This is a genomic window from Flavobacterium sp. TMP13 (assembly GCF_050847115.1).
Taxonomy (GTDB): domain Bacteria; phylum Bacteroidota; class Bacteroidia; order Flavobacteriales; family Flavobacteriaceae; genus Flavobacterium.
On sequence record NZ_CP193656.1, the window covers coordinates 980,413 to 1,038,083 of the forward strand.

A 57,671-nucleotide genomic window follows, 5' to 3' on the forward strand; every position below is an offset into this window, starting at 1 on the left:
AATTTTACAAATATTAAATAAACATAAAAAAAACTATCTATTTGAATCAAATTAATAAAAACAAAATTTATTGGCTAAAAGAAAACATTGCAATAAAAAAATTAAAAATAATATTTCCAAACAAAAAACAAATCGTAATATTGCGATATGGGAATCACAAAAACAATTGGCTTTGACATGGAAACCAACGAAATGGCCGAAGTCCTAAAAGCATTAGGTCATCCCGCGCGCTTGGCCATTGTCAAGTACTTAACACAAACACCATCTTGCATTTGTGGCGACATTGTAGCCGTGCTGCCATTGGCGCAATCTACCGTTTCAAAGCATTTATCTGAACTAAAAAAAGTAGGGTTAATACAAGGCAACATTAGCGGAAACAACAGCTGCTATTGCTTAAACCCTGAGACTTTTAACCGAATCAAATTATTTTTAAATACACTTACAGCTTTTTCTATTACTGAAAACAAATGCTGTTAACATTAAAAACTCACACTATGAAATGGTCCGAATTTAAATCGCAATTAAGTCAATTTCCAATACATCATTTGCAATTCGAAATAGCGAAAGACACTTTTGTACATCCTTCTTTTCACATCACTGAGATCAAGCAAGCCAACATTACGTCGGTAGATTGTGGCGGAAAAAAGAACGAATGGACGGAGATTATCGTGCAACTTTGGGAGCCGGAAGTGCTAGAGAATAATCGCTCCATGCAAGTTACCAAAGCACTTTCTATAATCGAATTGGTCGAAAAATCAGTTGCTCTAGATTATAATGCCGCAGTAAAAATTGAATTTGGAAATGCTGTTTTTGAGACCAAACAAATGCTTCCGCAGGAATTCGAAATCAAAAATGACGAACTTATCCTAAAATTGCAAACAGATGCCACGCAATGCAAAGCCATCGATCGCGGAGAAGCTTGCGGCACTCCAAAACCAAAACTTAAAATCACCAATGCATCAGAGAATGTTTGCACACCAGATTCAGGTTGCTGCTAAAGTGTAATCCATGAAAAAACTATCTTTTTTAGACAATTACCTCACGCTTTGGATATTCATTGCCATGTTTATTGGCGTGGCTTTGGGCTATTTTTATCCTGCAATATCCACGCACATCAACAGCCTCAGTTCAGGAACCACCAACATTCCTATCGCCATTGGCTTAATCTTAATGATGTATCCGCCACTGGCAAAAGTCAATTATAAATTACTCCCAAAGGTTTTTAAAAACACAAAAATCGTATCCATTTCGCTCGTACTAAATTGGATCATCGGACCTTTTTTGATGTTTTTTCTAGCCATCATTTTCCTGAAAGAATATCCAGAGTACATGATCGGACTCATCCTCATCGGCTTAGCGCGCTGCATCGCCATGGTTTTAGTCTGGAACGACCTCGCACATGGCAATTCCGAATATGCCGCAGGTTTAGTAGCCCTTAATAGCATTTTTCAGGTTTTTTTCTATAGTTTTTATGCGTGGATTTTCATCACCATTCTACCGCATTATTTTGGTTTCGACGGCGCGATCGTCGCTATTTCAATCGCAACTATTGCCCAAAGCGTGGCCATCTACCTTGGCATTCCTTTTATTTTAGGGTTTTTGAGCCGCGCTATATTAGTACGCAGTAAAGGCGAAAACTGGTACAATACCGTTTTTATCCCAACCATTTCGCCACTTACTTTAATCGCATTATTGGCCACAATTGTTGTGATGTTCAGTCTAAAAGGAGAACTGATCGTGCAAATCCCAAAAGACATCATCATCATCGCCATTCCCATGCTGATTTATTTTCTACTCATGTTCCTCATTAGTTTCTTCACCACCAAAGCCGTTGGAGCAACCTATGACAAAAATACCGCGGTTTCCTTCACCGCCGCTGGAAACAATTTCGAGCTCGCCATCGCTGTTGCAGTTGCGGTGTTTGGCATCAACTCTGGCCAAGCATTTACGGGCGTTATTGGCCCTCTAGTCGAAGTTCCCGCGCTTATCCTCTTGGTAAAAGTTTCCTTTTGGCTCAAGAAAAAGTATTACTAATTGGGCGTGCCGCCTCCCACGGGGTCGGCGTCGGGCTTTCGGGTCTACACGGTAGCCACCTCTATCCCTCACGCGGCCGCGATTTTCAAAATCACATTTAGATTTTAATTACAACATTATTTTTAGGATCGCCCACCATTTTTTACTCTTGTAGTTCGTCCTGAATTTCATTTATTCACACAAATTATTTAGCGGTAATCTCCGCTGGAAAAACAACATATAAACTTTATAACTCTGATTTCACTTATTTAAAAACAAGCAAAATCTCCGTGATTAATTTTTGAAAAATAGTATAACGTATAAACATACCTACAAGGTTAAAAAAACCTTGCAGGAGATCTTACCCAACTTTAAAATCAAATAATTAGCGGAAATTTGTGGAATTTTTGATAAAACAGCAGGCAATAATTTAAAAAAAATCCCAAACTCCAGTGTTAGGAATTTGGGATTTTAAATATTTAAAATCTAACTAAAAATTACATTTTCATCAACCAGTTTTTCATCGAAACTTCATTTTCAATAATTCCAGCCAATTCAGTAATTTTTACGCGATCTTGTTTCATCGTATCTCTGTGTCGAATCGTAACCGTTTGGTCTTCGATCGTTTGATGGTCTACCGTAATACAAAAAGGAGTTCCCAATGCATCTTGTCTTCTGTAACGACGACCAACCGCATCTTTCTCATCATATGCTACATTGAAATCCCATTTTAAATCAGCAATGATTTTATGTGCAATTTCAGGTAATCCATCTTTTTTAACCAATGGTAAAACAGCCGCTTTTGTTGGAGCCAAAACCGATGGTAATTTCAATACAGTTCTAGTTGAACCATCTTCTAAAACCTCTTCTTGCAATGAAGTTGCAAAAACAGCCAAGAACATTCTATCCAAACCAACCGAAGTTTCTACCACATAAGGCACATAATTCTGATTCAGTTCTGCATCAAAATACTGTAATTTTCTGCCTGAATGTTGTTCGTGTGCTTTCAAGTCAAAGTCAGTACGAGAGTGAATTCCTTCCAATTCTTTAAATCCAAATGGGAAATTAAATTCGATATCAGTCGCTGCATTAGCGTAATGCGCTAACTTTTCGTGATCGTGAAAACGGTAATTTTTTTCTCCTAAACCAAGAGACAAATGCCATTTTAAACGCGTTGCTTTCCAATGTTCGTACCATTTCATTTCGTCGCCTGGACGTACAAAAAATTGCATTTCCATTTGTTCAAATTCACGCATTCTAAAAATAAATTGTCTTGCAACAATTTCATTTCTAAATGCTTTACCTGTTTGGGCAATTCCAAAAGGAATTTTCATACGACCTGATTTTTGTACGTTTGCAAAATTCACAAAAATACCTTGAGCAGTTTCAGGACGCAAAAACAAATCCATTGCTGAATCTGCCGAAGCGCCCAATTTGGTACCAAACATCAAGTTGAATTGACGTACTTCAGTCCAATTTTTTGAACCAGAGTCTGGACAAGCAATTTCTAATTCTTCAATTAAAGATTTAACATCAGCCAAATCTTCATTGCCAAGAGAACGACCCATTCTTTCTAGAATTTCGCGTTCTTTCGCTTTGTATTCCATCACACGAGCATTCGTCGTAACAAATTCTTGTTCGTTAAACGCATCGCCAAAACGAGTTCTCGCTTTTTCGATTTCTTTGATCGCTTTTTGATTCAGCTTTTCAGCATAATCTTCAATCAATACGTCAGCTCTATATCTTTTTTTAGAATCTTTATTGTCAATCAATGGGTCGTTGAAAGCGTCAATGTGACCCGAAGCTTTCCAAGTGGTCGGATGCATCAATATTGCAGCATCTAAGCCGACAATATTTTCGTTCATCTGTACCATCGATTTCCACCAATATTCACGGATGTTCTTTTTTAATTCTACTCCATTTTGTGCATAATCATAAACCGCACTTAAACCATCGTAGACTTCGCTCGACGGAAAAATAAATCCGTACTCTTTTGCGTGCGAAACTACATTCTTAAATATATCTTCTTGTTTTGCCATAGTACTGCAAAAATATAAAAAGAACCCTTAAAAAAAAGGAAATAGGCAAAGATTGCTGCGTTGAATTTTATATTTTTATAAATAAATTCTTCCTAAGTATGTGGAAACATCTTTTAAATCTATTTTTTCCGAAAGTTTGCTCCGGTTGTCATGCTTTTTTGATTGCCAACGAAACTGTAATTTGCACCAAATGCAGACACGAAGTTTCACTTACGCAGCATCATCTTCATTCAAAAAATGAAGCTTTTCAAAAGTTTTATGGCAAAATTGATGTTATTCATGCTTCTGCTTTTCTATCTTTTCACAAAAACGGAATCGCACAAGAATTAATTCATCATTTAAAATATAAAAAACAAGAAGAAATTGGCTCTATTTTAGGCAACTGGTATGCCGAAGATTTAAAAGAAATTAAACCTGAAATTCCTTTTGACATTGTAATTCCGGTACCTCTGCATCCAAAAAAACAAAGGGAAAGAGGCTACAATCAAACCACTACTTTTGGAAAAGCGGTAGCCGCAAACTTATCCTTACAGTTTAACGAACAAATTCTTCTTCGCAAAACCTATTCTAAAACACAATCCAAAAAGAATCGTTTGGGTCGAGCCGAAGGAATCGAGAAAGCTTTTGACGTCGTATTTACCGATCAAGATCACAACAAGCACTTTGTCTTAGTAGACGATGTGTTAACTACTGGCGCCACACTAGAAGCTTGTTCGCGCGCTTTGCTTAAAATTCCAGGGGCCAAAATTAGCATCATTTGTATGGCAATGGCCAATTGAATTACCGAATTATTATTTTTCGTACGGTTTTGGAATCTCCATCGATAACGGTTACCAGATAAACTCCAGCCATCTCACGGTTCATCTGTATACTTTCAATAAAATTTGCTCTCCCTTCAAAACGTTGCTCGTACACTTTTCGTCCCAACAAATCATGAATTAAAATTTGAATCTTATTTTCTAAACTGCTTTTAAGTTCTACAGTAAAATTTCCATTGTTCGGATTTGGATATATCGCAAAATCGACAGTCTCAAACTCTGGATTATCTAAGGTAAAATGTTTAGTTGTAATCGTTAAAGAAGCCGAATTTAAAGTTCCTGCATCAGTCGCAAATTGATCCCGAATTCCGAAAGTCCAGATTCCTTGCGCTTCTTTTTCATTAAAGATATTTAAATAATCTGATGGCAATACTTTTTGAAAAACCGCAGATCCACAAGAAATTGCAGCTCCCGAATCGTCATAAATTAAATCTAAAGTAGTAGATGCGCTCGAACAATTTCGATTAAACAATCGCACCACAGTTCCTTGTGGATGCTGAATATACGAATCAACATCAGCAGCATACGAGTGTGTAAAATTCATCTTGACATCTACATCCGCAATTTTATCATTAGCTGCCAAATCGTTTTGAGTATTCGAAGGTGGCGGAACTACAAAGGTCAATTTCGTGTAATTTTTATCTCCATCTGGAATTTGTACTGGTGCTTGAAACACATAAGTGTTAGTACTAAAAGTTACCGAATAGCCAACAGCAATTGGTTTACTATTTATCGCATAATAAATATTTGCGGTAGGTTCAATCAAAATACGACAATCTGTTCCCTTTATAGTTTGAGGAACGGTAATTACTTGCGAGCCATCGTTTGGCGTATTGGACGCTAAGATAGTATCATATGTTACGCCGCCATCTGTAGATAACTTAATATTTACGTTAGTTGATCCTGCTAAATTTGTTGTGTTATTAACTGACCAAGTTATGGTTTGCTGGCTCCCATTTTGCCAAGCAATATTTTCTGTGTCTTGAGACGTTATTACAAAAGGTCCCGTATTCGCATTTACGGTAACAACCATGGCATCGGTATTGGTTTGAGCCAAACCTTGTGCAGCATTATCTCTAGCGGTTAAAGTGAAATTTAATGTTCGACCGACCGATGCAACCGATTCCCAAGTAGAGGACAAAGCTCCAGCGAGCACTTTACTTTGTTCGGGCATATAGCGAATCGCGGTATTTTTAGGTAAAAAAGAACGAAACAAAGGTCCGTCAACTTTTGAAGGAATCGCTTTACTTTGAGCGCCAACCGAAGCGCCAACCGAATCATTTTGTTCCCAACAGTATGTTAGCGAATTCCCATCCGTAGCGGAACCTATTCCTTTTAAAACAAAAGCAGTACTGATCGGAATCACATAATTGAGACCCGCATCTACAACCGGAGGATCACTAGCAATTGGAGTACTTATAGCACATGATTTTGAGGCTAATTTATTCTGAATTTGTAAAATGCTCACATAAGCAAAATATCCATCAGAAATTTGTTGCACATCATAATCAGAAACACCCGCATAGCCCATTATCGTCGAGCCGCTTCCTGGTTCTACATTTACACCCGTTCCTTCACTTTCAAAAGAAAAAGTATGATTTGCTCCTAATTGATGTCCCATTTCGTGTGCTACATAATCAATATCAAAACTATCTCCTTCGGGTTTACTATCAGACGGCGAGGTATACGCACTTCCTTTTGCATTCGCATCGGTCGCAAATTTCGGATTTTCGCAAACACAACCAATGCAACCAGCATCACCACCACCGCCCGATCCGCCAAACAAATGACCTATGTCGTAATTCGCATTGCCAATTGTTACCGTTAAGTTTTGTTGCAATTCCAAATTCCAAGCGCCGTCTACTCCAGCACTTGCGTTTGAATATGGATCCGTAGTTGGGTCGGTGTATATTATTTGGTCATTAGTAGCAATTAAAACCAACTTTACAGACAAATCGGTATTAAAAATAGCATTAACTCGTGTCATAGTTGCGTTCATACCCGCGAGAGCACCTTGTTTGGTTCCTCCAAAATAAGCGGTATATTCTGCAGTACTTGAAAGTGCCAAACGCAATGTCTTGAAATTTTTTGTATTAGAAACCGGTTTTGCCGAAGTCTGTAATTTAGAATTTAATGCAACATCCTGCGTTGTACACAGCCATGTAGATTTTTTATTTTTGTTTGAAAAAACTTCGTATTTCTTGGTATTGCGATCTATAGCTTCTATAAAATCGCGTTTGCCGTTGCTTTTAAGGGTCATACTTTGAACACCTATTGGTGAAATGCTAAAATAAATTCGATTCGATTGCTCTTGTAAACTAACGCCTTCATACGACTGTATTTCCGGATATTTCGCTTGTAATTCAGGTTCAAAATTAGATGTTTTCCAAACAGAAAAAGATTCTAAAACTCCTTCCGAATTTGGGAACGAAAGTGTAGTCATTTGTTTTTTAGAACTGGTGTTTTTCAATGCGTTCAATCGTTGTTGCAGCAAAACCTCATCCAATTGATAATATATTGACTCACTTGCAGTCAGTCCACGACTGGTTAAAGCCGGAGTAGCTTCTTTTTTCCAAATTAAATCATTCTGGGCATACAATTGTAAACCAGTACAAACAAAAAAAAGGAATAGTAATACTCTTTTCATACAAAATCAATTTCCGTCAAAATTACTTTTATTTTCTTAAAAACACGCGATTTACTAGTTTGCCAAAAAGATTAACAGCTTAATATGCTTAGTATTTACTTCTTTTAACGCTTTTCTTTGCAAAAAATCAATTCGGCTTCTTGCTAAATTTGAATTAGATACCCTAAATTTGCCGCATCTTAAAATAATTGCTTTGAAGATTTTTCATTCTATTAACGATTTTCAGTGTACTAAAAAAACAATACTTACGCTCGGCACTTTTGACGGCGTACATGTTGGGCATAAAACGATTTTAGAAAAACTGACTCAAAGCACAGAAAATGGTTTGTACGAAAGTTTAGTTCTTACTTTTTTTCCTCATCCACGAATGGTGCTTCAAGAAAAATCTGAAATTAAACTGCTCAACACTATTTCTGAAAAAACAGAACTTTTAGCTCAAATTGGTATTCAAAATTTAGTCATTCATCCCTTTGATGAAACTTTTTCGAGATTGACTGCCGAAGAATTTGTAAAAACAATTTTAGTCGATCGTTTTCAAATTCACAAAATTATTATTGGTTACGACCATCGTTTCGGTCGAAATCGAACGGCTAATATTGATGACTTAATAATTTTTGGAGAAGAGTATGGTTTTGAAGTCGAACAAATTTCAGCGCAAGAAATTCATGCTGTTTCAGTAAGTTCAACCAAAATTAGAACGGCTTTGTTGGACGGGAAAATGGAATTGGCTAATGAGTATTTGGGCTATACCTACTTTATTACAGGAAAGGTTGTACAGGGCAAGCAATTGGGCAGAACCATTGGTTTTCCTACTGCAAACATTTTTGTTCCCGAAGATTACAAACTGATTCCAAAAAATGGCGTCTATGTAGTTCACGCAATTATCGATGAAACAGTCGTTTATGGAATGATGAATATTGGGTTTAATCCCACGATTGAAGATCAAAATCAGCAAAAAATAGAGGTTCATTTTCTTGATTTTGAAGGTGATTTATATAATGCTACACTGCAAATATCGATAGTACATTACATACGAGATGAGCAAAAATTCGATTCGATCGAACTGTTAACAAAGCAACTAAAAAATGACAAAAAAACTGCAGTAGATTTTCTGCAGCAAATTAATTTGTAATTTTAAAATCGCAGTCCGAGATCTTCCTACTTGTTTTTTTTGTAAATTTATAGCTATCATTCTGTTTACTAATAGAATACAACTATTTAAAAAAGATAATTATGAAACTACCAAAAGAACTTTCCAACGGATTTTTAATATTTCTGGGTATCGCTGTTTATTTTTTAGTACTATCTATTTTAGGTCTTAGTAACTTATTTTACTTGCGATTACTGAATGTTATTTTCATTTTTTATGGCGTGAATCGAACCATACAAATGAACACAAAGAATGGACAAAATGATTTTGTATCCAATGGCGTTTCTGCTATGGCAACGGCGATCGTTGGAGTATCTTTAAGCGTTTTGGGATTATTAATTTATATCTATGCCAGGGGCGGCGATGCTTTTGTGCCTTTGTTAGCCGAAAGTTTTCTTTTTGGCGGAGATCCTTCTGTTCCTGCCTATTGTATTTCTTTATTGTTTGAAGGACTAGCTTCGGCGGTAATTGTAACTTTAGTGCTGATGTTATATACCAATAATAAATATGCAGTCGATTAATTTCTTTATCTAAAAAACATTCCGTTTGTTTTTTAAGAAAGAGTCCATTGGTACATAAGAACTATTTAACTACTTTTGGAACATCAAAAATAAACGTCGATGAATATCACCAAACATAACTGGACTAAGGAAGAAATTATTGCTATTTACAACAAACCTTTAATGGATTTGCTTTATGAAGCTGCTACAATTCACAGAGCCAACCATGATCCAAATATTGTACAAGTTTCGACTTTACTGTCTATAAAAACTGGAGGTTGTCCCGAAGATTGCGGTTATTGCCCCCAAGCTGCTCGTTATCATACCAAAGTAGAAGGAAACGATTTAATGTCGGTGAGTCAAGTAAAAGCGCAAGCTTTACGGGCTAAAGAAAGTGGCTCCTCTCGTGTTTGTATGGGAGCGGCTTGGAGAAACGTAAAAGATGGAGCAGAATTTGACGATGTTCTAGAAATGGTTCGTACCATTAATAAACTAGACATGGAAGTGTGCTGCACCCTGGGAATGTTAACCGAAAATCAAGCACATCGTTTAGCAGAAGCTGGACTATATGCCTACAATCATAATTTAGATACTTCTGAAGAATATTATAAAGAAGTAATTTCGACTCGTGGATTTGAAGATCGTTTAGAAACCATTAATAACGTTCGTAAAACCAATGTTACTGTTTGTAGCGGAGGAATTATTGGAATGGGAGAAAGTATCGAAGACAGAGCAGGAATGTTAGTGGCTTTGGCTACTTTGAATCCGCAGCCAGAATCGGTGCCAATTAATGCTTTGGTTCCGGTGGAAGGAACGCCAATGGAAGATGAAAAGCCGGTTGAAATCTGGGAAATGATTCGCATGGTTGCTACCACTCGAATTATTATGCCCGATACACAAGTGCGTTTGTCTGCTGGAAGAACAAACATGAGTCGCGAAGGACAAGCCATGTGCTTTTTTGCTGGAGCGAATTCTATTTTTGCTGGTGATAAATTACTAACCACACCAAACCCTGACGTAAACGAAGACATGAAAATGTTTGAAATGTTAGGTTTGATTCCGCAAAAACCATTTACAAAAGTAACACAACCTAAAACAGTCGAAGCAGAGAATTCTCAGTTTGCTCCTCTTGGTGAGAAACCAAAATGGTCTCGTCCTGGACATACGATCGAAAGAAATCTAGAAGCTTCTGGAAAGAAATAAAAAACAAAATTAAAAATTCCCGAGAGTCAAATCTTCGGGAATTTTTTTTTACTTGATTCCGCCAAAAGTGGTGCACGAGTCCAATACTATTTCATCGATTATACAGTTGGTAGAAAATGGATTAGGAATTTCGATTGTACTGACCAATGTGGTTAAAAATTACGAAAACTCTGAACTAGGATTTGTCGAACTGAAACAATCCAATTTATTCACTGACATTTTAATAGCAACACCAAAAAATCGAAACTCAGAAAGTGCCGATGCTGCTACCGCTTTCTTGCTAAAGTAAATAATATTGACAGTAAAAAGCCTGATTAATAACTATAAAGAAATGCAAATGATAGTATCGGCCAACATACAAACGCCATTAGGAATTGCTCAAATCACGGGAGATGCATTTGGCATTAGCGAAATAAAAATCTCGCAAGATGGCGAAATTTCAACATTAATTCCGCGAGAAATTCAACAAGCTGTGAAGCAAATTCAAGAATATTTTAAAGGTATTCGCACTGAATTTGATTTTAAGATGAATCCGAAAGGCACTGAATTTCAACAAAAAGTTTGGAAGGGCTTACTTGAAATTCCATTTGGCAAAACGATGAGTTACCTCCAACTATCAAAAAAATTAGGCGATCCCAAAGCGATTCGTGCTGTTGCGACGGCGAACGGAAAAAATCCGCTTTGGATTGTTGTTCCTTGCCACCGCGTTATTGGCTCCGATGGTTCTTTGACCGGCTATGCTGGCGGTTTGTGGCGTAAACAGTGGCTTTTACAACATGAAAGCTCAAGTAAACAACAAAGTTTATTCTAGCAAAACAAATTCTAATTATCATAAATTTATTTATATTCGTAACGAATTACTTATAATTTCAGCACCAAATACATTCGTTTTAATCCTTATAATCAGCTTGTCCCACATATGATTGAAAAAATAAACCTCAACCACATTCTTTTCTTGGATATTGAAACTGTTCCCGAAACAGCCGATTTCAATACTTTGGATGCCGAAATGAAATTACTTTGGGAACAAAAAACACAATACCAGCGCAAAGACGAATTTACGCCCGACGAATTTTACAATCGTGCAGGAATCTGGGCCGAATTTGGAAAAATAATTTGTATTTCTGTGGGTTATTTTATCAACAAAGGAGACATTCGAAACTTTAGAGTCACGTCTTTTTTTGGTGAAGAAAAAAAAATATTACATGATTTCTCCAACTTACTGCACAATCATTTCAACCAACCGCAACATGTACTTTGTGGACACAATGCCAAAGAATTCGATATTCCGTTTATTGCCAGACGAATGATTATCAATCAACTTCCTATTCCAAACAAACTAAATTTATTTGGTAAAAAACCTTGGGAAATTCCGCATCTCGATACTTTAGAATTATGGAAATTTGGCGATTACAAACATTATACTTCGCTTAAATTATTGACCAAAATTTTGAATATTCCTTCGCCAAAAGACGATATCGATGGCAGCGAAGTGGCGCACGTTTATTATGTCGAGAAGGATATTGATAGAATTGTTACCTATTGCGAAAAAGACACGATTGCCGTAGCCCAGATTTTCCTTCGATTGAGAAGAGAAGATCTATTGATTGATGCTGAGATAATTCACGTTTAAGAAACGCAATTTTATATTCGAATGTATTCTGTCTTTAAAAAATGAACCAATCGCCGTTCTATTTTTTACAAATATGATTGCTATATCCATTGATTTTTTGATATTGCAATTGTTCTTGATTGCTTACATTTACAAAAATTATAAATTATGGTATTAAGTAGATTTTGGCTTGTAATTTTTATATCGTCAATTTTATTTGTGGTGGTTAGTTTGTTTTCGGGCAGCACGTATACCATTGATTATGTTTTAAATGGCGAAAAAGGCGATCCTATTTTAATATCTGAACAATACATAGACCAAGTTCCCGCTTTTGTTCGCGACAGCATTCAACTGAAGGAGAACAAAACTATGATCGTCAATCGTGATCTATCCAATGTTGACACTACTTACGTTTATAAGAACAAAACGGTACAAATTTACAGCGGCGTTCAAAAATCAGATGGTTTGTTGGCCACTTGTAAAAGCAGTTTGGTCGATATCATTATTCCGCTTATCGCCTACTTGGCCTTCTTTTGTGGCTTGATGGAGTTACTAATTATTTCTGGCGTGTCTGGCAAATTAGCCAAAGTATTGAGTCCCGTTTTTATAAAAGTTTTTCCTAGCATTCCTAAAAATCACCCTTCGATTTCCTATATGACGCTAAATTTTGCCGCTAACTTTTTAGGTTTAGATTCTGCCGCAACTCCTTTTGGTTTGAAAGCCATGGAAAGTTTGCAAGAACTTAATCCAGACAAAGATCGGGCAAGTGATGCCCAAATTATGTTTATGTGTTTGCATGCCTCGGGTTTAACTTTGATTGCAACTTCTATTATTGGTTACCGCGCTGCAGCGGGTTCTAGCAACCCTGCTGATGTAATGTTGCCTTGTATCATCACTTCGTTTATTGGTACCATTGCGGCTTTTATCATTGTGGGAATCAAACAAAAAATCAACTTTAAAAGTGCATCTTTGGTTATTGGTTTAATGACTCTAATTGGTGCCATCATCGGTTTGTTGATGTATGTAAACCATTTGGATTTAATCGGAAAAAACTATTTTACTTCTAATTTATCTGGCTTAATTTTGCTTGCTATTATTGGATTTACTTTGATTTTCGCGTTTCGCCATGAGAAAAAATTTGCCGATGCAAATACGACCGTTTTTGATTCATTTGTAGGAGGCGCAAATAATGGGGTAAAAACAGGAGTGACTATTTTTCCTTATGTTTTGGGAATGTTGGTGGCGATTTCTCTCTTTAGAAATAGCGGTTTATTCGATATCATCAGTAACGGATTGGCTTTTGTTTTCTCCAATTTAGGGGTGAACAAACAAATTATCGATGCGTTGCCAGTGGCGTTGTTGCGACCATTTAGTTCAGCAGGATCAAGAGGATTTTTGATTGATTCAATGAATACTTTCGGTGCAGATTCAATGACAGGAAGGTTAAGCAGTATTTTTCAATGTAGTGCCGAAAGCACCTTTTATGTGATTGCTGTTTATTTTGGTTCCGTAAATATTAAAAATACGCGTTATGCTCTAACTACAATGCTATTAGTGGATTTAATCTGTGTAATCACTGCTATTTTTGTAGCGAGTTGGTTTTTTTAAAATCATCTTAAAACGCTATATTTGCCAACCAATAACAAATTAAAAATTATGAAATATTCATTCTTAGCTTTAGTTGCTGTACTGTTTTTTTCTTGCAAAAATAAAGATGCTGATACTACTTTTGATGGCGTTGATTACGCCGCTAAAAACGAAGTTGAAATCGTCAAATACATTGCTGACAATAATTTAGAAGCAACACGCAGCGATTCTGGTTTATATTATGTAATTAATGAAGAAGGAACAGGCAAGAAACCAAGTGCTTCTAGTAACGTAACTGTGGCTTATAAAGGTTATTTTACAGATAAAAAAGTATTTGATGAAAGTCAACCCGAAGGGATTTCTTTTGGATTGAACCAAGTTATTAAAGGATGGACCGAAGGTATTCCGTATTTTAAAGAAGGTGGAAATGGTATTTTATTAGTACCTTCTCAATTAGGTTATGGAAGTGCAGATCGTGGGCCAATTCCTGGAGGATCAGTTCTTGTTTTTGAAGTAAAACTATTGTCGGTTAAGTAACCGATTTGAAATAAAAATAAAAAAAGCTACAGCAACCTTTGGTCTCTGTAGCTTTTTTTAGTGCTTACTACGAAAGTTAAATCGCTTTAAAACTTAAACTCTACTGTAGTATAAAACCCAATTGGATCTGACGGTATAATTCCGGGACCAGGATAACCAGTCGCTCTTCTTGTAAAATAACTGTTGTCGGTAAAATTGGTTACTCCTGCTTCAAGCTTAAAACGATTCCATTTGTAAGAAGCCGAAATGTCTCCTACGTAATACGCTGGTATTTGACCCGAAGTTCCATTGCTAATTGCATTTGCTCCCACTTTTGAATTGGTCGCATCAGTAAATTGAGATGAAACGTAAGAACACTGAATACTTGCCATAAAATTTTTATAGCCAATTCCAGTTCCCACTTTCAAATTCACTAACGGCACAAATTCCACTTCTTTCCCTTTTATAGTAGCCTCTTTCGATTTTAAATAATCCGAGCCCGTAAAAGCAACGTTAGTAAAAACATTCCACAAGAAATCATCTGAATTAGGAACCAAAGTTTCGGCAATGTTCCAATTTAATAACGTTTCAAAACCGTACGTCAAAGCAGTACCAATGTTGTCGCGGTAACGAAAAAATATTCCGCCAATTTCTGTATTGTACTCGCCGATTTTATCGTTGTAGTATAACGCATAAACACTCGAGTCGAAACTCAATTGATTGCCTATTTTTCCACGAATACCAACATCCGAGGTGTACCCTTTCTCATCAGAGATATCGGGTGCAATTGCTTGATTAGAGTTTACAGTTCGAATATCGTTAAAAGTGACCGAACGGTAATTTTGAGAAATATTTCCATACACCTCTAAACCATTTTTAGGTTTGTAACTCAATCCAACTCCTAACAAAATAAATTTACGATCTTTGATATTATCTTCATAAATGGTTTCGTCTAAAATAATATTTCCTGCAAAATCACGATTTATTTTTCGGTACGAACCATCGGCCTCTGTTTTTATTTTTTCGATTCTAAAGCCCGGAGTTACCGAAAATTTTGAACTGAGTTTAAATATATTTTCTCCAAATACTGAAAAGTTTAAATTCGGATAACGATAATCGGATTGATTTTCATAAAATGGAAATTCATTCGTAGCTAAATTAAAATTAGCATCACTGCCCGAACTTCCCGGTCCTTGAATTCCGCTATTATTGGATTGGTAATATTTTGCTCCAATTAAAAAAGCGCTTGAATTCCCATGGATCGTATATTTTTTAAGATAACGTGCTTCGGCTCCCCAATTAACAAAATCTCCTGTGATTAAATCTCGAACTGTTCCATCAGTATCGGCAGTGGTCACCCGATTAGGACGAAAACCAACCGTTTTTCGGCTCGCATCTAAACCAAATAATTGCAATGAAAAATCGGCGTCGTGTTCAAAATGATGTTTGAAACGCAAAGCAAATAAATTCCAATCGACTGCAAACCAGTTGCGAGCGCGATTGCTTTGTTTGGGATTTTCAGCAAACATTTCATCCGTTAAACCACCGGCTTGCTGCGCCAAATAATTAAAATAAGTATAATCAAAATGTAACGACGTGTTTTTGGTAAACTGGTAATTTAAGTTCGCAAAATAATTCTTGCTTTCAAATTCAGAATTCGGTCTAAAACCATCTCCTTTTTTATAATTGAAAAAAGTGTAATAACTGAATTTTCCCGTCGTTCCACTCAAACTCGTGAAATTGGTAAACAATCCATTGGAACCAACTGTATTTCTAGTTAAAAGCTGAATCGGTTGCTCTACTGGTTTTTTAATTTTAAAATTAACCAAACCCCCAAATTGTGTTCCGTATTGTAATGAAGCGGCACCGCGAATTACCTGAATTTCTTCTAATGCTTCGGTTGGAGTCGCATAATAGCTTTCGGGATAACCCAAAACATCGGCACTAATATCATAATCATTTTGACGCGTATTGAAGTTAGAAGTACGATTGGGATTTAGTCCACGACCACCAATACTCAATTGTAAACCGCCGTCTGAGCTTTCGTTAATCGTTAAACCAACGACTTGCGCATAAATTTGTCTGGCATTATTGGTCGCTTTATTTGCTGTAAGATTAGCAACTGCAATGACCTCGGTCTTTTTTCCCGCGTAAATTGCAGTTTCTTCGATGTCTTTGAGTTTGTGCAAGGTAAAGACTTTCGAGCGCTCTTTACTAATAACCACTTCTGAAAGTGAATTCATGGCGCGCAACGTGACCGTGACATTGGTCGCCGGTGCTTCTATAATTTCATCAGAAATCGCATAATTATCTTTGTAAAAAGCAAAAGAATAGCTGCCGCTTTGCGGAACTAGCATTTCAAAAAAACCATTCGCATCAGTTAGTACTTTTTGCTGAGCGCTTGTGTTAATTACCTCAACGAAAGCAATTGTTTTTCCTAAATCATCTTTTACAACACCGGAAATTGTGGCTTGTGAAAAAACGTTTGCAGAAAGTAACAGCAGAGCAAAGAAACTAAAACCCTTTGATAGTGTCGTTAAATGGAAGAATCCATGTTTTGTGTTGGAACGATTCATGTTCTTTGGCTAAATTTATATTTGAATCAATGTAGGGTTTACTCAATCTTCCGTTTAAAGCGACATAACTGTCTACGTAAACTTCGGGATCTGTAACTCCTGTTTTTTTATAATAATCGTGTAAGAAATGTGCGTATTCTAAAATAAAATCGGGCTGAAAACCCATTTGTTTTTCCTGAAAAGTATTGAGAAATTGGCTGTTACTTACAAAAAACTCTTCTTTCGTTTTGGCATCAACGACTCTAAACTGAGAGTAACCCGCTTTCTCCATCAGCATTACGCGCCATGAAAATCGAAAACCCTCTTCTGTCCAAAATAATTCGTCTGGATAGGTCATGTATCGAAAGGGAAAAACTATTTGAAAAAGTAAAAAAAGACTTAAAAAAGACCATTTGACTTGATTGACAAAAGTTGATTGTTGCACTAAAGTTCTCCCGTTTTCAAAAATAGACCAATTCAGCTGAAACCATCTTGACAGTCGTTCTAGTATTTTTTGATGAAAATTAGAATCAAAAAAAACTAAAGTGCTCACTATCATGATGTATGGAAAAACGCCAATTGGAAATAATACTTTGGTTAAAACATGAAAAATAACAACTAGAATAAAAGCAAACCAGCGCGTGCGCTTATATAGTAATAAAAACGGAATGCATAAATCATAAATCATCCCGCTCCAGCTAAAAGCAAAATGCACCCAATTCTCATTGAGTAAACTTCCTAAAAATGGCAAGTTCGGATTTGTTGGAAGCCAAATTTTTAAAGGCATTGCACGAAACAACCAATCGGAATTGATCTTTGCCAAACCAGCATAAAAATAAACGATTCCTAATAAAAGCTTTAAGATATCTGTGGTCCACCGCGGAATAAATTGGTATGCTTTTGTCGGGTTTCGATACGCATCAATCGAAAAAAAAGCATTCGCAGGTAAAAATATAAGCATGAAACTTACAATCGAAATAAAATAATAATGATTTAGGTAGGTCGTTTTATCCATCAATTCGATGTAGGTAAAACTCAGAAAAAAAAGAACCGCTGACAATCGGTATCTGTAACCAACCGCAACGCCTAAAGCCGAAATAAATGCGAGTGCAAAAATACCGTACGTATACATTCCGATTGGTTTGACCCATTCGAAACCATAGTACGTAAAATGAAATAATGGTTGAATATAAAATCTATCGATCCAGCCATAACTCATAAAACGCAACAAACTCAAACACATCATTAAACCAAACGCTAGCCTAAAAAAAGCTAGCGTTGTGGCAGATGTACTTTGGGTACAATATATTTGAATTTTTTTAAACATAACTAATCTCCGTCGCCATCTACATAATCAATCGTAATATTGAGCGCTTGCGTCATATCTAATTTAGTGTAGATCACTTGTTTTTGCATAACATCGTAAGCCATTAACATTTTAGAATTATCGGCAGTAACTTGATTTGAAAAGCTATCTGATAATGCTGAATTGCTGCTAAAAATAGCATCGTATTGCTTATCTATTGTCGTTCCTAAAAGCTGTCCATCGCGTTCTGCTTTTACATATTCTAAAAACGATTTTAAGCTCATACCAACGGTTTCAGATTTGTACTGTTTGCCGTTAAAGAAATCACGAGAAGCTTGAAGTGCTGTATTTAATAATATTTTTGAAACATCATTTTTATAAAAAGCTTCTACCTTCTCTGGAAACTTAGTTCCGTTTGAAAATTTTCCAGCAGGAAATCCAACTTTACCCGTACGAATATCTTTTTCAAAATTCTTTACAAAAGCATTTGTAGTACTGCTAACTGCACTGGTTACTGAAGTTCCGCTGTTTTTAACATAAGCATCACGATAACTCGTTTTCCAATCATTTAATACAATTGCGTTGTTTTCTTTTAGCTTGGCAATTACATCGTTTAAATATTTTTTATACTTAGTCGCACTTGCACTAGTCGTGTAAAAACTAAGTAGCATTGTATCGTCGGTTCCCAAACCATTTAATAAATAATCGACAGCAGGAAATCCTTGTTTTACATACTGCGACAATAAGCTTAAATTGTATGTGCCTGTACTAATGTTTGACTCGATACCTGCAGCGTCTGTAGGATAGGTATTGCTGCTACTCACCAAATGAATTTCGTCTGCCTTTCCAAAATTGTAAATAGCAACATATTGGTAGGCTTTGTAAGCATCTAACCAAGCAATTCGTACCGCTGCCAAAGTAGCATCGGTCGGCATGTTTGTAAACGCTGTCGCTGCATTTTCTAATGCTACGATTTGTTGTTGATACCCTTCGTAACTCGGAATAATAATATTATCTGCCCAGTTGGTTAGAAGTGCTGTTCTATTAAAACTATCTGGTTTCGTAGTGGCCTCATCGTCTGACCCTCCCGAAGAGCAGGCGGCAATAAAACCAATTCCTAACAGTAAAAAAACTAATTTCTTCATTGTAATAAATTTTGGCAAAAATACAAAAGGCATTTAAGTTATGTGTATTTATTCTAAATTAATTTACAGTTGCTGCTTGTGCTACTGTAAAATCAAACTTAGTGGCTATTTTCGCAGAAACAGCATCTAATTTTGGCGTTAATGTATCAATATCCCAAAGACCATTTTCACCGCTTGTTAGAGTTTCTAACATAGCATCTACCTCATCTTTAGTAAAATACGGTGCATTTGTAGCCGGGTTATTGGTATAGCGCAGACACATAATAAAACCATAGGCTTCAGACAAGGCATGAAATGCTTTGGCACCTTTATCGGTAACTAACTTAGACTTTCCTTCTTGCAAATAATAAACTGCACGAACAGCAGGAACTAAGGCTAGGTTTTCTTTGATAATCGTTATTTGCGCATTTCTAGTTTCATAGTCATTACCAACAATAGCTGCTCTACCTTTTATAAATGCTTTTTCAATTTTCTCTTTCACTGTAGAAAAATCTTGATCAGCATTTACCTGATTGATGTAGCTGCTCCAAAATTTATATGTTTTGTTTTCGCCGCTATTGCTATCACCACCGTAAACGTAGCCATAAGCTTCGTCCCAATAATGTTCCATTGTGGTGTAGTTTTTTGCCTCTTCAAATATTTTTTTTGTGTTATTTTCTCTATTCGAAGCTTCATCTAATTTCTTTGCACTTAAATAATTATTCGAAATTTGGTCTAAAAATGAAGCACCCATCATTCCTTTTAATAACACTTGCTGCGGCTCTAGTCCGTTTGCTGCAAATAAGCGCTTGCTGCTTCCGTCCAAATATACTCCAGCTGCTCCGGCAGCTGCTGCATTACCTTGACTCGCTAAATTTCCATCTGAAAAAGTACTTTCAAAAAATTCACGGGTCTGTGTTTGTTCGATAGAAGTACCTCCTCCAGCATTTAACGTAAAATATTCATAAGAAGCAGCTGTTTTGTTTTTTAACTGTTTTCCAGAAGCATTTAATCCATTACCAGTAAAGGGGCTGTTGGTATTACTGTACATATTTGTCAATAAATCGGTTGACAAAGTTGTTCCGTTAGCAGCAGCTGTTTTAAATACACCACCCATTTCTTCTAACATAAAAATACGCTCACTTTGACCTGAATACGAAACTGTTGAAGCGCTATTGCGTTCAAAAGTGTAGGTTGTTGGTACTGCATACTCATTTTGTTGTATCAAATTGTCATCATTATCTGAACATGCTGTAAACGCCAAAATTGATAAAGAAATCACTGCTGCCGAATAATTTTTAAGTTTCATATATGCCTTATTAAGATTTAATTAAAATAATTTCGACAAAGTTATTTATAATATTGAAAACTGCAAGTATTATTTAGAATTAATCTAACTAAAAATTAATTTGACGAAATTATGTTTGATTGTTTTTGTTGTTTTAACACTTATTTTTATATTTGCCACTCTTTAATTAATCTAAATAACAATAGTAATGAGTAAAATATTTTTCAGATTAGCTTCTCTATTTATCGCGGGTATTGCAATTAGTTCGTGTTCAGACGACAACAATACAAGCGAAAATGAGCAAATGGTAACCAAAAAACAAGTCATCGAAAATTATGCAGATATGGCTTATGCCAATTACAAGCAAGCATATGATGATGCTGTTCTTTTAGAGAAAGCAATTGCAACTTTTACAGCAAGTCCAACCGCAGCTAATTTTTCTGCAACACAAGCAGCATGGAAAATTTCTAGAGAAAGTTACGGAACTACCGAAGCTTTTCGTTTTGCCAACGGTCCAATTGACGGAGATGATAATGGTCCAGAAGCACTTTTAAACGCATGGCCTTTAGACGAAAATTACATTGATTATGTTGACAATAATGGCGTTCCTACCGAAGGTGGAATCATTAATGATTTTACCGGATTTCCAACAATAGATAAAGAATTATTACTTGATTTGAACGAAAATGGCGGTGAAAAAAACATTAGTGTTGGATACCATGCCATTGAATTTTTATTGTGGGGACAAGATTTAACCGCACCATCTGAGAAAAAAGCAGGTTTAAGACCTTTTACTGATTATGTAGTAGGTGGAACTGCAAAAAACCAGAAGCGCAGGGCTGAATATTTGAATGTTTGTGCGGATCTATTGACCGACAATTTGGATTATTTGGTAAACCAATGGAAGATTGGTGGCGCTTACAGATCCGAATTTTTGGCATTACCAGAAAACACGGCTTTAAAAAATATGTATTTAGGAATTACGACTTTAGTTTCTGCTGAATTACCAGTAGAGCGCATGCAAGTTGCCTTAGAAAATGCAGATCAAGAAGACGAGCATTCTTGTTTCAGTGACAATACACATCGTGACATTGCTTTAAATTTACAAGGAGCCATTAACGTATACCAAGGAAAATATGGTGCAATTGACGGCGCGTCTTTAGCAGATTTGGTACAAGAATCGGATGCAACCGCTTATACAGAAACAGAGGCTTCACTAAAAGACGCACAAGCAAAAGTAGCTGCCATGTTAACACCTTTTGACTTAGCAATTTCGGCTGGACCTAATTCAACTGAAGGTAAAAAAGTTGCCGCGGCAGCATCGCAAATTAAAGTTTTTGGAAAAAATCTTTTAGCTGGAGCTGCTAAAATTGGAATCACAGTTAACGGAGTACTTTAATTATTCCCTCAATACCATAAAGTGTTCTTTTTCTACAACACTTTATCTGCATTTATTATGAAAAAACTGTTCAAAATTATTTTTACTCTAAGTGTTTTCACTTTAACAAGTTGCAGCGATCACGACGAGAAGTATGTGCCGCTAGAAGCCGAAGCAGATGAACAATATGCTGGTGGCGATTATAGTGTATTCAATACTTCCGAAGAAGCATTTGGTTTTGCAGGAACAATGCTAACCAACGCAGAGCAAATCGATTTTGGTGTGGGTAATTCTCTCTTTCGACAAAGTTGGGTTTCTGCACCGTCGTCCACTACAGCTCGCGATGGTTTAGGTCCGTTTTTTAATGCCGTGTCCTGTGCCAATTGTCATTTTAAAGATGGCCGCGGCAGACCACCAGCTTTTGATGGTGAAAAAGCACGCGGTTTATTGTTGCGTTTAACGACCGAAGGCAATTATTTGGATGGTACCGATTTTGGCGATCACATTTATGGTGGACAATTACAAGACAGTTCGATTTTAGGACATGTTGCCAAAGGTTCGTATACCATCACCTATCAAACCACTATCGAAAATTTTGCGGACGGTTCAACTGTAGAATTGAGAAAACCGATCTATCTTATTACTAATTTAGGATACGGCGATATGTCTGCTAATGCTCGCATTTCGCCGCGAATAGCACCACAAATGGCCGGTTTAGGATTGTTAGAAGCGGTTAGCGAAAGTACTATTTTGGCTTTCGCCGATGAAAATGACAACAATAAAGATGGGATTTCAGGAAGACCCAACTATGTGCATGACGTTTTATCTCAATCGACACAATTGGGACGTTTTGGATGGAAGTCAAACCAACCCAACATTCGGCAGCAAGTCGCTGCAGCATTTTCTGGAGATATGGGAATTACTTCCTATTTATTTCCGAATGAAAATTGTCCTCCTGGAGTCGATTGTGATGCCATTCCGAACGGTGGAACGCCCGAAATAACAGACCTCAATTTAGATCGCGTTGCGGTCTATTCAAGCACATTGGCAGTACCTGCACGAAGAAATTATAGAGATCAAAATGTACTGGAAGGAAAAAAAACATTCGAAACATTGCAATGTACGAGCTGTCACATTCCTAAAATGCAAACCGGCAACACACATACTATTGTTTCGTTGCGCAACCAAACCATTCGACCGTACACCGATTTGCTGCTTCATGACATGGGAGAAGGCTTAGCGGATAATGCCAAAGATTTTAAAGCGACAGGAACCGAATGGCGTACACAACCGTTATGGGGAATTGGTCTAATTCAAACCGTCAATAAACATACGTACTTGCTGCATGATGGTCGTGCTAGAAATGTGGAGGAGGCTATTTTATGGCACGGTGGTGAAGCCCAAAAAAGTAAAGAAAATTACAAAAAGCTTTCATTAAAAGAACGTCAAGACTTACTTGCCTTTATTAATTCATTATAAAAAAGGGGATTCAATACCGAATCCCCTTTTTTTATAGCAATTTGACGTACAAATTAGAAGCAATTTTGTTGGAGATATCCAGCTCCTTTTGGTCTACTTTTATTTTGAGAGACAAATCAAACGATTCTCGCGATATAAATTCGATGGTAGAACCCAAAGCAATTTCTTGTTTATCAAGGTATTTTAAAAATGCAGACGAGGTGTCTTTAACACCCACACAGATTCCTTTTTGATCCTGCCCTAAGTCCGAAAGCAATTGTTTTTCTACCGCAACAATTCTTCCGTTCGCATCTGGAATTGGATCACCATGAGGATCTTCAGTTGGATTTCCTAAAAAATCGTCTAGCTTATTGATAAGTTGCTCCGATTTGATGTGCTCTAATTGTTCGGCAATTTCATGCACTTCATCCCAAGAAAAATCTAATTTTTCAACTAAAAAAACTTCCCATAAACGATGTTTGCGAACAATCATCTTTGCAGCTAACTTTCCGTTTTCAGTAAGTGAAACTCCTTGGTATTTTTTATAATTTACCAAGTCTTTGTCCGCCAATTTTTTCAGCATATCCGTAACCGACGAAGCTTTAGTCTCCATCATTTCGGCAATGGCGTTGGTGCTAACTTCTGCTTGCGCAACACTAGTAAGATGATAAATTGATTTAAGGTAATTTTCTTCTGAAAAAGTCATTCTTTTTATAAATTTTGAGGCACTACGTTTTAAAAAACAAACTAATCACAATGAATACTCATCGTTTACTATTCTAAACTTAGTTTTTAACAATAAACAAAGGTATTGAAATTTTATGACGCAATTGGTCAACTGTAGTTCCAAAAATTAAATCTTTAAAACCAGTGTGGCCATGCGTTCCCATTACCAAAAGATCAAAATCTCCTTCAGTAATGATTCTCGGAATTACTTTGTGTGGTTTACCGAATCCTAACGCAATCTTGATTTTAAACCCTTTTTCTGTTAGCATTTCTTGATACTCTTTTAGCAATTTTTCATCGACTGTCGTTTCGTGATCGTCGGTTTGAGATCCGTATAAGAGTGCCGTAACAGTTTCAACCACGTGAATTAAAGTATAATTGGCCTCATAGCCTCCCAATTTAAAAGCATTATTCAAGGCGGCTTCATCGGCTTTTGAAAAATCAACGGCAACGGCAATATTAGATTTATGGTGAATTTTTATATGCGTAAACTCTAAATTTAATTTATGCGGAGAGTGATTGTGTTCACTGTTTTTAAACTTCACAATAAATGGTTTAATTACGATATACAACAAAAGGATAAAAAAACCCAAGGCCAAAGGCACCACTGTCAACCAAATTACTATTGGATGCTCGACCATTTCTAGCCATCCTTTTATTTCATCATAAATCAACTTGCCGTTTAATGTGACAATAACTAAAGCAATAATCCAAGAGGTTATTTGTGTCATTCTACTGATGTGAAAACCGTTCATTTTGGTTTTATCGCTTACAAAATGGATTAACGGAATTATGGCAAAACCCAATTGCAAGCTCAACACCACTTGACTTAAAATTAACAACTTACCCGTCACACTGTCGCCATAAATTGAAATAACTATTACCGCAGGAACGATGGCGATTAAACGGGTTATAATTCGTCTTATCCAAGGTTGAATGCGCAATTGCAAATAACCTTCCATAATAATTTGTCCCGCCAAAGTTCCTGTAATGGTCGAACTTTGTCCTGCAGCAATAAGTGCCACCGCAAATAAAACTGGTGCCCATTTGATTCCCAATAAAGGTTCTAGAAATTGATGTGCATCTTGTATCTGAGCCACTTCAAACATTCCGTTTTTGTAAAATGTCGCTGCCGCTAAAATTAAAATAGCCGCGTTTACAAAAAAAGCAAGATTTAAGGCAATGGTCGAATCTATCATGTTGTATTTTAGCGCCTGCTTAATGCCCGTAACACTTCGATCAAATTTTCGAGTTTGCACTAACGAAGAATGCAAATACAAATTGTGCGGCATGACCGTAGCTCCAATAATTCCGATTGCGATGTATAATGCATCAGCATTGGGTATCGAGGGAATTAATCCTAAAATTACTTTATCGAGTTCTGGCTCTGCAAAAATCATCTCAAAAATAAAAGAAAATCCAATAATGGCTACCAAAGCGATGATAAATGCCTCCATTTTTCGAATACCTTTATTGATCAAAAATAACAGTAAAAAAGTATCTAAAACGGTAATCATTACCGCATCGATTAACGGAATATCAAACAATAAATTAAGACCAATTGCCATTCCTAAAACCTCAGCTAAATCGCAAGCGGCAATGGCAACTTCGGCCAAAATGTATAAAATGTAATTGATGAATTTGGAGTAGGTTTCTCGCGAGGCTTGCGCTAAATCACGCTGAGTAACAATTCCGAGTCGGGCACTTAAGCTTTGAAGTAATAATGCCATCAAGTTACTCATCAATAAAACCCATAGTAAAGAGTATCCGAACTGACTTCCTCCGGCAATATCTGTGGCCCAGTTGCCGGGATCCATATAACCAACACTTATTAAATACGCTGGACCTAAAAAAGCTACTATTTTTCTAAATCCTGTCTTTTTATGCTCAGTAGCAACAGATTGGTTGACCTCTTCTAAAGATTTATTCATTGAATAATTGCGCTTTACACAAATATATTAAATAAAATATTTTCATTTAAATAAAGTTTTAGACCATTCTAAAAATTATATTATGCTTTTATTTGAAATTTATTCTATGCGTTTTAGCAGGGGCATGTACTGTTTAAAAAGCAGTTCAATTAAAAACTCAGCTCCATTGTCTATTTTGCTTTTCGCCTCGAGAACAAGTACATTTACTTTTTAATTGATGATAATGAAGCATTACGATTATATTTTTACGGGTTCTGGGCTTTCGGCATTAATGACCGTTTACAAGATGATTCTTTCAGAACAATTCAAGGACAAGAAGATTTTGCTTTTGGATGAAAATCTGAAAAATAAAAACGATCGAACCTGGTGTTTTTGGGAGAATAAAAATTCGGAATGGAGCAAAATAAGCAGCAAAACCTGGGATTTCGCCCTTTTTAAAAATACGGATTTTAGTCGAACACTAACGCTCGAACCGTACGAATACCTTCAAATACGCAGTGTCGATTTTTACACTTTAGTTTCCGATTTAATTTCGAAACAAGACAATATTACTTTTTTAAACGAAAAAGTGACTGATATTAACGAATTAGACACCCACGTTTTTGTTAAAACAGAAACTCAAGAATGCAGTGCCGGCCGCGTGATCAATAGTATTGTAAACGTGGGGGCATTTATTAATCAGCATAAATACGCTGTAATTCAGCAACATTTTGTGGGTTGGTTTGTAGAAACAGAAGAAGCTGTTTTTGATCCAAACCAATGTACTTTTATGGATTTTTCGGTTGATCAAAAAAACAATACACGCTTTATGTATGTTTTGCCGACCTCAACAACTGAAGCTTTATTAGAATATACCTTATTCTCTAAAGATCTATTGCCTTTTGCAGAATACGAGGAGGAGATCAAATCATATCTGAAAAATTTAGGTGTTAAAACTTTTAAGATTACCGAAAAAGAACAAGGCAATATTCCGATGACGTGTTATCCCTTTTGGGAAAAGAACACCAAGCGCGTCTTAAATATTGGTACCGCTGGAGGCTGGACTAAAGCAAGTACTGGTTATACTTTTAAAAAAACCGATAAAAAATCATCTGAATTAATTAAACTATTCTTACAACAAAACGACTACAGTAAATTGTATAAAAAAGACAAGTTTTGGTTCTATGATTTATTGCTTTTAGACATTCTTTACAGAAATAATGCGTTAGGAAGTTCTATTTTTTCCTCTTTATTTAAGAAAGGAGATCCCAATTTGATTTTTAAATTTTTAGATGAAGAGACCAGTTTATGGCAAGACTTTCAAGTTATTCTAAAATGTCCTAAACTTCCGTTTATCAAATCGTTATTCAGAGTGGCTTTTCTTCCAAAAAAGTTCAACCTAAAATCATAATCATTGAAAAACAATATCTTAGGGTTCAGTCTTTTCTTTAGCAGTCTTTTTTCTTTTGGACAAGTTTCGTTGAATAAGGCACTGAAGATTTATCCTGAATTTTCTAATACAAAATATTACAAAGCAATCTGTTGGTTCAAATAAGAAAATATAAAGAATAAGTACTTGCTTTACTTTGAATCGCAGGCGAAGATGCATCCACAGGATTTTCAATTAATGAAGACAATACCTTCTGCGAGACTTATGTGTATCAAATAAAGTTTACCAATTAGCAATTAAACTATAACAAAAGTTTATCGTATCAACCAACTAGTTGAAATTAATCTTTGTAACTTTGCAGTTCAATAAAGTTAAACCTAAAAATATAAATATGTATCCAGAAGAAATGGTAAAACCAATGCAAGCGGAACTTACAACTGCAGGTTTTAAAGATTTACATAGTGCTGAAGAAGTAAATAACGCAATAAAAGCAGAAGGAACAACTCTAGTAGTAGTAAACTCTGTGTGTGGTTGTGCTGCTAGAAATGCACGTCCGGGAGCAAAGATGAGTTTGGATGGTGCTAAAAAACCAGATAATTTGATCACTGTTTTTGCAGGAGTTGACAAAGAAGCTGTTGATGCTGTAAGAGAACATATGTTTCCTTTTCCTCCATCATCACCAAGTATGGCTTTATTCAAAAATGGCGAATTGGTGCACATGCTAGAGCGTCATCACATTGAAGGTCGTCCAGCGGAAATGATTGCTGAAAATTTACAAGACGCTTTTAAAGAGTTTTGTTAATTAAATAGTATTGAATTGCTCACGAAGTAAGATTCAAAATTTTATAAAAGGACTGTCTAATTTAGACGGTCCTTTTATATTTATGGTAGTCCACTTACCTACTCTATTTTTAGTACGCTTAAAAATACAGTACGTAAAAGTGGCAGTCTTTCACTAAAACTTAGGACTTGCTAACTTTGCCACTCCATATCCTTTTGCTACCTTTGCCGCTCAAAAATAGTTCTCAACTTAAAATAGTTTATAGCATGCAACTGTACAACACTTTAAGCGCAGAAGAAAGAGCCATCATGATCGATGATGCCGGGAAGCAACGCCTTACGTTGTCTTTCTATGCTTATGCGCAAATTCAAAATCCAACACAATTTCGTAATGATTTATTTCTGGCGTGGAATCCATTAGGCGTTCTGGGCAGGATTTATGTCGCCCAAGAAGGGATAAATGCACAACTTTCGCTTCCTGCCGATCATTTTTATGATTTTAAGGATACCATAGAAGCGTACGAATTTATGAAAGGAATTCGTTTGAATATTGCTGTAGAACAGGACGATCACTCCTTTTTGAAACTAACTGTAAAAGTCCGTGACAAAATTGTTGCCGATGGTTTAGTCGATGAAACTTTTGATGTAACCAATATTGGAATACACCTAAAAGCGAAGGAATTTAATGATTTATTAGAAGACCCAAATACGATTGTAGTCGATATGCGCAATCATTACGAGAGCGAAATTGGTCATTTTACAAAAGCCATAAAACCCGATGTGGATACTTTTCGCGAAAGTTTGCCTATCATCGAAGAACAATTGGCGGAGCACAAACAAGACAAAAAGCTGTTGATGTATTGCACCGGAGGAATTCGTTGTGAGAAAGCAAGTGCTTACTTTAAACACAAAGGTTTTGAAAATGTGTACCAATTGGAAGGTGGAATTATTGAATATACACGTCAAGTAAAAGAGCAAGGCTTAGAAAGTAAATTTATAGGGAAAAACTTTGTATTCGATCACCGCTTGGGTGAAAGAATTACAGACGATATCGTTTCGCAATGTCATCAATGTGGAAAACCTTGTGATGTACACACCAATTGTGCAAATGAAGGTTGTCATTTACTATTCATACAATGCGAAGAATGTGCTTCGGCTATGGAAGGCTGTTGCTCGTCAGTATGTGTAGATGTAATTCATTTACCCGAAGAAGAACAAAAAGCAGTTCGAAGAGGAATTAAAAATGGCAATATGATTTTCAAAAAAGGAAAATCAGATGTGTTGACATTTAAAAACAATCAAGATCCATTAGCTGCGATTCCAAATCTTAGTGATCTAGCCGAAACAAAAACAGCTCGCAGAGTGGCTACTGTTTTGAAAAAAGAAACAAAAATTAAAAAACAATACATAGGAAAAGGAACTCACTTTTTTCCAAAACCAAGCGTTGCTCAATTTTTAATTGAAGATGGGGACATAAAAGTTGGTGATAAAATCTTAATTAAAGGAACTACAACTGGAGAACAGCAAATGATAATCGCCGAAATGTTCGTGAACGACATCGATGCTACAATCGCTACTTCGGGAGACACTTGTACTTTTAAATTACCTTTTAGAATCCGTTTGTCTGACAAATTATATAAAGTTTTAGACTAATTTTTCAAACAAATTCACTCATCACCTTTGTCAAAATTTAAAACTTGGCAAAGGTTCACTTCATACAAAAATGACCACAAATAATAAAATTGAACTTATGGCTCCCGCTGGGAACTTTGAGTCACTTCAAGCTGCAATAGACAATAATGCAGACTCCGTTTACTTTGGCGTAGAACAATTAAACATGCGCGCTCGTGCCACGGTTAATTTTACCATGGATGATTTAGCAGAAATTTCCCGTCGTTGCGAAGCAAAAAAAATTAGAACTTATTTGACGTTGAATACCATAATCTACGATCACGATTTATCGGTGGTTAAGACTTTATTGAACAGAGCGAAAGCAGCCAGTATCACTGCCGTAATCGCCTCAGACCAAGCTGTAATTGCGATGGCAAGAGGAATTGGAATGGAAGTTCACATTTCGACGCAGTTGAATGTCACAAATATTGAAACCATAAAATTCTATAGCTTATTTGCAGATACGATGGTTTTAAGTCGGGAACTGAGTTTGCGTCAGGTAAAAAGCATCACCGAGCAAATTAAGAAAGAAGAAATTAAAGGACCAAGCGGAAAATTGGTTGAAATTGAAATTTTCGGTCATGGCGCTTTGTGTATGGCTGTTTCTGGAAAATGCTATTTGAGTTTGCATTCCAATAATTCATCGGCAAATCGTGGTGCTTGCAAGCAAAATTGCCGCAAAAAATATACAGTTATCGATCAAGAAACGGGCTTCGAAATCGAATTGGACAACGAATACATGATGTCTCCAAAAGATTTATGTACCATTGATTTTTTAGATCAAGTAATCGATTCTGGTATTCAGGTTTTAAAAATTGAAGGTCGAGGTCGTGCTCCAGAATATGTGGCAACTGTAATAAAAACCTACCGTGAAGCAATAGATAGCTATTACGAAGGAACTTTTTCTAAAGAAAAAGTGGAAGTTTGGATGGAAGCCTTGAACACCGTTTACAATCGTGGGTTTTGGTCAGGATATTACCTCGGACAGGAATTGGGCGAATGGAGTGATGTTTCGGGATCGTTGGCTACTCAGAAAAAAGTGTACGTTGGAAAAGGAACGCATTATTTCCCGAAAGCCGAAGTGGGACAATTTAAAATTGAAGCGTACGACATAAAAGTTGGCGACAAAATTCTGGTGACTGGTCCAAGTACAGGCGCCCAAGAAATGATAATTGAAGCAATGCAGGTAAATGACACTGTTGCACAAAAAGCAACAAAAGGAGACGACTGCACTTTAAAATTGCCCTTCCGAATCAGAATGTCTGATAAATTGTATAAAATTGTTGAGGCCTAATGGTTATTATAACATTACAAAGAGACAAATGCATTGGTTGTAATTACTGTGTAGAAATGGATCCCCTCCATTTTCAAATGTCTAAAAAAGATGGGAAATCGGTTTTGATACATTCGGTAAATGCCAAAGGTTTTTATACGCTAAAGTCAGCTGATCATACGATTGTTGAAAGCTGTGACCGATCTGCCAAAGCTTGTCCTGTAAAAATTATCTTAGTAAAAGAAACTTAATGTTTTTCCAAAATTAAACCGAAAATACAAAAGTTGTGTTAAAAAATACGTTAGATTTACTTAAAATAAGAAATTTAACGATATGAAAAAAAAGAGTTTAATTCTTTTACTATTCTTTTTTGGGTTTTTTATGATGTATGCCCAAGAAGGTATTGTTAAAGGTAAAGTTTCAGACAACCTTGGTATTGGATTACCCGGAGCAAACGTCGCTGTTAAAGGAACTAAATCTGCTGTGTCTACAGATTTTGACGGGAACTTTCAAATTAAGGCTTCAAAAGGAAGCGTTTTGGTGGTTTCTTACATCGGTTTCGCAAATCAAGAAGTTACCGTTACTGGTACTACAGTTACTATTAGCCTTAAAGAAGGTGCAGAAAACAAACTAGACGAGGTTGTTGTTACTGCATTTAATGTTCAAAGCAAAACAAAGTCTTTAGGTTTTGCTAATCAAACCGTTAAAGCTGTAGATATTGAAAGACCAGGCCAGGTAAATGCTCTGGAAAGCTTACAAGGAAGCATTTCTGGACTTACGGTAAACAAAACATCTGGCGCTGCTGGTGCTGGAGTTGATATATTAATTAGAGGTGTTTCCTCGCTAAGTGCTGGAAGTAACAATCAGCCTTTAATAATTATTGACGGTAATCCAGTGAACAATTCGACTTTTACAGGAAACATTAATCCTTCAATTGGTTCTAATTCTGCCGGAAGTAGCGAGCAATTTGCTTTTTCAAACCGTTCGGTAGATATCAATCCAAATGACATCGAGTCTTATTCGATATTGAAAGGAGCAGGAGCTACAGCACTTTATGGAATTTTGGCCGGTAATGGTGTAATTATCATCACTACTAAAAAAGGAAAAGAAGGAAAAACGAAGGTGAATGTTTCCTCTAGCGTTTCATTTAGTGAAATAAACAAATATCCTGAGTTACAATCTACATGGAGAGAAGGTACAACAGCGGGAAATGGAGCTTCTCCTTTTCCACGTAATTTAGTTCCTAGAGTTTTAAGTAATAATGACGACAGTGTTCCTGGTGGCGTTTCGTATTATCCTGGTTTTACTTCTGGGTTTCAATCTAATGGACCTAAATATTCCTCTGCTGATGATGCAAGCATTAGATACAGAAATTTTTATAAAGACTTTTTTAAAACTGGGATCAATCAAACTTTAAACGTAAGTGTAAGTGGTGGAAACGAAAAAATCAATTACTACCTTTCTGCATCTACAAGTAAAGATGAGGGAACAGTTCCCAATACAAGCTACGACAGAAAAACTTTAAAGTTTAATGGAGGCTATAAATTATTAGAAAATGTAAAAATTGGAACTTCTGTAACGTATGCTAATTCTGGTGGAACTAGAGCCAATACTGGTGATAAATCGATCATGAGTTCTATGGCATACTGGTCTCCATCTATTGACATCAATAACTATTTAACTGTTGATGGAAAACAAAGAAACTGGACAAAAGGAACTATCGACAATCCAAGATATTTCGCTGAAATCAGTAATTTAAATGACAATGTAGATCGTTGGATTGCAAGTGCCGACTTAAACTGGCAAGCGAATTCTTGGTTTAATGTTGTTTATAGAGCAAGTATCGATAATTATTCGGAATTGAGAAATAGATATGTTCCAGACGATTTAGATGTTGGAACTGGAGTAAAAGGTTTCGTAACAAATGAAACTATTAATTTCAAAGGTCTGAACTCAAACTTAGTATTTACTGCGACTAAAAAATTTGGTGACATTAGCACTAATCTTTTGATCGGACAACAAATTTCTGATACTAGAAATACGTATGGCAATCAAAGAGGTGAAGGTTTGTTAATCTCAGGATTCGACAACATTTCAAATACTACAAACAAATTTGTAACCAATACAGGAGAGCAAGTTCAAAGAAACATTGGATACTTTGGTGAAGCAAAAGCTGATTTCAAAGAAATTATTTATTTAGGAGCTACTGCAAGAAGAGATGAAGTTTCAACTTTACCTAAAGCAAATCGATCTTTTGATTATTACTCTACAAATGCTGCTTTTGTTTTTAATGACTTAATTGATAAAGATAGAAATGTATTGTCATTAGGAAAAATAAGAGCTTCATGGGCACAAGTTGGGAAAATTCCTCCTTACGGAATTGGAAGATACAGTAGACCAGAAACTCCTTTCAATGGTGTTGGTGGAATTTCTGTTGGTTCAATTGCTTCAGATCCTAACATTAGACCAGAAATCGTTACGACTCTAGAAGTAGGTACTGATTTAAAGTTTTACAATAACCGCATACGATTAGAGTACACGTACTTTGATAGAAAAAGTGACGACCAAATTATTGCAGTTCCAGTATCTCAAATTTCTGGCTTAACAAGTATTTGGAGTAATGCAGGTTCGTTAAAAACAAAAGGTCATGAGTTAACACTTGCAGGAGACATATTGAAAACTAGCAATTTAAAATGGACTGCTACTGCTAACTTTACTGCTTATTACACTGAAGTAACTTCTTTGCCATTTGAGAATGTTGTTTTTATGGACAGTTTTCAAGGTGTAATTTCTCAAGTTAAAGTAGGTGATGCAGCCGGATCTTTATATGGATATACTTGGACGCAAATTGATGGTCAAAGAGTGATAGGTGCTGATGGATTACCAGTTTTAAAGAAAACGGCTAAAGGTGATTTCGAATATTCTAAAGTTGCTAATGCATTTCCAGACTGGGTTGCTACACTAAACAATACTTTTACTTACAAGAATTTTAATTTATCATTTTTGTTCGAATATAAAGAAGGTGGAAGCGCTTTTGACTCTGGACAAAGAAACGGGTTGCGTAATGGTGTTTTAAAAATTACTGAAGAGCGAAACATACAAAAAGTGCTGGACGGTGTAAAATCTGATGGTTCTGGCGGTTACGTCAAAAATGACATTCCAGCTATAATAGATGCTAACAGTTATTACCGTAATGAAAATTACAACAGATCTTCTGAAATTTTAGTACAAGATGCTTCTTGGTTGAAATTACGAAATGTCTCTTTATCGTATAATTTACCTTCAAAATTACTCCGCAAATTAAATATAGCTACTGCTTCGTTTACAGTTAGCGGAAGTAACTTCTTGCTCTGGACACCGTTTAGAGGTTTTGATCCTGAAGGAAGTCAATTTAGCTCAGGAAGTAACGTATATGGATTCACGGGTTTAAACGTTCCATTAACACAATCGTACTCTTTTGGTGTTAATTTTGGATTTTAATTTATTAAAAATAACAGTATGAAAAATATTTTAATAGTAGTAGCACTTTTTGTTACGACCAGCTTGGTGACAAGTTGCAGCGATAGTTATTTTGACGTAAATACACCTCCCGATGCGATAGATACTAATTCTACAGCATTAAAAGATGTACTGAGTCCTGCGATTCAAAACACCATTGACGCTCAATACTCTGCTTCAGTAAGTGTTGCTCAGGTGAGTCAACATATTTCATCAGCATTGTCAAACCAAGATATTGACAAGCATTATTTCAGTGGTTTAGATTCCTATTGGTTTACCACTTATGTAAAAGCTTTATCTAACATTAAAGTGGTAGAAGACAAAGCAATCGCGACAAATTCTTCACACTACTTAGGAATTGCACAAATTTTGAAAGCAATTAATATAGGTTTAGCTACTGATTTGTACGGAGATATTCCTTATACTGAAGCTTCTCAAGGGGGTACAATTACATATCCAAAATATGATTCTCAAGAATCTGTTTACGCTGCAATTGACGAATTATTTACAGCTGCAATCGCAAAATTATCAGATCCGAACACGTCAATCGTTAACAAACCGGGTAAAGAGGATTTAATTTATGGTGGAGATGTTAACAAATGGATTAAGGCTGCGTATACTTTTAAAGCGAGATATCAGTTACACTTATCTAAAATAAACGCTGGAACAGCTGCTACAAAAGCATTGGAAAGCTTATCCAAAGGGTTTACCTCTAATGCAGATGATTTTCAATTAGTTTACAATACTGTAAATACAAATCCTTGGTACGCAAATCAGTTAGGATTAAACACTGGTAACATTTCGTTTTTAATCTCAAATCAATTGATAAATGCTATGAATGGAAAATCATTTCCATTTACTACAGTAACAATGGATCCACGATTATTAGCAATTGTTGACATTAGAAAGTATCCGAATCCAGCTTCACAAACTACAAATCCAGATCCAATGGTAGTTACTAATTACAATGGAATTGAAAATGGAACTGGCGCTAATGTTCCTGGACAACCAGGCGCTAATGCTAAGATAGGAATTGATTTCTTTTACTCAAAAGCGAATTCACCATTAGTAATTATGTCATTTGCTGAAGCGAAGTTTATTGAAGCAGAGGCGAATTTCCTTTTAGCAGGAGGAACTGCTACTAGTGCTGGTGCAAATGCAGCAGCAAACACTGCTTATCTTGCTGGAATTAATGCCAACATGGATAAGTTAGGAGTTGCACCTGCTCTAAAAACAGCTTACATTGCTGACGCTTCAATCGCCAAAGGCACAACAACTTTAGCGTTAAAAGACATCATGAGACAGAAATTTATTGCTCTCTATCTAAATCCAGAAACTTTCACAGATTATCGCAGATACAATTTCTCACCTAATGTGTTTGTTGGTTTAAAATTACCAAAAAACACAGATCCTAACAATGGTGGGGAATGGATCAGAAGATTTGTATATCCGAATTCTGAAAAAAGCACTAATTCAGCTGTTTACAGTGCGAATTTTAAATCTATGATTACGCCAGTTTGGTGGGATAAATAGTAAAGTAATTCTAACGCTACTGAATGTAAATTTAGAAGTGATTTATAAAAAAAACGACTTTTTATAAATGCAAATGCAGTAAAAAAACCCATTACGATAGCAATCGCAATGGGTTTCTTTTTAATAAAAATTTTATCATTTTCATATAATTCCAATCGTTGTAACATAAAATTAAAAAATACTATCTTTACGCGTAAATCTTTCTAAGAACTTAAGTTGCATTTATTGCAACACTACATATAAAATTATGGCATGTACAAGTTGTTCAACTTCTGATGGTGGAGCACCAAAGGGTTGTAAAAATAATGGGACTTGCGGCACCGATAGCTGCAATAAATTGACTGTATTTGACTGGCTTTCGAACATGAGTTTGCCTAATGGCGAGGCTCCTTTTGATTGCGTTGAAGTACGTTTTAAAAACGGCAGAAAAGAATTTTATAGAAATACTGAGAAATTAACCCTAAGTATTGGAGACATTGTTGCAACTGCAGCTTCTCCAGGACATGATATTGGTATTGTGACTCTTACGGGAGAATTGGTTCGTATCCAAATGAAGAAAAAAGGAGTGAATCCTGAAAGTAGTGAAGTTGCTAAAATTTACCGAAAAGCATCACAAAAAGATATTGACATTTGGTCTGCAGCGCGTGATCGCGAAGAACCGATGAAAGTTCGTGCACGAGAATTGGCTATTTCTCAAAAACTAGAAATGAAAATTTCGGATATTGAGTTCCAAGGTGATGGATCAAAGGCAACGTTTTATTATACAGCCAATGATCGTGTCGATTTTAGAGTTTTAATTAAGGATTTTGCAAAAGAATTCAGCACTAGAATTGAGATGAAACAAGTAGGTTTCCGTCAGGAAGCAGCTCGTTTAGGTGGAATTGGTTCTTGCGGACGAGAATTGTGTTGCTCTACTTGGCTAACCGATTTTAGAAGTGTGAACACCTCGGCAGCGCGTTACCAACAGTTGTCACTGAATCCGCAAAAATTAGCAGGACAATGTGGTAAACTAAAATGTTGTTTGAACTATGAATTAGACACGTACATGGATGCTTTAAAAGATTTTCCAGAATACGACACTAAATTAGTTACTGAAAAAGGAGATGCTATTTGCCAAAAGCAAGATATTTTTAAGGGGCTAATGTGGTTTGCTTACACCAACAATTTCTCAAATTGGCACGTTTTAAAAATTGATCAAGTCAAAGAAATAGTAGCAGAAAACAAACTTAAAAATAAAGTTTCGTCTCTAGAAGACTATGCAATTGAAGAAACTGCAGAACCTGAAAAAGATTTCAATAATGCGATGGGGCAAGAAAGTTTGACTCGTTTTGACCAACCAAAACGCAAGAAAAAACCAAGCAAGAATAGAAAGCCAGCTGGCGAAAATGTTATTGTAGCAAATTCTGCTAAACCAGAAAACAAAGCTAAAGTTAGCAATCCGAATCAAAAGCTAAAAGCAAATCCGAATCAAAAACCAAAAGAAAAAGAGAAAGAAAAATTAAACGATACTCCTAGCAAGCCAAATAAGAATCAAAATCGAGCACCGAAAGCTAACAAGCCAAAGCCAGCCGAAGATTCTGCGACTGCCGAGCCAAGAAAACCAATAATTATTACCAAGAATGAGAATAAAAAATAGCGCTATTTTATTTTTAACGGCAGTAGTTCTTTTTTCATGTGATAAAGAAAGGGTTTTTGATACGTACAAATCTGTTGGTAGTGCTTGGCACAAAGACAGTATTGTCACGTTTGACTTACCTCAATTAGATTCGACTAAGACCTACAACTTATTTGTAAGTTTGAGAGCGAACAACAATTATGCGTACAACAATTTATTTTTGATTGTTTCAACAGAGAAGCAAAACGGCTTTACCAAAATTGACACTTTAGAATACCAAATGGCAAACCCTGATGGAAGTTTATTGGGCAATGGGTTTTCTGACATTAAAGAAAGTAAACTTTTGTATCGAGAGAATGTCAAATTTAAAGGCACTTATAAAGTGCATATCAAACAAGCTGTTCGCGAATCGGGCAAAGTTCCGGGCGTACAAGAATTAGAAGGTGTTACCGACGTTGGATTTAGAATAGAAAAAAAAGAATAGAATAGTTATATATGGCTACTAAAAAAAACAATATTTCAAAAAATAATACCGACTTCAAAACGTACACTAAGCGTTTTTGGAAAATTTATATTTACGGTCTTTTAGGAACGATTACTTTTTTCCTATTTGCTTCTTGGGGAATTTTTGGTTCAATGCCTTCTTTTGAAGATCTTGAAAATCCAGATTCCAATTTAGCGACTGAGATTATTTCTTCGGATGGCGTTGTTATTGGAAAATATTTCCAAACCAATAGATCGCAGTTAAAATATTCTGACTTGCCTAAAAATCTTGTTGATGCTTTAGTTGCTACCGAAGACGAGCGTTTCTATGAGCACTCCGGTATTGATGCGAGAGGAACTTTACGTGCTGCGTTTTCCCTAGGAACTAATGGAGGAGCGAGTACTTTAACCCAACAATTAGCAAAACAACTGTTTCACGGAGAAGGGTCTAAGTTTTTACCATTTCGTATAGTGCAGAAAATAAAAGAGTGGATTATTGCTACTCGATTAGAAAGACAGTATACCAAAAATGAAATTTTGGCGATGTATTGCAACGTATACGACTTCGGAAATTACGCTGTCGGTGTAAGTTCTGCGGCACAAACTTATTTCTCGAAAGAACCAAAAGACTTAACGGTAGACGAGTCGGCGATATTAGTTGGAATGTTTAAAAACTCAGGTTTGTATAACCCAGTTCGAAATCCAGTTGGTGTAAAAAACCGTCGTAATGTGGTACTTAGACAAATGGAAAAAGCAAAGATGATTTCTATGGAAACGAAAGACCGTTTACAAGAATTACCAATTACTTTGCAGTTTAAATTAGAAAGCCACCGTGAAGGCTCTGCCACTTATTTTCGAGAGTACTTACGTGACTACATGAAAAAATGGGTGACCGAGAATAAAAAAGCTGACGGAAGTGACTACAACATCTACAAAGACGGCCTTAAAATATATACAACAATTGATTCTAGAATGCAGAAATATGCTGAGGAAGCAGTATCTGCGCACATGGCAAACTTGCAACAAGAATTTTTTATTCAGTCTAAGACGAATAAAAATGCACCTTTTGTAAACATTTCTCAAAAAGAAACCGATCGTATTATGATGCAAGCGATGAAAGCATCCAATCGTTGGTTTGTAATGAAAGGTGCCGAAAAGTCGGATGACGAGATCATTAAATCGTTTGACGTAAAAACCAAAATGAAAATTTTTACGTGGAAAGGCGAGCGTGATACTATTATGACGCCAACTGATTCTATCCGCTACTACAAACACTTCTTGCAATCTGGATTAATGGCAATGGAACCACAAACCGGAAGCATTAAGGCTTGGGTTGGTGGTATTAATTATAAATATTTTCAATACGACCACGTGGGTCAAGGAGCGAGACAAGTAGGTTCTACTTTTAAACCGTTTGTTTATGCTACCGCGATCGAACAACTTAATATGTCTCCTTGCGACTCTATCATTGATGCTCCCTTTACTATTCCGGTTGGGCGCCACCACGTAACGGCAAGCTGGACTCCAAAAAACTCCAACAACCGCTACATTGGTATGGTTACTTTAAAGAAAGCATTGGCAAGTTCAATAAATACGATTTCAGCGAAATTAATAGACAGAACTGGTCCAGAAGCCGTAGTTGATTTGGCACATAAATTAGGAATTAAAACACATATCCCGAATCAACCTTCTATTGCTTTAGGAGCCGTTGATATTACGGTTCAAGAAATGGTTGCAGCTTATAGTACTTTTGCAAATCAAGGAGTTTATGTAAAACCACAATTTTTGAGTCGAATCGAGAATAAAAGTGGTGAAATAATTTACGAACCAATTCCAGAATCACATGATGTACTAAATAAAGACATTGCTTTTGCAGTAGTTAAATTATTAGAAGGAGTTACCGAAGGTGGATCTGGTTCGCGTTTGCGCACCACAGGTGGTGGACACGGGTACAATCGTGTAACAGGATATCCGTACGCATTTACCAATCCGATTGCTGGTAAAACAGGAACCACACAAAACCAGTCTGATGGTTGGTTTATGGGAATGGTTCCAAATTTAGTAACCGGTGTTTGGGTAGGTTGCGAAGACCGTTCGGCTCGTTTTAAAAGTATAACCTACGGACAAGGAGCAACAGCCGCCTTACCTGTTTGGGGTTATTTTATGAAACTATGTTATAACGATCCTGATTTAAAAATATCTAAAGCTGAGTTCGAAAAGCCAGCAAATCTTTCGATAAAAGTTGACTGTTACGTTCCGAAGAAAGTAAAAGATTCTATTAATCCAGAACAAAATACAGACGAATTCGAATTGTAATGCAGTTCAAAATTCTTATTTAATTATTAATTTACTTTTATAAAGGCCATAACTTCCATCTAGAGGTTATGGCTTTTATTTTAGAAGTCATTGACACCGAACACAGCATTATTTTACATTATCATTTTCGTAAAGAACTTCTGATTCAAACTTATTATATTACGAATACTGAAATTTATTTTTGCTTTCAAAATAAATACGTAATTTTAGAAAGGAAAAAATCAATTCACTATGATTAACAAAAAAGTAGATTCTGTTCAAGACGCCATTGCAGGTATTACCGATAATATGACGATAATGTTTGGAGGTTTTGGTCTTTGTGGCATTCCCGAAAACACCATTGCAGCATTAGTTGCAAGAAACACCACTAATCTAACGTGCATCTCAAATAATGCGGGAGTGGATGACTTTGGTCTGGGATTGTTATTGCAGAAAAAACAGATCAAAAAGATGATCTCGTCTTATGTTGGTGAAAATGCCGAATTTGAACGACAAATGCTTTCGGGAGAACTAGACGTTGAATTGACACCACAAGGAACATTGGCCGAGAAATGTCGCGCAGCACAAGCTGGAATTCCTGCGTTTTTTACACCTGCGGGTTATGGAACTGAAGTGGCCGAAGGAAAAGAAGTTCGGGAATTTAATGGTAAAATGCACATTATGGAAGAGGCTTTTAAAGCTGATTTTGCTATTGTAAAAGCATGGAAAGGGGATGAAGCGGGTAATTTAATTTTTAAAGGGACAGCTCGAAATTTTAATGCTTGTATGGCTGGTGCTGCGAAAATAACAGTTGCGGAGGTAGAAGAATTAGTTCCTGCAGGAACTCTAGATCCCAATCAAATTCACATTCCAGGTATCATGGTGCAACGCATTTTTCAAGGAGAAAAATTTGAAAAACGAATTGAACAACGAACCGTTCGTCAGAGAGAATAAAAACGAGATAATCAGACAATTTATTCATTACTTAGTTTGATACTATATCCAATGATTAGATTTTCTAATTTATATAACGAGAAGATATGTTAGACAAAACAGGAATAGCAAAACGAATTGCCAAAGAAGTAAAAGACGGTTATTTTGTAAACTTAGGGATCGGAATTCCGACGTTAGTCGCGAATTATGTTAGCGACGAAATTGCTGTAGAATTTCAAAGTGAAAATGGCGTTTTAGGCATGGGTCCTTTTCCTTTTGAAGGTGAAGAAGATGCCGACATTATTAATGCGGGAAAGCAAACGATTACTACTATGCCTGGAGCAAGTTTTTTTGACTCTGCTTTCAGTTTCGGAATGATTCGAAGTCAAAAAGTAGATTTAACTATTCTGGGCGCAATGGAAGTTGCCGAAAACGGAGATATAGCCAATTGGAAAATTCCTGGTAAAATGGTTAAGGGAATGGGCGGTGCCATGGATTTAGTAGCTTCTGCAGAGAACATTATCGTAGCAATGATGCACGTAAATAAAGCGGGTGAATCTAAAATTCTTAAAAAATGTACGTTGCCGTTAACTGGAGTTGGCTGTGTTAAAAAAGTAGTGACAGAATTAGCTGTTTTAGAAGTTACTCCCAAGGGATTTAAATTAATTGAAAGAGCACCGGGCGTTTCGGTAGAGCACATTATCGCTTCGACTGAAGCCGACTTAATTATCGACGGAGAAATTCCGGAGATGAGTATTATTTAGTTTTTACGAATCGGTTATAAACAAAGGACCTAACATAGTATGAAAGTATGTTAAGTCCTTTGTTTTAACAATCCTTAATAGATATTTTAACTTGTAACCTGTTTCAAGTATCTCGAATTACTTCAAAACAATTTTTTGAGACATGATTTTATTATTCTGTAAAACTACTTTTACAACCAAAACCTGAGTTGGAATTTGACTTCCATTCCAACTAAATTCAGTGGATGAAATTTCGTTTTTTCGAAATAATTCTCTTCCTAACAAATCATAAATCACAACTTCATCTATAATAGTATCTACAGCAAATAATTGAACTGTTTTACTTCTCGTACTAATTTTTATGTCCTTCTCAACAATTGTCTGTTCCTCAATACCTAGCGTCTGATCTGCATAAATCAATACAAAACGATCGTCAAAAACTCCCTTTTCAGTCGAAAAACTATATCCACTTTTTCGCAAATCATGAGTGACATTTAATTTTTTATCTTTTAAGTAAATAGCCTGAATGGCTAAATCTCCGTCAGAACTATGAATGTCTATACTAAATTTTCCTTCGATAGAAGAGATATATCCGACAGGAACCTCATCTGCAATTTCAAATGGTAAGCTTCTACCTTGAATGGTGAAGTTTCTGTTTCCTGAAATTGTGTAAAAATCTGCATGCGCATTTCCGTTTAAACTAACTCCATCAAATCTAGTGTCAAAATTGTTCGTTGCACCTTCTACATAACCAACTAGCAATTGCTTAAATATTCCATCTTCGTTCATTAAATTCAACCATACTCGATGTCTCTCGCTAATAGTATTTTCCTTCTTGTTTTTACTAGGTTTGAAAAACTGATTGTTTTGACCAACTAGTCTCATACTATTGTCAAATTTTATCGTGCCTATTGCATTTGCAAAGGTAAAAAACGATTGGCCAGAAGCTATTTTTCCTGAAGGAGGAACTCCTTTCGGACCTGTAATTACAGCTCCAGTACGATTATAACTCGCATAATCAGCTGAAGTATACACATAAAACGAACCGCTTTGGGTGATTGGCGTGTCGTGCGTCCACAAATAAATGGTGCCATTGAGAAATTCATTTTTGTCCAGAAACGTATCGGCATTAATTGCAGATGCGTACGGGTTTCCTACTAAAAAGAATTCGTCTGGTAGTGTAGTTTCTCCTATAATATTTCCGTTATTCGGAATGCCTTCGAATTTAACTCCTTGCTCATAAAGTTCCGAATTTTCGAAAGCTTTTTCACCGTTTGTATATGCTCCTGGTTTAGGCACTCGTATTATATATCCTTTTCCAGCTTGCATAGTCCCATCATCAAAAACCCAGTCTTTTTGCCATCGATAATATTTATCAGGAAAAGTATTTGGAGATAAATTTTTGGCTGTCTGATTCAAAACAGGAGAAGACCAATACGTATAATCAAAATTCTTCATTGGGGTTGATGTTTTTTCTATGACCGCATGACTCGTATTTATAACCTCATCATCATCTTGGTAGAGACTTGCCTTGTCTTTAATAACTAATGTTCCCAAACCCGAATAACCGAACGATAATCCCAACGTATTGCCAGAAGCAATCTTAACTGTCTTTCCGAGAGCAATAGTGCAGCTGCACGCATATACTGATGTCGTAAATTCGTAATCTTTCTCAAAAGTAAGTTCCATTCCGTCTGCTGCTTGTTCGTTAGACCAAATTTCAGAATATGTTGAACTGTTGGTGCACAAACGTAAACGCGCCACACGATGTTTTGCTTTTCCCGCAACTGAATTAAAGTTTCCTCCAATGATTGCCTTATTATCAGAAGTAATTGCCACACTATATAAAGTACCATTTAAGCTACTCTCGAACGAGATGTCAATACTTCCATCTTTATGAAGGCGTACTAAACGAGAAACCGGAGTGCCATTATAAGTTCCTGTAAACGTTCCTCCAACTAAAATCCTTCCATCTTTTTGTAGCAAGATGGTTCGAATATCTCCTTTGCTAAATCCCGTTCCGATGGCAAAAGTTGCGTCTAAAGAACCATCTGAATTCAGTCGAATCATTCTTTTTTGGGAAACACTCTTATAGCTAATAAAAGAACCTCCAGCGAGAATTTTACCATCGGGTTGAAGGGCCATTGCATAAATATTATTACCAAAACCAGCTTCGATAGTAAAGGTGTTGTCTGTAGAGCCAGCGGCATTCAGACGAATCATTCGTGAACAAGTAAGTCCGTTAAAAACAGTAAATCGTCCACCAACAATGATTTTGCCATCTGGTTGCACTTCAATTTGCTCCACATAAGCGTCAGCACCTTGACTATTAAAAGTCATATCAACCGTACCATCACTATTAAGGCGAATAATTCTATTAGCGGGCAAAGCATTATATGATGTGAAATTTCCACCAACTAAAAACTTTCCATCATCTTGACGCCTAATGATATACACTTGATTGTTAAATCCTGTACCGCTCACAAAACTGCCGTCTATTTTTCCATTTTCATTTAAGCGAATGATTCGTCCAGCGGAATTTCCATTATAATTTTTAAACGCTCCACCTGCAATTATTTTGCCATCTGGTTGGACTAAAATAGATCGCACAGTATCATCCGAACCAACTTCTCCGAAATTGAAACTCGAATCTACATTGCCTTCTTCTGTAAGGCGAATTAATTTGCCAATGGTACTGCCATTAAATTTTCTAAAACTTCCACCAACTACTATTTTTTTATCGCTTACTGGTACTACTTTTAAAACTGCCAAATCAAAACCGACTCCTGGCGTTAAATAGCCACCATCTAATGCTCCATCATAATCTATCTTAGTAACTCGACCTTGGTTCAGTGCGTCATAAGTAGTGAAGTTTCCAGCTAAATACCATGAATTAGTATGATCTGATGCGATTGAAAAAACAGAAGAATTAGGGCCATCTCCATTATCGAAATTTGATTTCACTTGTCCGTTATCGTCTAAAAAAATAATTCTGTTTACGACACTGCCATTGTAATTGCCCGTAAAACTTCCACCAACCATACAATTACCATTGCCATCCAATTTAATCGCATATACAATCCCTGAAGTAAAACCGCTTCCCGAAGTGAACGAAGAATCTAAAGAACCATCAGTATTAAGTCTAACGATTCTATTTACCGTTATCCCATTGTAAGTTGTAAAGCTTCCTCCAACTAGAATCTTTCCATCACTCGCAATTGCCATTGTTTCAACATTAGTATCAAATCCATCTCCAACATTAAAAGTCGAATCTATACTTCCGTCTTCATTTAAACGCACGATGTGATTTTTGCTTACACTTGAAAACGAAGTGAAATTACCACCAACCAGAATTTTATTGTCTAGTTGAACTGCTACCACATTGACTTGATGGGAAGAGCCAGTTCCGACGAAAAAAGAAGAGTCTAACAATCCATTTGGAAGTAAACGAGCAATTTTATTTGCGGTGACACCTTTAATACTGGCAAAAGTACCGGCAATTATTATTCTATTATTTTGATCTACTGCTATGCTATGAATACTACTTGTAGTAGTAATTGGACCTACGTTAGCTGTAAATGCTGCATCTAAATTACCTACTGCATCTGTTTTTATAATTTTGGATACGGCTGCTCCATTATACATTTTGAAATTCCCTGCGATTATCACTTGTGAATCGGTTTGAACTGCGGAACAAAGTACGTTACCATCAAAACCAGTTCCTGTAACAAATGTTGCATCTATTTGACCTTCTACATCCAAGCGACAAAATTTTGAAACAGCAGTTCCATTGAAATTATTAAAGCTACCTCCAACAATTAATTTATTATCCGATTGTAAACTGATAGACTGAACCACGCCATCGAATCCATCTCCTAATAGACCATTGTCTATAGTATTAAAAGTGGAATCTAATTTACCTTGTTGCGCTTGAGAATGAGAAGCGGAGAAAAATAAAAGCAGAAAAAGTAAAGTTGTTTTCAATAGTAATAAGTTTAATGTACGTAGTAATTTTAATAAAAAAACTAAACAGAAACTTTTTAAAGTATAAACAAAAATATAAAAATAATAAAAATCTTACAATACCTTGAATTAGTGATATTTCTTCTTTAATTTTAAATCTTGACATTTTACATAATCGCTCAAACAATGTTTACTTTTAACTTTTCTATTTATCTTAAAAATGTCTGAAACTTATACCATACTACAAGCACTAAAAAAATTAGAGCATTATTGCGCTTACCAAGATCGTTGTCATGATGAAGTAGTGTCTAAACTAAAAAGTCTTAAAATGACTGCTGACGAAATTGATCAAGTGATTGTTAAACTTATTACTGATAATTTTTTAAACGAAACCCGTTTTGCGTGTAGTTTTGCGAGAGGAAAACATAGAATAAAGCAATGGGGAAAAGTGCGCATTGTCAATGAGCTCAAATTTCGACATATTTCGGCCTATAATATTACAAAGGCCTTGAAAGAAATTTCTTCAGAAGAATATTGCGAAACGTTTGAAAATTTATCATTGAAAACATGGGAAGGTATTTCAGAAAAAAATAAACTTAAGAAGAGTAAAAAATTCTGCGATGCTTTGTTGCGTAAAGGTTTTGAAAGTACGCTCGTTTATGAGAAGATGAAAATGCTTTCTTCTACTAAAGACGAAGTGTAAAAGGAGAGAATTAATTAAAAGTCGTAAAAAAAACCACTTGCGCATACAAGTGGTTTTTTTAATTCGATAAGTTACTGATATTAAAATATAATTTTAGTCGTTTGCGTTATACCATTTTCTAATTGCAATTTAACCAACAATACCTGATCACTACTTCTTAAATTAGCAATTTCAAAAACTGAAGAATTGATTTTACTTTTACTATAAATTGTTTTACCCGAAACATCGTAAATCAATACTTTTTCAATTGTATGAGTTGTGGCAGCAATAGTTATGACTTTATTTTTCACAGATACTTTTATCATTTTGTTTTGCTGTTCAAAATCATCTACTCCTAATGTTTTATTGGTATATTTTAATACAAAACGATTGTCGAATGTTCCGTCTGCGCTTGAGAAACTATAGTCGCCTTTGCGTAAATTGTGCGTTTTATTTTCAACGTTATCAAATAAAAATACCGACTGATTGTCTAAGCTACCATCTGTGTGGTCTATGCTAATAGTAAACATACTATTAGGAACAGCAGGTTTTTTCGCCAAATTTACGCGAAATCCTAACGGAATTTCTTCATCAGTAAAAGGAACAGCGCGACCTTGAATAGCCAGTTTAGCACCATTATTTATACTGTAAAAATCCGCATAGGCATTACCATTATAGGTTACCCCATCATAAACCATATCGTACGCATTGGTAGCTCCGCTAAGGTATCCTATTAAAAGTTGTTTGAACAACCCATCTTCATTGGTTAGATTTAACCATATTCTATTTTTCTCGACAGTTGGCTTCTTCGTCATTTTGAAGAACTGTGAATTTTGACCCGGTACACGCATGTCATTTTTAAAAGAAACAGATGGCAAACTTTCAGTGGCCGCAATAAAAAATGACTGACCTGCCGCAATGTAACCAGAAGGTATTTTAGATCCTGTTAAGGCTTTCGTTCCAACACCTGTACCAACTCCGCCAGTGATATTATAACTTGCATAATCGCCACTGTTATAATTATAAGTGGCTGTGCCAGGTTGCAAGGTGCTAGGCAGCGAATTGTGCTCCCAAAAGTACAATGTTCCATATAAATTGGAATTCCCATCAATAAACTTATCGGCATAAACCGCAGATGGATAAGGGTTTCCAATTAAGTTCCATGTTCCGTTGAGCTGAAATTCGATAGTTCCATTGTTTGGGATGCCTTCAAAAACAGCATTGTAAACAGTTGCTGTCGTAAGATCGAAACTTTGTGGCGCGCGTACAGCATAACCAGATGCGGGATTCATAGTTTGTACACCGTTTACACTTTCAGACCAGCCATTGCTGTATTTTAAATATTTGTCATACAAAGTATTAGGCGACAGTTGGTTTAATGTCATTCCAGCAACTGGAGAAGACCAATAGGTGAAATCGTACCTGCGCATTGGCGTCGTATTGCGCTTGTAGGTAATTTTTCCGGTGTTTTGCACATCTGCTATTTGCACCAAGCTCGCATTGTTTTCAAATATCAAACCATTATCGGTAGTCACATTAACTCCCTTTGTAATAGTTAAGGTCACGCCCGACGGCACAGTTACAACTAAACCTGCATTAATTGTAAGTCCACAAGCAGTGAAACCAGTCAATGGTGGCGGATTTGGTGAAACGCTAGCAATGATCGCATTTTTGGTGGCAGTTGGACTTCCGTTACTCCACGCATTTCCGTTCCAGGTTGTTGAAGAATTATCAACTACAGGGACTGATAAAGTTGCTGCAGAAGTACACCCGTTTGCAGTTACTGTAAAAGTATATGATCCTGCTGATAGATTAGGCACGGTGTAAGCAGTACCAGATCCTAGAATTGTGGTGTTAATTGGTCCACTTTGATTAATGGTCCATGAACCTGCGGGTAAATTGCTTAAAGCGACTGTCCCCAAATCAGAGCAGGTGATATTTACAATAGTGCCCACTGTTGGGGTTGCAACCGAAGAACAAGGATCCGGCACTAATTCGCCCGTTGAGAGCAGTATGGCGTCAACAGGTACACCTCCTAATTGAAATTTTATTTGCGAAATTTGATCTGTCGTCAAGGATGAACCATTAATACCTACAAGAACTTTCCTTGAACTGTTCCAACCGGTAATTGTTAGTATCTTTCCACCGGACCAAGGTATTGTAGCACTATTAGCAAAATTTGTTTGCGATGTTCCACTTAAATCGATGGTCGAATTATCGTTTAAAGTAATTGTTCCCAATGTTTCATTAACACCTCCTGTTGCGTAGCTCCCACCATTAAAGATCACTTTTGCGCCATTAGATATTATATCTAAAACACTTGGAGCTAGCTTTGCTGTACCGCTCAATGTTAAATTATTTGATACCGTTGTCGTTGCAGCCAAGGTTTTACTTGCTGATCCAGATAATGTGAGATTTGTATAAGCTGTAGTACGAATCGCTTGCCCTACACCGTCGTAATTTACTGTAGCACCTGTGCCATTAAGAGTAATGGTATTAGTACCCGTTCCACTAAGGTTGAATGGATTTGCATTGCTCAACAACAATGTTCCAGTTTGAGCGCCTGTTGTCGTGCTAAAAATAGAAGTATTGTCGCCAATCTGATTTGTTGTAATTATCCGACCATTAATATCAAGTGTTCCACTCTGAAAATAAAATTCGGCATTAATAGTGTTTGTTCCATTTCCACCACTACTTAACAACGTAAAATCACTAGATACAATAAAATTGGCAATTGTCGATGTCAAAATAGTTTTAAATTTATCATACGTTGGATCTGCGGTACCGATTTGAACACTACTACAAGATATTGTACCATCACCTGTCAAAACGTGAGATCTATTCTGTCCACTTTTTGAATTCATGATAATTGCACCGCTTATTGTAAGTGCTGAAGCAACAGATAGCGTACTTACAGTACTACCATTCGCAGTGAACGTTATAGAGGCGCAAAATGCAGGAACATTAATTGGAACAGTAACTGTATGCGAAGTTTCGATATAAACTATATCTCCAGCTTTTGGAAATATACCAGCACCTACAGACGCACCACCTGAAGTATAACTCCAGATAGCATTAGCATTCCAATTACCACTCATTCGAGAGTAGAATGTAGCAGCGTTTCCAGATATTTGAAAAACTATAAATAATATAAAAGCGAGTAACAATTTTGAGCGCAACGTGCCACTCTTTTCAGTTAGCAAACCAAAATGCTGAAAATTTAAACTATTTGTTGAAAAAGGTAGTTTTTTAGCCATCTTTATAAGTATTAGAAATCTTTAAAAGCCAATATAAATATGCGCGATTAAAAACAAATTATCTATTGCAATATCAAGTTATTGGTTGAATTATAATGTAAAATAATAAAAATTTATGCTTAAATAATCTAAAACAGAGAATATTCATAGTAAACATACTAAAAATCACATGTTATTTTATAAAAATACATATTTTAAAAATAGATAAAGTATTAAGTCCACGTTTAACAACTAACATTTTTTGTTGGAATGAAGAGAACGCGAATTTATATTTTCAAAAATTTATTCTTGTTTGCAACAGAAGCAATAATCATAAAGGTTTTGATAAATTTCGGATAGTCAATTGCGATTCGGTGGTGTGCTTTTTTGCTGCAGTTTTTTTCTCAATTGAAGTTTTATTTTTAAAACTAAATTAATTTTCTAAAAATTACAATTGTAACTTCTTTCTGGCATAAATTTATTCAGCCCAACTTAGAATTATTGTAGCTGAGGAGGCGCAGCATTTATTGTGTAGCGATCTGAAACACAGATTTCACAGATTTTCACAAATAGTATATCGGAAATTCTTCCCGAAAAAAATTTAAAATTTAGACACAGATTTCACAGATTAAATTCTTCTAATTCTTTTAGTCTGTGGCAGCAAAAGATTTAAAATTTAGCCGCAGATTTCGCAAATTTCTACAGATTAAATCCTTTTAATTCTTTTAAACTTTGGCAGAAAAAAATTTGTAAAGTGCAGAATTCTATTAAAAAGCAAGCCACAAATTGCACTAATTATCACAAACGATTCCGTGTTAATTAGTGCAATTTGTGGCTGAGACCTTTTTATTTTTAGGCAAAGATTAAATACTGTTAAATCTTTGATCTGTGGGAAATACTATAAACCTATAAAATAATTTTAGTATTCGATGTCGCGCCATTTTCGAGGATGGTTTGAACGATCAGGACCTGATTGCTGATCTTTAAATTTTCAATTTCAAGTACGGTATTGTTTATATTTTCTTTGGTGTAAATTGATTTTCCTGTAATGTCAAAAATCGTAACTTTATTAATCCTTTCTAATTTTGCATCAATAGTTATCTTTTTATTATTGACATACACTTCTAAAACTTTATTTTCAGTGTTGAAATCATCAACTCCTAAAGTGGTACCGTATTTTAAAATGAAGCGGTCGTCAAATACGCCATCGGCACTGCTGAAAGTGTAGTTGCCTTTGCGCAAATTGTGTGTTTTGCTGGTTTGGTTGTCGTACAAAAATACCGGTTGCTCATTCAGGTTGCCATCGGTGTGATCAATACCTATTGAAAAGGAACTTTCTACCGCAGGTTTTTTGGTCAGTTTAACACTAAAACCTAAAGGAATTTCCTCAGCTGTAAAAGGAACCGCACGACCTTGTATTGCCAAACGAGAACCATCATTAATGCTATAAAAGTCGGCAAAAGAATTTCCATTGTAGGTTACCCCATCATAAATGGCATCATAGCCATTGGTGGCGCCGCTTACATAACCAATTAAAATTTGTTTGAACAGTCCATCTTCATTGGTCAAGTTTAACCAAATTCGATTTTTCTCCATCGACGTTGTCTTAGCCATTTTATAAAACTGCTTGTTCCTGCCTGCAACGCGCATTTCATTGGTAAATAAAACGGTCCCTACAGTTTGCTGTGCTGCGACAAAAAATGATTGCCCCGCCGCAATATATCCTAATGGTTCAGGACTGCCTGTTGCAGCAGCTGTTCCTCTATTTTTACCAATACCGCCAGTGATGTTATAACTTGCATAATCGCCACTCGTATAATTGTAGGTTGCGTTTCCTACAATCGCCACGTCTGGTGAAGAATTGTGTGTCCAAAAATATAGGGTCCCATATAAATTGGTATTATTATATATAAATTCATCCGCATAAACTGCCGACGGATAAGGATTTCCAATTAGGTTCCAAGTTCCTTTTATAGCATATGGGATATCTCCATTATTTGGCACACCCTCAAAACTTGCGCTAAAAGGTGCTGCTTCGTTAAGATTGTAACTTTGTGGTGCTCGAACTGCGTATCCAGCAGCTGCTTGCATTACTGCTGTCCCATTATAATTGATAGCCCAAGCATTGTTGTATGCTAAATATTTATCGGACAAAGTATTTGGCGAAAGATCGCTTAATTTGAAATTAGAAACTGGAGAGGACCAATACGTAAAATCAAATCTACGAACTGGCGTTGTGGTGCGTTTGTAAGTAACTTTTCCGCTATTGATTGCATTATTAATTTGCACCAAACTGGCATTATTTTCAAAGATTACTGTCCCATTGTTGGTTAGTTTATCTTGTAAAGTTAGCGTAGCATCGCCGTTAACTGTAACCGTATAACCTGATTGTACCGTGCAGTTGCAACCCGTAAGATTGGTCGCAGCGGTAATGCTCAAGTCTGCTTCGATGTTGAGGTTTTGTGTAATATTTGGTGTGCCGTCAGACCATTTTGTGCCATTCCATTTATTTGTTACCGTTTCAGGCACAACAAATTCAGCCGATGCAGGTGATTTACAACCTGTCTCATTGGTCACTCTGAAACTATATTTTCCCGCTGGCAAATTGCTTATTTGCTTAGTATCTCCTGTTCCATTAACAATTACATTACCTGGTAAGCGCTCCACACTCCAAGTTCCTGAAGCAGGCAAATTACTCAATTGAACAGATCCTGGAATGCTGCAAGTAACAGCAGTAATTGCTCCTATGGTAGGCGGAGTTAGTAAATTTATTACTGTGGCAACATCATTATTAATTGTCTGACCCGAAATATCCTCGACCAAATTGTCAGACGGATCTATTGCGGTGACTTTTGCACTATTAGAAACATATCCCAGAGCCACATCGGCTGCAGTGATCGTATAGTTTGCCGTAAAGGTAACTTTTGCTCCCACATTTAAGGTACTGATAGTGCCCACTGCAGTCGTTCCCAACTTTGGGTCAACCACAGTAATGTTTCGCAATGGTACATCTCCAGTATTGGTGACTTCGAAATCGTATGTGATTTTATCTCCTAATTTTCCACAGCTCACTAAACTTGCTTTTTTAACCAAATCTAGTTGTGCTAATTTTAAAGAATTTGCATTGAAAGCAATAAAAGCACAATCTGAACTCCCTGAAAAAGTAACTACAAAACGATCTACAGTAGGCGCGAGCGCAGCAGTAATTCCAAAAGCGCTTAGGTCGTAGGCTAAAATTCGTATGTCCCGTACTTCATTTGAAATAAATCCATTAGCTGGCTTGCCATCTGTCGAATCAAAAATATCTAAACTGTAAGAACCTACCACCTTTACACCTTGAAAAGCGATGGTAACTGGGTCTCCAACAGTTTTGCCTAGAGCATCTACAAACTTAAATACATCGGCTCCACCTGGCAGTGCAACCTGCGTTACAATTAAGTCAGGTATGCCATCATTTAGTCCGTTTAGATTTAAATTGTCAGTTCCAATTTTAAAAGAAACACTGCTAGTTCCAATATTTGCAATACCAGTCCCCAAGGCGAGTCCATTAATTCCGTCAGTAAGTCGTGCAACCATTTCTGCTGATGTGGCAACAGCACCGGTCAAAGCCGGAGTTAAAATGCTTGCTGATTTGGTTTCATCAATCATTGCGCCTTGCAGAAAAAATGTTGAATTCCCCCGTTTAATATCCTGAATTTTTAATGCTCTAAATTTGTGCGCGTCAAACGCCACCTTTTCTGTGATCAATCGGCTGTCATTTACGCCAGTTGAATAGGTTTTACCATTCCATTGAAATGCAGTTAAATTATTTTCAGAATCGGGACGATTGTCTGAGCCTGTTGCAGCATTCGCAGTCCAATAGCCTCCCCAGTCCGTATAAATTCTGTCAACAGCGCTCTGTGCTTGAACGGCATTGGTTATAAAAAATAATAACAATAAGATAAATAGGGGTAAAGATGACTTGGTAAAATTTTGCATGATTGAGCGCCATTAAATGACTTTTTATTAAAAAAAAAATTTATTATTGTTGTACTATTGAATGGTGACTTAAAACAATACTTTGCGAATTGCTGCTGTTCCATTTTTTAAATAAACAGGCACCACCAACATTTGTTTGCTGCTGTTTACTAGGTTATTTCGACAATTGAAGCGTTACTTATACCGCGACCGTTACATGAAACACTAGTGCATTTAAAGGACAAGCTTACTGGAAAACGCGACAAAGTAAACTTGTTATCCCAACTGCCTAAAATTATTAGAGAAGAATTATTCAATTTATGATTTATGTCTATAGCTTTAATAAAGCTATAATTAACAACTTGAGCCGTTGTAGTTGGCATAAAAGAGTAATAACAAAATAATATAAAGAGTAGTTTTTTTATCATATACTTATCGTTTTTGAGGCATATGACGGTATTTTTAATTCTTGCCATTGCACAAAACATGTTTATCAACTAAAATTTCTTTTATAAATGCCTGCTAGCTACACCAAAATTAAATTTTACAAACAGTCTTAATTCTTAACGAATAGTTACCTAATAGCCAAAAACAATTACGTCATTACAATAAAATTTTGATAGTCAAAGATTAAAAATTTAAAGTATGAAATACTCCAAGCATTAATTAAGGTGCAAAAATACCGCTTTTAAAAGATCGTAAGTCAAAAGACATTCTATAATCGTTCAACGGCAATAGTTATCGATGAACGACAAAAAAAACGTATTATAATTATTTTTTATAAGTATTTACTTAATTATAATCGTGTTATTTGTAGCTAATTTAATACGGTTTTTTTCGTAAGAAGAAGGCAAAATAAAAAAGCAGAAAAATTTATTAGCGCTACAAATGTCCTAAACAAGGAGATCAATATCTTTAATTTAAGTACTTAATAAACCGACAAATAAAATATTCGTGAAATTTATAAACCCAACAAAACACTAACCGCATTTCCACCAAATCCAACAGAATTTATAAGTACTTTCTGAATCTCCTTAGTTTGTTTTTGCTCGAAGAAAGGAACTCCGATAAACTGATTGTTTTGCAGCATTAGCAAAGCTAGTTCTATGCTTAACATTCCCGAAGTTCCGAATGTATGTCCTATTTTCCATTTGTTCGAAGTTAATAATGGCAAATGCTTTCCAAATACTTTTTGGATAGCTTTGTATTCCGTTAAGTCCCCTTTTATAGTGCCTGGCGCGTGCATCACAATGACATCCACTTCCTCAAGCGGTATTTCTTTTAATGCCATTTTCATCGATTTTTGAAAGCAAGTTGCTTCGGCGGAAATCGAGATATTATGTTCCAAAATTTCAGTGGCATAACCTACACCTATTAGATAAGCCAAAGCGTTGTTTTTTTCGCCAATTTCCAAACAGCAAACCGCTGCCCCCTCACCCAGTACCATGGTATTTTGCTTTTTATTTAAATCTAAAGCTAAGTTGGGCCAAGAATCTTGATCTAATTTTGCACGCGAATATATTTTGAGTGCTCGCATTTGTGCAATCGTAAAATCCGTCAAAGGTGCTTCGCTTCCACCAACCAAAAACTGGTCAGCCATTCCGGCACGCAACCAAGCCACCCCATTTAATAAGGAATGTAATGCGGTTGAACACGTAATAGAATGTGAAACTTCAGGTCCCTCAGTTTGTAAATCATGCGCAATCCATGAAGAAATATTTCCTAAAGTAGTAGTTGGCGAAGTTAAAGTTTGTGCTTTTCCAGATTCTAAATATTCCTGAAAGTGTTTTTCGAATAAGTCGGTGGCTCCTCTGGAAGAACCAATGTTAATTCCGAAATTAGAACGTTTAACCCAACCCGCTTTTTGCACCGCTTGTCTCGACGCATACAAAGCAAATAAAACCGAATTATCCAGGCTTTTATAATTGGAATCTGAAGAACGAATTGCATCTATTAAATCTTTTGAATTCTCACTCAAAGCACCAACAACTGTTTCTTGCTTGTCTAAAAACTGAGAACTAAAACAATGATTTTTGTTTTTGTAGTTTTCCCACACTTGTTCGGAAGTATTTCCTAAAGGAGAAATAGAAGCAAAAGAGGTAATCGCAATTTTTGGAGTGTTCAAAATATAATTTTTGGCAAAGGTAAGCAGCTTGAATTTTATTTCACATTATACCTCAAAAAAAAATCTCATAGTGAGAATGTTTGGTAAGGCTGAAATTCTCAAAAATGAATTTGTTAGAAAAATTAAAATTTGCCACAGATTAAATCCTTTTAGTTAATTTAAACTGTGGCAAAAAAATATAAGTTAACAGTAAATTAATGCAGCGTAAAAATGTACCGAATCTCTGCTTCTACTTTTTGTTTATCGTTTCGAAATTAAAAACGAAATACTTTTAAACCATTTCTACTGCTTCTTCAACTACTGCATATACTTTTTGCAATTGCTCGTCACTAATAATGTATGGCGGCAAAATGTACACAATATTTCCAACGGGACGCAAAATTACACCTTTCTCAATAAAAAAATTGTAGAGTTTATTCCGCATTGAACCGTAATAGCTTTCATCCGAATTTGATTTAATTTCCAGAGCAAAAATAACCCCTAAAACACGAGTAGTTGTAATCTTTGGATGGTTTTTAATGTGGTCTTGAAAAGCCAAATGTCTTTTATTGACCCGCTTTATATTGGCTTGCATATCGGGTTTTTGCAACAATTGCACACTTGCCAAAACTGCTGCACAACCTGTTGGATTAGCAGTAAATGTATGTCCGTGAAATAAAGCTTTATTGATGTCATCATCGTAAAAAGCATCAAATATTTCTTGGGTAAAAGTAGTTATGGCCATCGGAATCGTTCCGCCAGTTAATGCCTTCGACAAACACATCATGTCTGGTTGCTCTTTTACATAATCCATGGCAAATGTTTTGCCTGTTTTTCCAAATCCTGTCATCACTTCATCCGCGATTGTCAAAACCTTATTTTCTTTGCAAATTTCGATTAAGGTAGCTAATGCCTCAGGCTCATACATCACCATTCCTGCGGCTCCTTGAACCAAAGGCTCGAAAATGAATCCCGCACATTTATGATTGTCTATCACGTTTTTTAAAGCAGTAAAACTTGCTTTTTCTTTACCTTTTACGGGAACTGGAATCCGAACCACATCGATAAACATTCCTTGAAATGCCTGCGTATAAAATGAAATTCCGCTTGCTGCCATTGCTGCAAAAGTGTCGCCATGAAAAGCATCTTCAAAAGCTATAATAGTTGTCCTTTTTTCTCCTTTATTAAAAAAAAACTGCAAAGCCACTTTAATCGCGACTTCTACCGCAGTAGAACCATTATCCGAAAAAAATATTTTTTGCTGATTGCTAGGCAGAATTTCCATCAACTTTTCAGCGACTTGAATAGCGGGCTGATGGGTAAAACCACCAAATAAAACATGCTCTAAGGTGGTGAGTTGCTTATAGATGGCGTCAGCAATAAAACGGTTGCTGTGGCCAAAAGGATTCACCCACCAAGAAGCAATTGCGTCAATGTATTCCTTATTGTTCTCGTCCCAAAGCAAAGCACCTTCGCCACGAGCAATGGTTATTGGCAACTGAGCAGTTTTGTGTTGTGTATACGGATGCCAAAGGTATTGGCTGTCTTTTTCTGTTGAAGTCATTTTGCAAAGATAAAAGATTTAGGAGGACAGTGGAAAGAGAATAGAGTAAAGAAGATAGACACAAGAAGCAAAGAAATATAAAAAACCATGAGGAAAATAAGTATTAAGAAACAAACGGTAG

General features: G+C 36.1%; 40 protein-coding genes. 27 read left to right on the forward strand and 13 right to left on the reverse strand.

The features are described from left to right. The first annotated feature begins 147 nt into the window (after nucleotides 1–147). The 3 genes from ACRASX_RS04315 to arsB are packed head-to-tail and all read left to right on the forward strand — an operon-like array spanning nucleotide 148 to nucleotide 2,034. Nucleotides 148–477, forward strand: coding sequence for an ArsR/SmtB family transcription factor (locus ACRASX_RS04315; RefSeq protein WP_432222534.1), 330 nt, complete (start codon nucleotides 148–150; stop codon nucleotides 475–477). 17 nt (nucleotides 478–494) lie between these two features. Further along, nucleotides 495–998, forward strand: a complete 504-nt coding sequence (locus tag ACRASX_RS04320) for a DUF6428 family protein (protein ID WP_432222535.1) — start codon at nucleotides 495–497, stop codon at nucleotides 996–998. A 10-nt stretch (nucleotides 999–1,008) separates the two neighbouring features. Then, nucleotides 1,009–2,034: an ACR3 family arsenite efflux transporter gene (gene arsB, locus ACRASX_RS04325; RefSeq protein ID WP_432222536.1), complete on the forward strand. Its 1,026-nt coding sequence runs from the start codon at nucleotides 1,009–1,011 to the stop codon at nucleotides 2,032–2,034. 476 nt (nucleotides 2,035–2,510) lie between these two features. Here the strand turns inward: arsB and ACRASX_RS04330 are convergent, their stop codons facing one another. Then, entirely contained in the window at nucleotides 2,511–4,052 is a 1,542-nt protein-coding gene (locus tag ACRASX_RS04330) for a glycine--tRNA ligase (protein WP_432222537.1), read from the reverse strand. A gap of 98 nt (nucleotides 4,053–4,150) precedes the next feature. On the opposite strand from ACRASX_RS04330, the gene ACRASX_RS04335 reads away from it, so the two are divergent. Further along, nucleotides 4,151–4,831: a ComF family protein gene (locus ACRASX_RS04335; RefSeq protein WP_432222538.1), complete on the forward strand. Its 681-nt coding sequence runs from the start codon at nucleotides 4,151–4,153 to the stop codon at nucleotides 4,829–4,831. A 1-nt stretch (nucleotide 4,832) separates the two neighbouring features. Here ACRASX_RS04335 and ACRASX_RS04340 read toward each other — a convergent pair whose 3' ends face one another. After that, nucleotides 4,833–7,517, reverse strand: coding sequence for a reprolysin-like metallopeptidase (locus ACRASX_RS04340; RefSeq protein ID WP_432222539.1), 2,685 nt, complete (start codon nucleotides 7,515–7,517; stop codon nucleotides 4,833–4,835). A gap of 193 nt (nucleotides 7,518–7,710) precedes the next feature. On the opposite strand from ACRASX_RS04340, the gene ACRASX_RS04345 reads away from it, so the two are divergent. The 8 genes from ACRASX_RS04345 (at nucleotide 7,711) to ACRASX_RS04380 (ending at nucleotide 14,106) form a co-directional block, all read left to right on the forward strand. Beyond that, nucleotides 7,711–8,649: a bifunctional riboflavin kinase/FAD synthetase gene (locus tag ACRASX_RS04345; protein WP_432222540.1), complete on the forward strand. Its 939-nt coding sequence runs from the start codon at nucleotides 7,711–7,713 to the stop codon at nucleotides 8,647–8,649. 101 nt (nucleotides 8,650–8,750) lie between these two features. After that, nucleotides 8,751–9,188, forward strand: coding sequence for a hypothetical protein (locus ACRASX_RS04350; RefSeq protein ID WP_432222541.1), 438 nt, complete (start codon nucleotides 8,751–8,753; stop codon nucleotides 9,186–9,188). Nucleotides 9,189–9,287: 99 nt separating this feature from the next. Then, complete coding sequence (gene bioB, locus ACRASX_RS04355) at nucleotides 9,288–10,370, forward strand: biotin synthase BioB (RefSeq protein WP_066311770.1); 1,083 nt, start codon at nucleotides 9,288–9,290, stop codon at nucleotides 10,368–10,370. Between the two features lie 52 nt (nucleotides 10,371–10,422). Continuing rightward, nucleotides 10,423–10,659: a LysR family transcriptional regulator substrate-binding protein gene (locus ACRASX_RS04360; RefSeq protein WP_432222542.1), complete on the forward strand. Its 237-nt coding sequence runs from the start codon at nucleotides 10,423–10,425 to the stop codon at nucleotides 10,657–10,659. A 51-nt stretch (nucleotides 10,660–10,710) separates the two neighbouring features. Further along, a complete protein-coding gene (locus ACRASX_RS04365; protein WP_432223066.1) occupies nucleotides 10,711–11,181 on the forward strand; it encodes a methylated-DNA--[protein]-cysteine S-methyltransferase in 471 nt (156 codons plus the stop codon). A gap of 108 nt (nucleotides 11,182–11,289) precedes the next feature. Further along, on the forward strand, nucleotides 11,290–12,003 hold the full coding sequence (locus tag ACRASX_RS04370) for a 3'-5' exonuclease (protein ID WP_066311773.1): 714 nt from the start codon (nucleotides 11,290–11,292) through the stop codon (nucleotides 12,001–12,003). A gap of 147 nt (nucleotides 12,004–12,150) precedes the next feature. Further along, nucleotides 12,151–13,590 (forward strand): nucleoside recognition domain-containing protein, encoded by a 1,440-nt coding sequence (locus tag ACRASX_RS04375; protein ID WP_432222543.1) that lies wholly within the window; start codon nucleotides 12,151–12,153, stop codon nucleotides 13,588–13,590. Nucleotides 13,591–13,638: 48 nt separating this feature from the next. After that, nucleotides 13,639–14,106, forward strand: a complete 468-nt coding sequence (locus ACRASX_RS04380) for an FKBP-type peptidyl-prolyl cis-trans isomerase (RefSeq protein WP_432222544.1) — start codon at nucleotides 13,639–13,641, stop codon at nucleotides 14,104–14,106. 86 nt (nucleotides 14,107–14,192) lie between these two features. Here the strand turns inward: ACRASX_RS04380 and ACRASX_RS04385 are convergent, their stop codons facing one another. From ACRASX_RS04385 to ACRASX_RS04400, 4 genes are read right to left on the reverse strand one after another with little or no spacing between them, the layout of a single operon-like run. After that, entirely contained in the window at nucleotides 14,193–16,661 is a 2,469-nt protein-coding gene (locus ACRASX_RS04385; protein ID WP_432222545.1) for a TonB-dependent receptor domain-containing protein, read from the reverse strand. Further along, complete coding sequence (locus tag ACRASX_RS04390) at nucleotides 16,600–17,967, reverse strand: HTTM domain-containing protein (RefSeq protein ID WP_432222546.1); 1,368 nt, start codon at nucleotides 17,965–17,967, stop codon at nucleotides 16,600–16,602. The genes ACRASX_RS04385 and ACRASX_RS04390 overlap by 62 nt, the downstream gene beginning before the upstream one ends. A gap of 2 nt (nucleotides 17,968–17,969) precedes the next feature. Beyond that, nucleotides 17,970–19,091, reverse strand: a complete 1,122-nt coding sequence (locus ACRASX_RS04395; protein ID WP_432222547.1) for an imelysin family protein — start codon at nucleotides 19,089–19,091, stop codon at nucleotides 17,970–17,972. A 58-nt stretch (nucleotides 19,092–19,149) separates the two neighbouring features. Beyond that, nucleotides 19,150–20,379: a DUF4856 domain-containing protein gene (locus tag ACRASX_RS04400; RefSeq protein WP_432222548.1), complete on the reverse strand. Its 1,230-nt coding sequence runs from the start codon at nucleotides 20,377–20,379 to the stop codon at nucleotides 19,150–19,152. A gap of 187 nt (nucleotides 20,380–20,566) precedes the next feature. Here ACRASX_RS04400 and ACRASX_RS04405 point away from each other — a divergent pair, with 187 nt between their 5' ends. Together ACRASX_RS04405 and ACRASX_RS04410 are read left to right on the forward strand one after the other, a co-directional pair. Then, a complete protein-coding gene (locus ACRASX_RS04405) occupies nucleotides 20,567–21,757 on the forward strand; it encodes an imelysin family protein (protein WP_432222549.1) in 1,191 nt (396 codons plus the stop codon). 57 nt (nucleotides 21,758–21,814) lie between these two features. Next, nucleotides 21,815–23,215, forward strand: coding sequence for a di-heme oxidoredictase family protein (locus tag ACRASX_RS04410; RefSeq protein WP_432222550.1), 1,401 nt, complete (start codon nucleotides 21,815–21,817; stop codon nucleotides 23,213–23,215). Nucleotides 23,216–23,246: 31 nt separating this feature from the next. Here ACRASX_RS04410 and ACRASX_RS04415 read toward each other — a convergent pair whose 3' ends face one another. After that, on the reverse strand, nucleotides 23,247–23,900 hold the full coding sequence (locus ACRASX_RS04415; protein ID WP_066311797.1) for a metal-dependent transcriptional regulator: 654 nt from the start codon (nucleotides 23,898–23,900) through the stop codon (nucleotides 23,247–23,249). A 79-nt stretch (nucleotides 23,901–23,979) separates the two neighbouring features. Then, nucleotides 23,980–25,851: an Nramp family divalent metal transporter gene (locus tag ACRASX_RS04420; RefSeq protein ID WP_432222551.1), complete on the reverse strand. Its 1,872-nt coding sequence runs from the start codon at nucleotides 25,849–25,851 to the stop codon at nucleotides 23,980–23,982. Between the two features lie 223 nt (nucleotides 25,852–26,074). Here ACRASX_RS04420 and ACRASX_RS04425 point away from each other — a divergent pair, with 223 nt between their 5' ends. The 12 genes from ACRASX_RS04425 (at nucleotide 26,075) to ACRASX_RS04480 (ending at nucleotide 42,065) form a co-directional block, all read left to right on the forward strand. Next, the gene (locus ACRASX_RS04425; protein WP_432222552.1) at nucleotides 26,075–27,241 is read left to right on the forward strand and encodes a lycopene cyclase family protein; all 1,167 of its coding nucleotides are present in this window, start codon (nucleotides 26,075–26,077) and stop codon (nucleotides 27,239–27,241) included. Between the two features lie 370 nt (nucleotides 27,242–27,611). Continuing rightward, complete coding sequence (locus tag ACRASX_RS04430) at nucleotides 27,612–28,022, forward strand: BrxA/BrxB family bacilliredoxin (RefSeq protein ID WP_066311807.1); 411 nt, start codon at nucleotides 27,612–27,614, stop codon at nucleotides 28,020–28,022. Nucleotides 28,023–28,267: 245 nt separating this feature from the next. Next, nucleotides 28,268–29,653, forward strand: a complete 1,386-nt coding sequence (locus tag ACRASX_RS04435; protein ID WP_432222553.1) for a rhodanese-related sulfurtransferase — start codon at nucleotides 28,268–28,270, stop codon at nucleotides 29,651–29,653. A 70-nt stretch (nucleotides 29,654–29,723) separates the two neighbouring features. Next, complete coding sequence (locus ACRASX_RS04440) at nucleotides 29,724–30,965, forward strand: peptidase U32 family protein (protein ID WP_066311813.1); 1,242 nt, start codon at nucleotides 29,724–29,726, stop codon at nucleotides 30,963–30,965. Continuing rightward, nucleotides 30,965–31,195: a ferredoxin gene (locus ACRASX_RS04445; protein ID WP_432222554.1), complete on the forward strand. Its 231-nt coding sequence runs from the start codon at nucleotides 30,965–30,967 to the stop codon at nucleotides 31,193–31,195. The genes ACRASX_RS04440 and ACRASX_RS04445 overlap by 1 nt, the downstream gene beginning before the upstream one ends. Before the next feature lie 82 nt (nucleotides 31,196–31,277). After that, complete coding sequence (locus ACRASX_RS04450) at nucleotides 31,278–34,424, forward strand: SusC/RagA family TonB-linked outer membrane protein (RefSeq protein ID WP_432222555.1); 3,147 nt, start codon at nucleotides 31,278–31,280, stop codon at nucleotides 34,422–34,424. 18 nt (nucleotides 34,425–34,442) lie between these two features. Continuing rightward, nucleotides 34,443–35,975 (forward strand): SusD/RagB family nutrient-binding outer membrane lipoprotein, encoded by a 1,533-nt coding sequence (locus tag ACRASX_RS04455; RefSeq protein ID WP_432222556.1) that lies wholly within the window; start codon nucleotides 34,443–34,445, stop codon nucleotides 35,973–35,975. Nucleotides 35,976–36,222: 247 nt separating this feature from the next. Continuing rightward, the gene (locus ACRASX_RS04460; protein WP_432222557.1) at nucleotides 36,223–37,611 is read left to right on the forward strand and encodes a PSP1 domain-containing protein; all 1,389 of its coding nucleotides are present in this window, start codon (nucleotides 36,223–36,225) and stop codon (nucleotides 37,609–37,611) included. Next, nucleotides 37,595–38,074: a gliding motility lipoprotein GldH gene (locus tag ACRASX_RS04465; RefSeq protein ID WP_432222558.1), complete on the forward strand. Its 480-nt coding sequence runs from the start codon at nucleotides 37,595–37,597 to the stop codon at nucleotides 38,072–38,074. Before ACRASX_RS04460 ends, ACRASX_RS04465 begins: the two co-directional genes overlap by 17 nt. Before the next feature lie 11 nt (nucleotides 38,075–38,085). Further along, a complete protein-coding gene (locus tag ACRASX_RS04470) occupies nucleotides 38,086–40,389 on the forward strand; it encodes a penicillin-binding protein 1A (protein ID WP_432222559.1) in 2,304 nt (767 codons plus the stop codon). A 231-nt stretch (nucleotides 40,390–40,620) separates the two neighbouring features. Beyond that, a complete protein-coding gene (locus ACRASX_RS04475) occupies nucleotides 40,621–41,322 on the forward strand; it encodes a CoA transferase subunit A (RefSeq protein ID WP_432222560.1) in 702 nt (233 codons plus the stop codon). Nucleotides 41,323–41,408: 86 nt separating this feature from the next. Next, nucleotides 41,409–42,065: a 3-oxoacid CoA-transferase subunit B gene (locus ACRASX_RS04480; protein ID WP_432222561.1), complete on the forward strand. Its 657-nt coding sequence runs from the start codon at nucleotides 41,409–41,411 to the stop codon at nucleotides 42,063–42,065. A 117-nt stretch (nucleotides 42,066–42,182) separates the two neighbouring features. Here the strand turns inward: ACRASX_RS04480 and ACRASX_RS04485 are convergent, their stop codons facing one another. Further along, nucleotides 42,183–46,028, reverse strand: a complete 3,846-nt coding sequence (locus ACRASX_RS04485) for a T9SS sorting signal type C domain-containing protein (protein ID WP_432222562.1) — start codon at nucleotides 46,026–46,028, stop codon at nucleotides 42,183–42,185. A gap of 199 nt (nucleotides 46,029–46,227) precedes the next feature. On the opposite strand from ACRASX_RS04485, the gene ACRASX_RS04490 reads away from it, so the two are divergent. Next, nucleotides 46,228–46,710, forward strand: coding sequence for a regulatory protein RecX (locus ACRASX_RS04490; protein ID WP_432222563.1), 483 nt, complete (start codon nucleotides 46,228–46,230; stop codon nucleotides 46,708–46,710). A gap of 80 nt (nucleotides 46,711–46,790) precedes the next feature. Here ACRASX_RS04490 and ACRASX_RS04495 read toward each other — a convergent pair whose 3' ends face one another. The 4 genes from ACRASX_RS04495 to bioA form a co-directional block, all read right to left on the reverse strand. Next, complete coding sequence (locus tag ACRASX_RS04495; protein ID WP_432222564.1) at nucleotides 46,791–49,946, reverse strand: T9SS sorting signal type C domain-containing protein; 3,156 nt, start codon at nucleotides 49,944–49,946, stop codon at nucleotides 46,791–46,793. An 885-nt stretch (nucleotides 49,947–50,831) separates the two neighbouring features. Then, the gene (locus ACRASX_RS04500) at nucleotides 50,832–53,903 is read right to left on the reverse strand and encodes a DUF7507 domain-containing protein (protein ID WP_432222565.1); all 3,072 of its coding nucleotides are present in this window, start codon (nucleotides 53,901–53,903) and stop codon (nucleotides 50,832–50,834) included. A gap of 940 nt (nucleotides 53,904–54,843) precedes the next feature. Then, nucleotides 54,844–56,007, reverse strand: a complete 1,164-nt coding sequence (locus tag ACRASX_RS04505) for a beta-ketoacyl synthase N-terminal-like domain-containing protein (protein WP_432222566.1) — start codon at nucleotides 56,005–56,007, stop codon at nucleotides 54,844–54,846. Between the two features lie 271 nt (nucleotides 56,008–56,278). After that, nucleotides 56,279–57,550, reverse strand: coding sequence for an adenosylmethionine--8-amino-7-oxononanoate transaminase (gene bioA, locus ACRASX_RS04510; protein WP_432222567.1), 1,272 nt, complete (start codon nucleotides 57,548–57,550; stop codon nucleotides 56,279–56,281). Between the last annotated feature and the right edge of the window lie 121 nt (nucleotides 57,551–57,671).

What these genes read in the sequence shown, in the direction of transcription:
- ACRASX_RS04315 (WP_432222534.1), top strand. Translation starts at nt 148, where the DNA reads ATGGGAATCACAAAAACAATTGGCTTTGACATGGAAACCAACGAAATG.
- ACRASX_RS04320 (WP_432222535.1), top strand. Translation starts at nt 495, where the DNA reads ATGAAATGGTCCGAATTTAAATCGCAATTAAGTCAATTTCCAATACAT.
- arsB (WP_432222536.1), top strand. Translation starts at nt 1,009, where the DNA reads ATGAAAAAACTATCTTTTTTAGACAATTACCTCACGCTTTGGATATTC.
- ACRASX_RS04330 (WP_432222537.1), bottom strand. Translation starts at nt 4,052, where the DNA reads ATGGCAAAACAAGAAGATATATTTAAGAATGTAGTTTCGCACGCAAAA.
- ACRASX_RS04335 (WP_432222538.1), top strand. Translation starts at nt 4,151, where the DNA reads ATGTGGAAACATCTTTTAAATCTATTTTTTCCGAAAGTTTGCTCCGGT.
- ACRASX_RS04340 (WP_432222539.1), bottom strand. Translation starts at nt 7,517, where the DNA reads ATGAAAAGAGTATTACTATTCCTTTTTTTTGTTTGTACTGGTTTACAA.
- ACRASX_RS04350 (WP_432222541.1), top strand. Translation starts at nt 8,751, where the DNA reads ATGAAACTACCAAAAGAACTTTCCAACGGATTTTTAATATTTCTGGGT.
- bioB (WP_066311770.1), top strand. Translation starts at nt 9,288, where the DNA reads ATGAATATCACCAAACATAACTGGACTAAGGAAGAAATTATTGCTATT.
- ACRASX_RS04370 (WP_066311773.1), top strand. Translation starts at nt 11,290, where the DNA reads ATGATTGAAAAAATAAACCTCAACCACATTCTTTTCTTGGATATTGAA.
- ACRASX_RS04375 (WP_432222543.1), top strand. Translation starts at nt 12,151, where the DNA reads ATGGTATTAAGTAGATTTTGGCTTGTAATTTTTATATCGTCAATTTTA.
- ACRASX_RS04380 (WP_432222544.1), top strand. Translation starts at nt 13,639, where the DNA reads ATGAAATATTCATTCTTAGCTTTAGTTGCTGTACTGTTTTTTTCTTGC.
- ACRASX_RS04385 (WP_432222545.1), bottom strand. Translation starts at nt 16,661, where the DNA reads ATGAATCGTTCCAACACAAAACATGGATTCTTCCATTTAACGACACTA.
- ACRASX_RS04390 (WP_432222546.1), bottom strand. Translation starts at nt 17,967, where the DNA reads ATGTTTAAAAAAATTCAAATATATTGTACCCAAAGTACATCTGCCACA.
- ACRASX_RS04395 (WP_432222547.1), bottom strand. Translation starts at nt 19,091, where the DNA reads ATGAAGAAATTAGTTTTTTTACTGTTAGGAATTGGTTTTATTGCCGCC.
- ACRASX_RS04400 (WP_432222548.1), bottom strand. Translation starts at nt 20,379, where the DNA reads ATGAAACTTAAAAATTATTCGGCAGCAGTGATTTCTTTATCAATTTTG.
- ACRASX_RS04405 (WP_432222549.1), top strand. Translation starts at nt 20,567, where the DNA reads ATGAGTAAAATATTTTTCAGATTAGCTTCTCTATTTATCGCGGGTATT.
- ACRASX_RS04410 (WP_432222550.1), top strand. Translation starts at nt 21,815, where the DNA reads ATGAAAAAACTGTTCAAAATTATTTTTACTCTAAGTGTTTTCACTTTA.
- ACRASX_RS04415 (WP_066311797.1), bottom strand. Translation starts at nt 23,900, where the DNA reads ATGACTTTTTCAGAAGAAAATTACCTTAAATCAATTTATCATCTTACT.
- ACRASX_RS04420 (WP_432222551.1), bottom strand. Translation starts at nt 25,851, where the DNA reads ATGAATAAATCTTTAGAAGAGGTCAACCAATCTGTTGCTACTGAGCAT.
- ACRASX_RS04425 (WP_432222552.1), top strand. Translation starts at nt 26,075, where the DNA reads ATGAAGCATTACGATTATATTTTTACGGGTTCTGGGCTTTCGGCATTA.
- ACRASX_RS04430 (WP_066311807.1), top strand. Translation starts at nt 27,612, where the DNA reads ATGTATCCAGAAGAAATGGTAAAACCAATGCAAGCGGAACTTACAACT.
- ACRASX_RS04435 (WP_432222553.1), top strand. Translation starts at nt 28,268, where the DNA reads ATGCAACTGTACAACACTTTAAGCGCAGAAGAAAGAGCCATCATGATC.
- ACRASX_RS04440 (WP_066311813.1), top strand. Translation starts at nt 29,724, where the DNA reads ATGACCACAAATAATAAAATTGAACTTATGGCTCCCGCTGGGAACTTT.
- ACRASX_RS04445 (WP_432222554.1), top strand. Translation starts at nt 30,965, where the DNA reads ATGGTTATTATAACATTACAAAGAGACAAATGCATTGGTTGTAATTAC.
- ACRASX_RS04450 (WP_432222555.1), top strand. Translation starts at nt 31,278, where the DNA reads ATGAAAAAAAAGAGTTTAATTCTTTTACTATTCTTTTTTGGGTTTTTT.
- ACRASX_RS04455 (WP_432222556.1), top strand. Translation starts at nt 34,443, where the DNA reads ATGAAAAATATTTTAATAGTAGTAGCACTTTTTGTTACGACCAGCTTG.
- ACRASX_RS04460 (WP_432222557.1), top strand. Translation starts at nt 36,223, where the DNA reads ATGGCATGTACAAGTTGTTCAACTTCTGATGGTGGAGCACCAAAGGGT.
- ACRASX_RS04465 (WP_432222558.1), top strand. Translation starts at nt 37,595, where the DNA reads ATGAGAATAAAAAATAGCGCTATTTTATTTTTAACGGCAGTAGTTCTT.
- ACRASX_RS04470 (WP_432222559.1), top strand. Translation starts at nt 38,086, where the DNA reads ATGGCTACTAAAAAAAACAATATTTCAAAAAATAATACCGACTTCAAA.
- ACRASX_RS04475 (WP_432222560.1), top strand. Translation starts at nt 40,621, where the DNA reads ATGATTAACAAAAAAGTAGATTCTGTTCAAGACGCCATTGCAGGTATT.
- ACRASX_RS04480 (WP_432222561.1), top strand. Translation starts at nt 41,409, where the DNA reads ATGTTAGACAAAACAGGAATAGCAAAACGAATTGCCAAAGAAGTAAAA.
- ACRASX_RS04490 (WP_432222563.1), top strand. Translation starts at nt 46,228, where the DNA reads ATGTCTGAAACTTATACCATACTACAAGCACTAAAAAAATTAGAGCAT.
- ACRASX_RS04495 (WP_432222564.1), bottom strand. Translation starts at nt 49,946, where the DNA reads ATGGCTAAAAAACTACCTTTTTCAACAAATAGTTTAAATTTTCAGCAT.
- ACRASX_RS04500 (WP_432222565.1), bottom strand. Translation starts at nt 53,903, where the DNA reads ATGCAAAATTTTACCAAGTCATCTTTACCCCTATTTATCTTATTGTTA.
- bioA (WP_432222567.1), bottom strand. Translation starts at nt 57,550, where the DNA reads ATGACTTCAACAGAAAAAGACAGCCAATACCTTTGGCATCCGTATACA.